Here is a 44,886-nt window from a genome sequence, read left to right as displayed (position 1 = left end):
ACAAGTGCCCTTTTTATTTAAGTTTTGTTTATTCGACAGTTACTGATTTTGCCAAGTTACGCGGCTGATCAACGTCGGTACCACGTAATACTGCAACATGATACGACAATAATTGCACAGGTACGCTATACACGATTGGCGCAAGAATTGCGCTAATACTTGGTACAAGCACCACATGTTGACGGTCTTTACAGCCAATACCACTGTTTTCATCGGCAAAGACAAACAGTTCACCACCACGTGCTTGTACTTCTTCCATATTGGATTTGAGTTTATCCAACATGTCATCTTGTGGAGCTAAAATCACCACAGGCATCTCGTTGTCCACTAAAGCCAATGGACCATGTTTCAGTTCACCCGCTGCATAGCCTTCTGCGTGAATATAAGAAATTTCTTTAAGCTTTAATGCACCCTCTAGAGCAATCGGGAATTGTGTACCACGACCTAAGAATAGGCAGTGTTGTTTTTCAACAAACAATTCAGATAAACGCAAAATCGAAGTGTCATTTTGCAAAGTATCTAGAATCACTTTTGGTGTATGCCAAAGTTCAGCGCTAATTTCAGCAATTTTATCGGCAGTGATGCTTTGCTTCACTTGACCAATTTTTAACACCAAAAGCATGAGGGCGGCAAGCTGAGTGGTAAACGCTTTGGTTGATGCCACACCAATTTCAGGACCTGCAAGAGTAAGTAAACTGTGGTGGGTTTCACGCACCATAGATGAGGTTGCCACGTTACAAATGGCCATGGTAGTGATGTTTAATTGTTTTGCAGCAGCACGTTTTTGTGTATCACGAAGGGCCGCTAAAGTATCTGCTGTTTCACCTGATTGTGAAATGCACAGATACAAAGTGTTACCTACTACAACTGGTAAGCGATAGCGGAATTCACTTGCGATTTCCACTTGGCAAGGCAGATCAATAATTTGCTCAAACCAATATTTTGCAATCATACCGGCATGGTAACTGGTACCACAGGCAATGATTTGCACTTGCTGAATATTTTCAAAATCAGCCACAGCTTCTTTTAAGAAATCACTACGTAGGGCATTGCCATCTAAAGCTTGTGCAATGGTTTGTTGAATCGCTTCAGGTTGCTCATAAATTTCTTTGAGCATGTAATGCTTATATTCACCTTTAGACGCATTGCTGACCGTGGCATCTAACTCTTTGATTGGACGTTCAACTGCATTACCATCGACAAATACCTCAATGGTATTACGGGTTAAGCGTGCAATATCACCTTCTTCTAGGTAAATGAAACGATTGGTAATTGGCAGTAATGCCAATTGATCTGAACTAATAAAGTTCTCGCCAATCCCGACACCAATCACCAACGGTGAACCTTCACGTACCGTGATCAGTTCATCAGGATGCGCGGTGTGTACGATGCCAAGAGCATAAGCACCTTTAAGCTGTGGCACCACCAATTTTACCGCTTCTAATAGGCTCGGTGTTTTCTTGAGTGCTTCAGCCACCAAGTGTGCAACCACCTCTGTGTCTGTTTGTGAAGTGAAGATATAGCCCAATGCTTGTAAGTTGGCTTTGAGTTCTTCGTAGTTTTCAATAATCCCGTTATGTACTACGGCTACATCACCTGATACATGCGGATGGGCATTATTTTCAGTCGGCTTACCATGAGTTGCCCAACGTGTGTGTGCAATCCCCAATGAACCGGTAATTTTTGATTGTTTCACTGCTTCAGCTAAGTTTGCCACTTTACCTACACGGCGCTCACGTAACACTTGACCTTGGCTAACTAAAGCCAAACCTGCTGAGTCATAACCACGGTATTCAAGGCGTTTTAGACCTTCAATTAGAATTTCGGTAATACTACGCTCTGCAACGCCACCAACAATACCACACATATTTATATCCTCTTATTTCTTAACCTTTTTGGGGCGTTGATAATTTTCTTTCGTGAGTTGTTTATTACGTTCAAAAGCAAGGCTGTGATTCGCAACATCGCGGGTAATCACCGAGCCTGCACCAACTGTTGCACCATGACCAATATTGACTGGTGCAACCAATGAACTATTGGAGCCAATAAAAGCGGCATCACCAATAATGGTTTTAAATTTGTTGGCACCATCATAGTTACAGGTAATGGTACCTGCACCAATGTTTGAACCCGAACCAATTTCAGCATCACCTAGATAAGTGAAATGATTGGCTTTAGAACCAACACCAATGCTAGAATTTTTCACTTCTACAAAGTTACCAATATGCACATCGGCAGCCAATTTGGCACCCGGGCGTAAACGTGCAAAAGGCCCAATTTGGACATTTTCACCCACCACAGCATTGTCAAAAACGCTATAGGGTTGCACTTTGGTGCCTGCAGCGATGGTGGTATTTTTAATCACACAACCTGCACCAATTTCAACGTTGTCACCTAAAGTAACATCACCTTCAATAATCACATTAATGTCGATGCATACATCTTGACCCACAGTTAAATGACCGCGTAAATCAAAACGACTTGGGTCAATTAAATGTACGCCTTGTTGCATTAATTGCTTAGCTTGGAAATTTTGAAATTCTCGTTCCAGCGCAGCCAATTGCACACGATCATTGACGCCTTCTACTTCAAAAGCTAAATTTGGCTCAACTGAGGCTACAGTCATGCCATCAGCCAATGCCATCGCCACGATATCAGTTAAGTAATATTCGCCTTGGGCATTGTCATTGGATAATTTTGGTAGCCATTCATGCAATTTAGCATTGCTGACACAGTAAATGCCGGTATTAATTTCTTGAATTTGGCGTTGTTCATCAGAGGCATCTTTATGCTCAACAATGGCTTGAATTGCGCCATTTTTACGTACAATGCGCCCATAGCCTGAAGCATCTGGTAAGGTCAAGGTGACTAAACCAATGCCTGTTTGTTGTGAAACATCCAGTAAGCGTTGTAGGGTGTCTTGAGTGACACAAGGCACATCACCAGATAAAATTAAGGCCATACCGTCTTGTTTAAGCACAGGCAATGTCATTTGTACTGCATGACCTGTACCTAACTGTTGTGCTTGCTCTACCCAGTCAATATGTTCCGTTTGGAAGGCATTTTGAACTAAGTCACCGCCGTGACCGTAAATGGTAATAATATTATTGGCATTTAATTGTTTTGCTGTTGCAATCACGTGCCCGAGTAAAGGACGTCCTGCAAGTGGTTGTAATACTTTCGGTAAGCTAGAACGCATGCGCGTACCTTTACCGGCAGCTAAGATAATAACAGTCGTAGACATGAAAAATCCTACTTAATGATCTATGTCATTGTAAAATGTAAGTATGCCCAGATACAAAATGCTGCCCAAATACCCGCGATAATATCGTCGAGCATGATGCCAACGCCCCCACTGACTTGGCGGTCGACAACATTGATTGGCCACGGTTTCCAAATATCAAAAATTCGGAATAGCACAAAACCAATCAGTATCCAGAATAGACTCATTTGCTCTAAGTAAATGAGAGGTAAAAAAGCAATAGATTGTCCTGCAAACTCATCCCAGACAATGCGCCCATCATCATGTACCTGCATGATTTGAGCTGTCTTTCCGCAAATATAAATTCCAATCAAAGACATGAGGACGACAGCTAATATAGTGTTTATAAAGCCAAATGCAAGCCAAATAGGAATAAATATCAACGCAAAGGCAGAACCAAATGTCCCCGGTGCTTTAGGCATTAAGCCTGAGCCAAAACCTACTCCACAAAACACAATGCAGCGCTCAAAAGGTGACATATGGCTAAATTGAATCGGTTTTTTAGGCAAAATGTTGATATCCGTGAAAATCGAGAGAGTAAGCTAATCCATTTTGGGTAAATTCTAGCCCAAGTTTAGATTGTACTACACCAATTTTACGATAATTCGTTGTTAAATTTCTTTGTTTTAATTTTACATAGTGCTCGGGGCTAATGGTAAAACATAACTCATAGTCATCACCGCCAGCCAAGGCGTATTGATAACGCTGTTCATGCTGTAAATAACGCAAAGTTTCACTCAAAGGTAAATCATTCAGCTCAATTGAAGCGCCAACTTGAGAGGCTTTTAAAATATGCCCTAGATCTTGGGCTAGGCCATCTGACACATCAATCATGCTCGATGCTAAGCCTTTTAAGGCTAAGCCTAGTTCGCAACGTGGGGTTGGATAATCAAGACGCTGTTGTAGAGGATGACCTAAATGCGCCAGTCCATAAGCAGCGTCGCCGACGGTGCCACTGACACAAATATAATCGCCCGGCTTTGCACCAGAGCGTTGTACTGCTTGACCTTGTTCAATCCAGCCAAGAGCAGTGACGGTAATAGTTAAGTGTGGGCTTTGCGTGGTGTCGCCACCAATTAAACTCACCCCAAATTGATCGCAACAATCATATAAACCTTGGCTAAAGTCGCTAAGCCAAGCATGATCAATTTGGGGTAGGCTCAGGGCCAATAAAATACTATGCGGTTTGGCACCCATTGCAGCAATATCAGATAAATTTACCGCAACTGATTTCCAACCAATGGAGTGAGGATGGGTGTTGATCGGAAAATGACGACCTGCCACTGAGGTATCGGCACAAATCACCAATTGTTGACCGTGGGGTGGGGTAAGCACGGCTGAGTCATCACCCACACCTAAATCGACAGCATTTTTATTCTGTCGATTAAAGTAGGTTTCGATAATGGAAAACTCAGCCATGACAACACACCAATTAGTTGGCTTGTTGCTTTTCTGCTGCACGTAAAGTCGTTGCTAAGCGATCTAATACACCATTGATGTATTTGTGGCTATCGGCACCGCCAAAATGTTTAGCAAGCTCAATCGCTTCGTCTAAAACCACGCGATATGGAATTTCAAGATGTTCTTGAAGTTCATATGCGCCTAAACGAAGTGTCGCAAGTTCAACGCCATCTAAGGCAGTTAATTCGCGATCCAACACAGGGATTAATAACTCATCAAGAGATGCTGAGTTTGCAACCACTTGAGTCAACAATTCATGATAGTAGCCAAGGTCCACTTTATGCATAGCATTGTCGGCACGTGTGCGTGCTTCAATTTCATGCACAGGGTTGTGGCTCATTTGCCATTCATAAATACCTTGTACAGCAAAGCGACGTGCTTTACGTTTTGCTGCATAAGTTGCTTGAAGTGTTTGCGACATAGCGTTAAATAGCCTTTAACAAGTTAACCATTTCAATAGCAGTTAAGGCAGCTTCGCTACCTTTGTTGCCTGCTTTCGTACCAGAGCGTTCAATCGCTTGTTCGATACTGTCCGTAGTTAAAACACCATTAATTACGGGTAAACCGGTATCTAGACCAACAACGCCTAAACCTTTGGCACATTCACCAGCAACAAAGTCAAAGTGAGGTGTGCTACCACGAATTACCGCGCCAAGAGCAATGATTGCATCAAACTTATTGGTTGCAGCAAGTTTTTTTGCCACAACTGGAAGTTCCCAAGCGCCGGGTGCATGAACAACAGTGATATTATCCTCTGATACACCATGACGTTTCAATGTATCAATTGCACCTTCTAGTAAATGTTCGACCACAAAACTGTTAAAACGACCCACTAAAATCGCATAACGGTCTTCATTTGCAAGATGCAGCATACCTTCAATACGGCGAACAGCCATAATAACCTCGATAATTTCTTAAGATGTTTGATTTGCGGTGATGTATTCCACCACTTCTAAGTTAAAACCTGAAAGCGCATTAAAACGTAATGGTGAACTTAACAGTTTCATTTTCTCTACGCCTAAATCACGTAAGATTTGTGCACCCACACCAATGGTTTGGTATTGCTGTGACAAGGCTGCATTAGATTTAACGCTTTTGGGGGCGATTAAACTGTCTAAGGCAGGTCCTAAATCTTGTAAATGGCGCTGACCAATCCACACTAATACACCACGTTCACTATTGGCAATGGTTTTTAGTGCTTTATCTAAATTCCAAGCCGGCTCGCCATCTTGTTTGTTGAGTTTTAATAAGTCACGCGCGGGGCTAAAACCATGTACACGTACAGTGGTTACACCTTCGGCAGGCTCGCCTTTGACCAAAGCTAAATGAATATCAGGATTACCAAGTTCACGGTAGCGATATAAGTCAAAAGTGCCGTATTCGGTGTCTAATTTTTGCTGATCAATACGTTCAACAGTTTGCTCATTGGTCATACGATAATGAATTAAATCGGCAATCGTACCAATTTTAAGACCATGCTTTTCTGCAAACACTTCTAAATCGGGGCGGCGCGCCATAGTGCCATCTTCATTAATAATTTCACAAATCACAGAAGCGGGTTCTAAACCTGCTAAACGCGATAAATCACAACCGGCTTCGGTGTGACCGGCACGGTGCAATACACCACCTGGCTGTGCCATGAGTGGGAAGATATGTCCCGGTTGCACAATGTCGCTTGGTTTAGCATGTGCTGCTACTGCAGTTTGAATGGTATGCGCACGTTCAGCCGGTGAAATGCCGGTAGAGATGCCATTTGCCGCTTCAATTGACAGGGTAAAATTCGTGCCGTGTTGGGCACCGTTGGCATCTACCATCAGTGGTAAGTTCAGCTGCTGACAACGTTCCTTACTTAAGGTCAAACAAACAAGGCCACGCGCATGCGTGATCATAAAGTTGATGTCCTCAGGACGTACGTGGGTGGCAGCAATCACAAGATCACCTTCATTCTCACGGTCTTCGTCATCTATAAGGATAACCATTTTTCCTGCACGGATATCTGCTACAAGCTCTTCAACTGTATTGAGCGGCATCAACCTTCACCTTCTTGTTTGTCCATCAAGGACATTGCATTACATTGATTATGGGGCATAGTCTAACGCTTTTAGATGTGTTTTGACTATGCTTATTGATTTTCCCTAAAGGTCATTGTTATACACAGCGCATTACAATTTGAAAAGGGGCAGAGCAAAGACTGTGCCGATTATGACGCCTGTTTTGGGAATTAAAATGCATAAAAAATGCGAAAAATAGCAAAAAAAGTGCAAAGTTATGGCTAAAATCAAACAGATGCGTCCAAATCGCTCTATATCTTGGTCATTTTCATTTAAACGCCGCATTTATTTGATTGCTTATTCTGCATACAGACGAAAAAAACCCTGAATAAAAATTCAGGGTTTTTTCGAATTTGGAGCGGGAAAGGAGACTCGAACTCCCGACCCCAACCTTGGCAAGGTTATGCTCTACCAACTGAGCTATTCCCGCGGAGTCTATTCGGTTTTTTAAATAAAAAACTAAATCAAAAAAAATTTGGAGCGGGAAAGGAGACTCGAACTCCCGACCCCAACCTTGGCAAGGTTATGCTCTACCAACTGAGCTATTCCCGCGGAGTCTATTCGGTTTTTTAAATAAAAAACTAAATCAAAAAATTTTGAGCGGGAAAGGAGACTCGAACTCCCGACCCCAACCTTGGCAAGGTTATGCTCTACCAACTGAGCTATTCCCGCATGGCTACGTATAATACAGAAGGAAAAATTTAGGTCAACTACTTTTTATGATTGATCAGTTTGATTGCATAAAATTAAAGCAATTTGGCCGATTTTTTTAAATTTTTGACTTAAATAGGCTTAAAAAACCCGTCACTATAGCTTTTTAGCGAAGCACGCTATACTTAAATTGAATTTAAATAAAGGTTTACATCATGTTAGAACAGCAATTACGTGAGCGCTTAAACACGCTGCAACCTAGCTATTTACAAGTCGTGAATGAATCCTCAGGACACGGTGGCTATTATCCAGGCAAAGAATCACATTTTAAAGTTGTGATTGTTAGTGATGTATTTGCAAGTTTACGTTTAGTACAGCGTCATCAAAAAATTTATGCAGCAGTGGGAGATTTACTCAGTCCTGGGAATATCCATGCTTTAGCGATTCACGCTTTTGTGGCAGATGAGTGGCAAGGTCAAGATACATCAAGCCCTGAATGTGCTCATGCACCCAAAACTTAAGGTGATGTATGGATACTCAATTAATCATTAAAATTGTACATATGAGTCTGGCAAGCCTACTGATTTTGGTGGTGTTTGCACGTGCTGCAACTTTATTGGTTGGTGTACAGGGCGAACAGCCTAATCCTGTAGCACGTAAATTGTTGGTCGGCTTACAGCATTTTTCGGTCACTTTTGTTGTGATCACCGGTTTAGTAGCTTTGTATTTAAAGGATTTTGCGGTTGAGCCATGGTTTTATGCCAAAGTGGTGCTGTTTTTTGTGATGCTGTCTTCTTTAAGCAAAGCTTTTAAACAAGATCCTCAGTTGTTATTAACCCAACGCCGTGCTGGTATGATGCTTGCGGTAGTAGCGCTGCTATCCTTAATTGGTTTAGTGATGATTAAGCCTGTATTTTAAAACTTTTATGGCTTAAATCCTCACTAGCATATTGAATAAAAGCTCGGTCAATAAAATAAACCCAATTGACGGCAATTGGCTAATCATTGTTCAATAGCTTGAACGATATTTAATCTTGAGATGGGTATGAAAAAATTAACACTTGGCATGCTCGTGCTGACTACAATGTGGCTTAGTGCATGTTCTTCTGCGGTCAAACCAATTTACGTTTCACCTACCCAATATCAAGCACTGACCTGCTCACAATTGCAAAGTGAATATAACCGCATTGCTGACTATATTGCCAATGGTGTAGAAACACCTAAACGTACGGGTATGGGTGTGGGTATTGGTTTAGGTGGTGGTTGGGGCAGCCGTGGCGGTTGGGGGCTAGCACCTAATATCTCAGTCAATATGGGACAATCAAGCAATACCAAACGTACAGAAGAGGCACGTTTATTGGGTCAGCAAGAAGCGATTGCGCAAGCGGCAAAATTTAAAAACTGCCCATTGTTGATTCGTCAACCACAAAAATAATAAGACTTGGCATTCATAAGGATTTGAATGCTCTAGATCAATTTAAGGATAAAGCATGCTAGAGAATTGGTTTTTTCTTGTTGCAGTATTTGCTGTGCTGATGATTCCGGGGCCAACCAATGCTTTGTTGGCCAGTTGTGCGCATCAGCAAGGCATTGCCAAAACCAGTTTGTACGTGCCTATACAGTTGGCAGGCTATGCTTATGCGATTGGTTTATGGGCTTTATTTATTCATTTAATGCAGCCCATTTGGCCGAAAATTAATTTGATTGCACATATTGGAAGTAGCTTATATACCCTCATCTGGGCATTTTATTTATGGCAAGCCAAACATTTGGAAAAGCATAGCCAAACTCATCCCGCAATTAAGTTATATCAGTTATTTTTTGCCACCTTAAAAAACCCTAAAGCTTTACTGTTTGCCGCGGGTATTTTTCCCATGCAAACTTGGGAGCATCCCTCTATTGCACTGCGCGTATTTAGTTTTTTTAGTATTATTTTAATTCCGACTGCTTTTTTTTGGATGTGTTTTGGACGGGCATTACTCAATCCTGACAATAGCCAAAAAAATGCCGATCGCTTATATAAAGGATCGGCAGTATTGCTGGTGGTATGTGTCTTGCCTGTTTTAATTGGCTTACTTTAAGCTAAATTTTTATTAAAGAATTTTTGACGGATAAAACCAATCACCCCGGGTAATACACTTAAAATAATGATGCCAAAAATTAAGTAAGTGAAGTTATCTTTTACAATCGGTAAGTTACCAAAGACATAGCCTAAAATCACAAATGAGCTAATCCAAATGGCAGCACCCACCACGTTATAGGTTAAAAAATACTTATAATTCATGCTGCCAGCACCTGCTACAAAGGGTGCAAAGGTACGTGCAAACGGTACAAAACGCGCAAAAATAATGGTTTTTCCACCATGTTTATCAAAGAATTTTTGCGTAGCGTATAAATGTTTTTTATTAATAAAACGTGATTCGATTTCAAATACACGTGGGCCAATATATTTACCAATATGATAATTTAAAGTATCCCCCAAAACCGCTGCCACAAACAGTAATGGAATCAGCACCCAAGGATTCATCGCCCCTGTAGATGCCGCAAGAGCACCTGCTGCAAACAATAAACTGTCGCCCGGTAAGAATGGCATGACCACTAAACCTGTTTCGACAAAAATAATTAAGAATAAAATGCCATAAATCCATATCCCATAATTGGTGATGAATTCGAGCAAATGATCATCGACATGTAAAATAAAATCGAGCAATTCCATGGGCAGCAACAAGCGAAAGTTTGCGCAAATGCTAACAGTCTAAAAGCTGAAAGTCAGCAGTTAAAAGCAATAATTTGCCTTGGCTTTAACTTCTCAATCACACGTTCAAGCAATGCGCAAATACCACCAAAAATTACAATATATATGGATTGGCTCTTTACAATAAAATGACCAAAATATAAACAATAGAGGTAAGCATGAAAAAAATAATCACAGCGCTAACGGTGGCTATGGCACTTGCTGCAAGCCCAATGGTATTTGCAAAAACAGACCAAGCTTTACTCAAAGAAGCGGCTAAAAACTCAGTCACCGTCGCCAAAGCTAAAACACTAAAAGATGAAACAGGTGTCTCATTAACTGGCAGTATCGTACGTCATGTAGCAGGCGAGGAGTTTGAGTTTAAAGATGCAACAGGCAGCATTATGTTGGATATAGATGATGACTTGTGGCAACCGATGCAGCTAAAAGCAGGTGACCGTATTAGAGTAATGGGAGAAGTGGACACGCATCGTTCTAAGCCTACTGATATTGAAGTAATTAAAATTGAGCGGCTGAAATAAGCAGCAAAAAATTCAATTTGTCCTAAGATCTAGCCCTAAACTGGATAAAAATATCCAGTTTAGTTTTTCACCTAATCTGAATAGTGTGTCTAATCGTTGGAAAAATGCTAGAATAGCGCGCTTATATTCGTTGCCTGCATAGTTGTTTGCCATGACTACCAATACCCAAATTACTGAAGATCGTATCCTGATTTTGGACTTCGGTTCTCAATATAGTCAGCTTATCGCACGTCGTGTACGTGAAGCTGGCGTTTATTCAGAAATGTATGCGTTTGATATGTCTGAAGAAGACATTCGTGCTTTTAATCCAAACGGTATTATTCTTTCAGGTGGCCCTGAAAGCGTTTACGTTGATGGTAGCCCACGCGCACCGCAAGTTGTGTTTGAGCTAGGTGTTCCTGTTCTTGGTATTTGCTACGGTCTACAAACCATGTCGCATCAGCTTGGCGGTAAAGTTGAGCCAGGTGATGTACATGAATTTGGTTATGCAGAAGTTGATATTCAAGTACGTGACCAATTGATTGGTGATCTTGAAGATTCTGCCGACAAGCTCAAAGTATGGATGAGTCATGGCGATAAAGTGACTGCCATTCCGACAGGCTTCCAAGTGACTGCAAGCACACCAAGCTGCCCATTTGCGATGGTATCTGACGAAGCACGTCGTTTCTACGGCATTCAGTTCCACCCAGAAGTTACACACACGGCTAAAGGTGCTGAGTTACTGTCTAACTTTGTGCACAAAATCTGTGGCTGTCGTGCGCTTTGGAACTCTGAAAACATTATTGATTTACGTGTTGAACAACTTCGCGCGCAAATTGGTGATCAAAAAGTATTATTAGGTCTTTCAGGTGGTGTTGATTCATCTGTTGTGGCTGCATTGCTTCATCGTGCAATTGGCGATCAATTGACTTGCGTATTCGTAGATAACGGTTTATTGCGTTTGAACGAAGGCGAGCAAGTGATGGACATGTTTGCCAAAAACATGGGTATCCGTGTGATTCGTGCTGATGCTGAAGAGCGTTTCTTATCTGCACTTGCAGGTGAAGTTGATCCTGAGAAAAAACGTAAAATCATTGGTCGTGAATTCATTGAAGTTTTTGCTGAAGAAGCACGTAAGTTAGACGGCGTAAACTTCCTTGCACAAGGTACGATTTACCCAGACGTGATCGAATCTGCCGCAACCAAAAATGGTAAAGCGCATGTGATTAAATCACACCACAACGTGGGTGGTTTACCAGAAGATTTAGCCTTTGAATTGGTTGAACCAATCCGTGACTTGTTTAAAGACGAAGTGCGCCGTTTAGGTACAACTTTAGGTCTACCATTTGAAATGCTGTATCGCCACCCATTCCCAGGTCCGGGTCTAGGTGTACGTATTTTGGGTGAAGTGAAAAAAGAATATGCTGACATTTTACGTTTAGCAGATGACATCTTTATGCAAGAACTTCGCGCAAGCGGTTGGTACGATAAAACTGCACAAGCATTCGCGGTATTCCAACCTGTTAAATCGGTGGGTGTTGTCGGTGATGGTCGTCGTTATGCATGGGTGATTGCACTTCGTGCTGTTGAAACAGTAGACTTTATGACGGCACGTTTTGCGCATCTTCCGTATGATCTTGTAGATAAAATCTCGACACGTATCATGAACGAAATTGCTGATGTTTCTCGTGTGGTATATGACGTTTCAAGTAAACCACCTGCAACAATTGAATGGGAATAATTTCCTGACGGAAATTATTCAGTAAAAAAGGACGCTTAGGCGTCCTTTTTTACGCTTATAATTAATCAAAAGAAGACTTTATTAAGAATGATATGTCACTACCTACTTATGATCAGTTAATGTTGCCTTTAATGAAATTGTTGTCCGGGCTAAATGAGCCAATTAAAATTTCAGATGCAGCTGTAATTTTAGCTAAAAGATCAAAGCTCCCTGAAGAAGGTCTCCAAAAAGCATTACCGAGTGGGAAAAACATTTTTAAAGATCGTGTCGCTTGGGCGAAAACTTATCTAGTGAAAGCGGGATTAATTACGCAACCTAAAAGAGCATATTGTGAAATTAGTAGCTTAGGTAAGACTATTGATTTGGACAACTTGAATGCAATCACAAATAATTTCTTATCTCAGTTTGATGGATTTAATGATTTTAAATTTGGGGGTAAGCAAAGCGATGAAAATGATTTAAAAGTACCAATGAATAATGATCATCATAGAGAGTATCTTGAGACACAAACTCCAGAAGAAACTATTCAAAACACGACTGAATTATTACTAACAAATTTAAAAAGTGATTTATTGAATATGGTGAAGGAAAAAACGCCTTCATTCTTTGAAAGATTAGTGGTTGATCTTCTTGTGGCAATGGGATACGGCGGTTCACATCAAGATGCTGCACAAGCTATTGGTAAAACCAACGATGGTGGTATTGATGGTGTAATCAGTGAAGATCGTTTAGGACTCGATAAAATTTACATTCAAGCCAAACGTTGGGAGCAAACTGTTCATAGACCAGAAATTCATAAATTTTTAGGGGCTTTGACAGATAAAAAGGCTAAGAAAGGTGTTTTCATTACAACATCTGATTTTAGTAGTGGAGCCAGAGAAACCGCTAAAAATTCAGATATAGTTTTAGTTAATGGAAACTTACTAACATCACTCATGATTGAATTTGGTTTAGGTGTGCAAATTGAGCGGAGTTTTCACATTTACAAAATCGACCAAGATCGATTTGATGAAGATAATTTTTAGAGCCTTATAAGACTCTTTTTTGTTACCAAATAAAAATAGGCTTGTCCTACCCATAGGATTTAGCGTATCAAATCATATATGGCTTCGTAGCCTTACAGGAATTAGAATCTAGTCACAGCAACATTTAGGATGTGTCATGACCAATAACAGCTATACCGAAATTTCGCATTCTGATGATTGCGCAAAATATGTAAATCAATTTATTCAAACGTTTACCTTACGCCGTGCTGAAATTGGGCAGGGCACAGTGATTAAACGCGCTTTACCCAGCCGCGAAAAACGTATGATTGGCGCATGGTGTTTCTTAGATCATGCAGGGCCAGTACATTTCCCACAAGGCGATGGTTTAGACGTTGGGCCACATCCGCATATTGGTTTGCAAACCTTTACTTGGATGATTGATGGCACCATGTTGCATGATGATAGCGTTGGCTCAAAACAACTGATTCGTCCAAAACAAGTCAATTTGATGACCGCAGGTTATGGTATTTCGCATACCGAAGTGGCACCAGACCATGAAACCCAAATGCACGCAGCTCAGTTGTGGATTGCATTGCCGGATGATAAACGTAATATTGCACCACGTTTTGATCATTACCCAGAATTGCCTGTGGTGATGAAAGATGGTATTGAATTTACGGTGTTGGTGGGGGATTTCTTATATACCACATCGCCGGTAAAAGTACACAGCGAATTGTTAGGCGTAGATTTAACATCAAAAGCTGCCACAAGTAGCACTTTAAGCCTTAATCCACGCTTTGAGTACGGATTTATGGTGTTAGAGGGTGAAGCAAGTATTCATGGGCATGAACTTAATGATGATAACTTCTTATTTGCTGAACCAGGCTTAACTGAACTTAAGCTGGATTTAGCTGCCAATAGTCGTGTCTTGTTATTAGGTGGCGTGCCGTTTGAGTCGCCAATTTTATTATGGTGGAATTTTGTTGGTCGTACCCAAGAAGAGCTGGCCGAAGCACGTCAACAGTGGGTTGAAGGTCATTCACGTTTTGGCAGTATTCCGGCCTATGAAGGCCCACGTCTAGAAGCGCCTGTATTACCTGAACGGATGCGTGCCAGTAAATGAGACTGTTAAGGCTATGCGCGATCTCATAGCCTTTATGTAACTGAGGCAGATTTTCTTAAGCAAAGCTCGTTATATTTTATGTAAGACCATAACTGGAATGTTGAGATGATCTGCTTACACCACTTAGAACAATCACGCTCATTACGGATTCTATGGGCTTTAGAAGAATTACAACTGGATTACGAGGTTAAATTTTATCAACGCCTCAGTAATTTTGCCGCACCTGCCCAACTTAAAAATATTCACCCTTTAGGTAAAGCACCGATACTCACCGATGGTGAATATACAATTGCCGAATCTGCTGCAATTTTAGAATATCTACAACAATATTATGATGTAGACGAGCAATTTAAGCCGCAACAGCCAACACCAGCACTCGCCTATCGTTACTGGATGCATTATGCCGAAGGCTCACTTATGCCATTGTTATTAATGACCTTTGCCATGAATGAGGCACCCAAAAAGCTGCCGAAAGCTTTACAACATACTGTAGATAAGATGCTTACAGGGGTGAAGCAAAATTTACTCAGCGCACGTTTAAAAGAGCATTTAGAATATTTAGAAGATTATTTAACTCAGCAGGCTTATTTTGCTGGTGAGTTTTCTTTTGCTGATATTCAAATGAGTTTTGGCTTACAAGCAGTGGCAACACGTTTTGGGGCTCAATATGGCAATATTCAAGCCTACGTACAGCGTATTGAAGCCCGACCTGCCTATCAACGTGCTTATGCCAAAGATCAAGCTTTACAACAAGATAGATAAAAAAGCGACCTTTAGGTCGCTTAAGTTTTAGCGCTTAACCACAATTGAGTCAATGCCGCTATGTTGTAGAGTTTGTTGAGCATTAATTGCCGCATCTTGAGAGTCATATGGTCCTGAGATCACCCGATACCATGTTTCGCCATTTTCTTGGATTTCTAAAATATCAGCCGATAAACCATTTAAGATAATTTCAGCGCGGCGTGTATCAGCCTGATCGGGGTCGTTATAGCTGCGCACTTGTAAAATATAACTGCTTTTGGCTTCTTCAGCGCTGATTAAGCCAGCTTGATTAGCGGTTGCCTCAGATGCAGGTGCTTCGGGTGCCTCTACAATCACAACTTTGCTGCTGCTTTGCGTTTCAGGCACAGCTTGATCTGGAATTGGGGTGACTTGTTGCTGTGGCAACAGTTCATAAAAACGGTAATCTTTGTTGGTGTCTTCTTGATTATATTCGGTGGTGACTTGAGGTTTGGTCTGTACAGGTGACCACGGTTTCCACAACATCAATGCGACAGCAAAACACAGCAGAATTAAAATGACCACTAACATCCATAACCATGTTGGGATGAGTGGTTTTTTTTGCCGATTCGGTCGTTCAGATACACCGCGTTGCGTTTTTCCAAACACGTAGATTTCCTTTTGTAAGCAGATCGAGTTGATAACCACTTGTAACGATTCAAGGGCCTAAAGTCAAACCTTAAGCCCTTGATTTCACGATGTCATAACAATCGTTTACATCGTGATGTAAAACTTTAAAATTTGCCTCAAAGGCAAATCTATATTACATACTTTGTGGTGCAGATACGCCAAGTAACTCTAAACCGTTACGTAGCACTTGCTGCACATTTACAGACAACAACAAACGTGCTTGAGTCAGCTCAGCATCATCACCTAAGACTTTGTTTTCGTTATACCAACCGTGGAATAACGCAGCTAACTCTTTTAAGTAGTTACCTACTTGGTGTGGTTCATAGCTGTTTGCAGCACGTACCACAATTTCAGGATAAGCGGCAAGTTTAGCTAAAATTTCAGTTTCCGCATCTAACTCAAGTTTAGCGGCTAAAGCACGTGCAGTGGCTACATCAAAGTTTACATTTAATGTGGCGGCTTTTTCTAACATACGGCAAATACGTGCATGGGCATATTGAATGTAGTACACCGCGTTGTCTTTGCTTTGTGAAACCGCTAGGTCTAAGTCAAAGTCAATGTGTTGTTCTGATTTACGCATTACGTAGTAAAAACGTGCAGCGTCGTTGCCGACTTCTTTACGTAGGTCGCGTAAAGTCACGAACTGACCTGAACGAGATGACATTTGAACCATCTCGCCACCGCGCCATAAGCTGACAAACTGTACTAACAGTACAGTCAATTTTTTCGAGTCATAACCTAAAGCATCAATAGCTGCTTTTACCCGCGCAATATAGCCATGGTGGTCAGAACCCCAAATATCAACTACATCAGTATAGCCACGTTGTAATTTATCTAAATGGTAAGCAATGTCAGAGGCAAAATAAGTGGTTTGACCATTACGACGTTTGACAACACGGTCTTTTTCATCACCAAATTCGGTTGATTTAAACCAAATATTGCCATCTTTTTCATACAAGAAACCACGTTGATCAAGCGTTTGTAATGCTTCTTCAATTTTCGTGGTTAAAGAGGCTTCGCTAAACCATTGATTAAAAGTGACACCAAATTCGCCAAGATCGTCTTTAATGTCATCAAGAATGGCTTTTAACGCTGCTTGATGGAAAACACGATACCCTTCGCCAATTAAGTTTTGTGAGTTAAAGATTAAACCATCAATGTGTTTTTCTTTATCACCTGATAGCACCACTTTATTGCCATCTGCATCTAATTCGTCAGCATATTGCACATCCTCAGGCACATCTTTATACACATCCGCTACAGGACGAACATGAGCATCGCCATCTTGATCGATAATGCTTTGTGCGATGTGTTTTACGTAGTCGCCTTGATAGGCATTTTTAGGGAAAACAAGTTCCTGACCTGTTAACTCTAAATAACGTAGGTAAGTTGAAGTGGCTAAAATGTCCATCTGACGACCAGCGTCATTGACATAATATTCACGGTCAACGCTTGCACCGGTTGCTTCTAACAAGTTAGCCACTGTCATGCCGTATGCTGCACCACGACCATGACCTACGTGTAGGCTAGAGGTTGGGTTAGCAGATACAAATTCAACTTGGATACGTTTTTGCGCATTAACTTGAGTACGACCATATTGTGCAGCTTGAGCTTGAATGGCATCAAGCACAGCAAAACGTTGGTCGGCATTTAAGAAGAAGTTAATAAATCCCGGACCTGCGATTTCAGCTTTACTGATATCAGCCACTTCAGGGAGTGCTGCTAAAATCTTTTCCGCTAAATCTCGAGGCTTCATACCCGCAGCTTTCGACGCGATCATGGCGATATTAGACGCAAAGTCACCGTGAGTGCGGTCTTTCGTACGCGTTAAGTTACCGTTATTATTAAAGTCGGATGGGAGTACACCTTCAGCTTGAAGGGTTTGCACTGCATGATCGAGCGCTGCTTGGATTGCCGTGTTCATATTCAGTCGAAAATAAATGTCGCAGAAAAACGGCAAATATAGCAAATTTCGCACTGTTTAGGTGAAGGCATTTGTTGTGAATAAATAATGTACGATATTTTTTTTCAAAAAGTGCAGTACTTTTTAGCCATCTGAGTACTTGCCTGTAAAAATAAGCCTTTAAACGAAGCTGAAAAATGTAATATATTTCACCTATAACCTAAGAGCAGGCTAATCGTGGCTAACGGACTGTACTGGCTTTTGATGGCAGCAGTGACAATGCTTTTCAGGTTTTTTATACACAGCTAAAACAAAAAAAATGCACCCTTTTAGCACTATTATCTACAAAAATTAATTTGATATTGCTATCAATTTACTAAATATACAATTGTTGCAAAATAGGGTTAAGCTCAAAGCACAGGATAGTCAAAGTGCAATGGTTGCACGTCCATCATTGTAGTGAAAATAACGAGCTTAGGCATGACCGTAGACGATTTTAATAAACCTTTATATCTTCCTTATGCAGGCAATAATTTGCTTGAATTGCCTTTATTAAACAAAGGTTCAGCCTTTAGTGCAGAAGAGCGTAGCCACTTTAATTTGCATGGTCTTATTCCACATGCAATTGAAACGATCGAAGAGCAAAGCCAACGCTCTTATCAGCAATACTGTGCCTTTACTGATGACATTAACCGTCATATCTATTTACGTAATATTCAAGACACCAACGAAACCTTGTTTTATCACTTAATCGAAAATCACTTAACTGAAATGATGCCGATTATTTATACCCCAACGGTGGGTGAGGCATGTCAGCGTTTTTCTGATATTTATCGTCGTCATCGCGGTGTCTTTATTTCTCATGCTGACCGCGGTCATATTGACGAGATTTTGCATAACGTCACCAAAAAAAATGTCAAAGTGATTGTGATTACTGATGGTGAGCGTATTTTAGGTTTAGGTGATCAAGGCATTGGCGGCATGGGCATTCCAATTGGGAAATTGTCTTTATATACCGCGTGTGGTGGCATTAGCCCAGCGTATACCTTACCGATTACCTTAGATGTAGGGACTAATAACCCACAGTTACTCAATGACCCTATCTATATGGGCTTGGCACAACCGCGTATTAGTGGCGATGAATACTATGACTTTGTGGATGAAGTGATTGCTGCGATTCAACGTCGTTGGCCTGATGCACTGCTGCAATTTGAAGACTTTGCACAAAAAAATGCCATGCCATTGCTCAATAAATATCGTGATCAAATTTGCTGTTTTAACGATGATATTCAAGGCACAGCAGCCGTGGTTGTGGGCAGCTTGATTGCAGCAAGTCGTGCCGCAGGTAAGCAACTTAAAGATCAAGTGGTGGCATTTTTAGGTGCAGGTTCAGCAGGTTGTGGCATTGCTGAACAAATTGTGGCGCAAATGGTGGCTGAAGGTTTAAGTGATCTAGAAGCACGCGCTCGTATTTTTATGGTGGACCGTTTTGGCTTAATTACCAATAATCAGCCTAACTTGGTCGATTTTCAGCGTCCTTTAGCTCAAGATGCTGTAAAGGTTCAAGATTGGACCAACAGCGCAGACATGATTTCATTACTTGATGTGGTGCAACATGCCAAACCGACAGTACTCATTGGGGTGTCGGGTCAGCCGGGTTTATTTACTGAAGAAATTATTAAGACCATGGCAAGCCACTGTGAGCATCCTATTGTATTGCCATTGTCTAACCCAACATCACGGGTAGAAGCAGCACCAAGTGATGTGATTGCATGGACAGAAGGTCGTGCTTTAATTGCGACGGGAAGTCCATTTGCACCGGTGAATTATCAAGGCAAAATTTACAATATCTCGCAGTGTAACAACTCGTATATTTTCCCCGGTATTGGTTTAGGAGTCATTGCGATCGGTGCGCGCCGTGTTACTCACGCTATGCTCATGGCATCAAGTATTGCTTTGGCAGAATGCTCACCAAAACTACAGGACATTAGTGCTGATTTGTTACCAGAACTTGACCAAATTCAGCAGGTTTCTCGTTTCATTGCCTTTAAAGTGGCACAAGCAGCCATGGCAGATGGTGTTGCACCTTTAATGAGTGATGAAGCGTTAACAGCAGCCATTGAAAAGAATTTTTGGACGCCGCAGTATCGCCCTTATAAGCGTGTGACGTTTTAAATAAAAAAGGCGCTTTAAGCGCCTTTTTTTATGCAGTTTCCAGTATTTGTTCAAGTAACTCTTCACTTGGGGCAAAATAATACGCGCCATCCATTGGGGTCACAAAATGCAGTAAACGGTCATGAATACCATCACCACTAGTACCAAACATTTGCAATAGCATATGGTCAATAATAGTAAGGTCACGGGTATAGGCAATAAAGAATAAACCTTGATCACCGCGACCATCACCATATGGTAAGGAGTGACGCAAAATGGCCAGTTCTTCGCCTGTTTCATCTTCTACAATGGCACGTGCGGTATGTGCATTGTTCGGTTTAACGTCATCAGGCAGCTCAATACTTTCTAATTTAGTACGCCCGATGACTTGTTCTTGGGCATCTACTTTGAGTTTTTTCCATTTATCTAAATTGTGTGCATAACGCTGTGCAAATATAAAAGAACCATCGGCAAAAATCCCTGCGTCTTCACTTAACAATGCGGTTTCGGCACGATCATCAGGAAATTGTGGGTTTTCTGTGCCATCAATAAAGCCAGTTAAGTCACGACCATCAAAATTACGGAAGCAAACGCGCTCATCTAATACTTCAACTTGATCTTGAATGCCCTCAAAAAAGGCTTGGCTTAAGGCAAAGCAAATATCGGTACGCTGCGCGGCAATATGAATCAACACATCGGCTGGGTGTACGGGCATGTCAAAGGAGCCATGAATAGCTTCAAGTTGTTTAAAACCTTGAGGACTTTGGCTGTAGAGCTGTTGCCAAAGTTCTGGACCAAATGCCACTGCTGTTTTGATTTGAGCATGTGGATGTTGGGTGATTAAACGGTCGCGTGTACTGAATAATGCTTCAAGCTGTTGTTTGAGTCGTTCAACTTCTAAGTCTTTTAGGCGTAGCACAATAAAACGTGCATGGTCAGAAGGTAATGGCAAAATGACAGATTGAGCGGTCATGCTTAGCTCCTTAATATATTCTTGCTATTTGGCTGTGGACTATTGTGCCCGAGGCACTCTGTACTGCATAGGGGAGAGTGAACATTTAACTCAGCTTTGCCTCTGCTAGACCAGAATAAACATTCTATAATAGCCTTTGATTGTGTTTTGAGTATGCGTGATGTCTTATCAACTTTGGCTGGGCTTTATGGTGGCATGTTGGGTCATTAGTGTATCGCCAGGTGCAGGTGCAATTGCTTCTATGTCAAGCGGACTCAATTATGGCTTTCGTCGGGGTTACTGGAATGCTTTAGGTTTACAATTGGCTTTGTTGGTACAAATTGGCATTGTGGCAGCTGGCGCAGGGGTGTTGTTTGCCACCAGTCCGTGGGCATTTTTAGCCATTAAATGGTTTGGCGTGGGCTATTTATTGTATTTGGCTTATCTGCAATGGCGTGCACCGGTGCAAAGTATTCAGATTCAGCAAGAACAGCCTACAAAATCTGCGGCTAAATTGGTGTTGAGCGGCTTCTTGGTCAATATGAGTAATCCCAAAGCTATTGTTTTTTTATTGGCAGTACTTCCGCAGTTTTTAGATTTATCTCGTCCACAGTTGCCGCAATATTTAATTATGGCATTGACCATGATTACGATTGATTTGATGGTCATGGCAGGTTACACAGGTTTAGCAGCTAAAGTGCTACGTTTATTACGTTCTCCAAGTCAGCAAAAAATCATGAACCGTAGCTTTGCAACCTTATTTGCTGGTGCAGCTTTGTTATTAAGTTTGGTACATCAATAAAAGAACAGCCCGACATCCTGTCGAGCTGTTCTGTATGCGGTATTTTAGGTATAACTCCTGTTGTACATCACGTTCCTGATGCAAGAACTTATGATTGTTTTTTTATGTTCTGGAACTTCCTGTTCCTATGTAATAAGGATAATCCACTCGATAGGTAAGTGATATGCAGCATACGCCACAACTGTTGTAAGTATTGGCTTACAACAGTGTAGGTGAGGAGCTAAATGCACTTTTGAGGTGACTTTTTGGTGGGATATGGTAGGGCAGGGGAGTGCTTTTAGGCTGTCTTACGCAGCTTTTGTAGACTAAAGATCACAGCAAATAGCAAAGACATGGTCATGACAATGCTTAAACCGCTAGAGATATTTAAACCAGCACTTGACCATAAACCCACACTCACGCCAAGTTGTGCCACCACAAATGCCCATATCAACATTTGTTTAGGAGAATGTGCCAATAAGCGTGCGGTCAACGCTGGAATCACCAATAAAGCGCCCATGAGTAATGAACCAACAGCTTTAAGCGCCAATACGGTAAACAATGCCAACAGCAACATAAAGACTAAGCGTTGCCATTTGGCGTTAATGCCTTCACTGATGGCAATATCAGGGTCAATCGCAACTTGGATTTGTGCATGCCAATATTTATAAAGAATCACTAAGGCAGTGGCAATTACCAAAGCAAAAACAGGTAAGTCTGACCATGCAATTTGCAGCAAGTCACCAAATAAATAGCTTAGTAGTTCAGGTCTTAAACTTGGGATATGCTGAATAAACAGTAAACCTGAACACAGTAAGGTCGCAGAACACAATGCCAATAAAGCATCATTAGGTAGGCGTGGGTCATGCAATACCCAAAGAATGCCCACCAGAAGTAGGGCAATAAAACCGACTCCAAACCAAAGTGGTAAACTTAGAGCACCTGCAATCGCAACACCCAATAAAGTGCCATGTGCCATGGTGTCAGCAAAAAATGACATACGACGCCAAAGCATTAAACAGCCTAATGGTGCGGTCAAAAACACCAATAAGGTTCCCATGATCCATGCCGGCAGTAACAGCTGTAACCAATCCATCATGTATTAAACTTCCGGTTCTGGGTGAATATGCGGGCGTGGATCATGTTGACACGGGGTTGCTGTATCGCCATGCGCACAGTGGTCGTGATGATGTTGATAAAAGACCCGATTACTACCAAAGATCGCTTGGTATTCTGGATGCTGCTGTACGTTGGCCGGTGAGCCACTGCAACAGATATGCTTATTCAAACACACCACGCGATGTGTGCCTTGCATAACCCACTGTAAATCATGCGACACCATCAGTACCGCACAGCCATATTTCGCCGGCAAGCTACTCACATAGGTATAAAGTTCAGCTTCAGATTGAATGTCTAAGCCTTGCATCGGTTCATCAAGTACTAAAATATCGGGCTGACGCAATAAAGCACGAGCAATTAACACACGTTGCCGTTCACCACCTGAGAGTTGCTGAACTTTTAATTGATCCAATTTGGCAATGCCGGTATCGCGAATCACTTCGGCTTTAATGCTGGCATCACATTTTTCAAGTGCCAATAAATCACACACACGTAGCGGTAAACTATGTGAAGGATTAAATTTTTGTGGCACATAGGAGAACTTTAATTTTTTTTGGGTTAACACTTGTCCGCTTTGCGCTTTAATAATCCCAAGTAAGACCTTAATTAAAGTCGATTTACCCGCGCCATTCGGACCAATTAAAGTCACGATCTCTTGTTGATGCAAACTAAAGTCAACATGTTTTAAAATATCGCGTTGATCAATGCGCACGCCAATGTCACGTAACTCAATTAAAGGCGGATTCATAGCGTTTGACACTGTTGGCAAATACCTGAAATTTCAATAATGCTGTGATGCGGGGTAAAGCCATCATCATCGGCCAAAGTTTTAAGCTGTTGTAACAAGGTTTGGGCTGAGGCTTCTTTGACTATTTTACATTCGGTACAAATTAAAAATGCGGCTTGATGACCTTCACGTGGATGACAACAAGGAATATAAGCATTAATAGAGGTTAAGCGGTGAATCAAACCTTTTTCTAATAAAAAGTCTAAAGTCCGATACACGGTAGGTGGCGCCGCAGGGCGATCGGATTGACCTTTAATTTTGGCCAATAAATCATAGGCACCCATAGGACCTGTGGCATTTAAAATCAGTTCTAAGACTTCTTTACGTAAAGGGGTTAAACGCGCGCCCGTTGTAGCACAGAGACTTTCTGCTTCTGCTAAACGCGCTGCCACATTGTGATGATCGTGGACGCCGTGCAAAACATTATGGTGTTCATGCGAACATAAGCTCATGCGCAAACCTCAGTTCGGAGAGTCAAGAAAAGTGGACATTAAATTTTAGCACGAAGCGCTTAGACTTTCGATTACGCATAGGTATTTTTGTTCTATTGTTATATTATAACAGCAGTTAAAAATCTAGCGATCTCTCCTCATGTCCCGTTTCATTGCATTTATATCACTGGCTTTGTTCACAAGTTTAGCGTGGGCACAAGGTCTTGTGGTCTCTACACAACCTATTTACTTGATTGCCAAGGAAATCACCAAAGGCGTGGAAACACCGACCTTATTGTTGGCCGATCAAACAGGACATGATGTCAGCTTAACTCCCAAACATCGTAAGCTCATTCAAGATGCTGATTTGGTGCTATGGTTAGGTCAGGCGCATGAAGCGCCGCTTGAGCGCTTATTGGGTCAAGACAAAAAAGCAGTGGCTTTATTGGATTCAGGAATTTTACAAACTTTACCGTTGCGTAGTACCCGTGGGGTAGCCATTAAAAATAGTGTCGATACGCATGTCTGGCTTGATCCAAATAATGCAGTGCGTATTGGCTTTTTTATTGCTGCATTACGTTCGCAGCAAATGCCTGAAAAACGTGAGCTGTATTGGAACAATGCTAAGCAGTTTGCGCACAATATGTTAATGACTGCACAAAAATATAGCCGAAGCAGTAGCGATAAAAGCTATTGGGCTTATCACGATGCTTATCAATACTTAGAACGTGCTTTAAATCTTAAATTTGCTGGTGCTTTAACTGATGATCCGCATGTAGGGGCAACAGCGGCACAGATTAAATATCTCAATGACAACCGTCCATATCGTCAAATGTGTTTATTGGCTGAAGGGCATGCCAGTAAGAGTCAGTACCAAAAGCTTGGCAAAATTGTTTTTGCTGAAGTAGATGAAAGCATGGCACATGAACAAGATTTTATTCAAGCTTGGCAAGGTTTAGCTGACAAAACTCACAACTGTTTACTAAGTGCTCGGAATTAACTTAAAAAATAATCAATTTTGTAATGTTACAAGTGGATTACAAAGCGACAAAAAAACGCGACTAAGGTCGTTAAACGATTGCATGTTGAGGGGGCTAACTCTATAATGCCTGCGATAAAAAACGATCACCAGTTAAACTTGTCAAGCATTTATGCTGTGAGTGGATAAATAAATGAGCCGAACTAGTCGCTTGATTGACCGACGATTAGCGAAAGCTTTGGTCTTCCTACAAGCATTAATGATTCCAGTCTCAGGTCTTTTGGCTTGGGTGGTGAAGGATACGACGGCTGCCATCAGCGCTGCACTTGGTGCACTCGTCTGTTGGTTAGCAAGCTGCTACTTTACGTGGCAGTCGTTTCGTACAGCAGGTGCTCGAGCTTCGCAACAGGTTTATGTGAACATGTTTAGGGGCTTAATGGGTAAGTTTGCGATTGTGATCGTAGGATTCATTTTGATTTTGAGTAATGTCAAACCGTTGTCAGCGGGGGCATTGTTCTGTGGTTTTATTCTCGTTCAAGCCATGTCGTGGGTCGCACCTTTTTGTGTGTCACGTCTAAAACGATGAGTATCAGCACAAGCAAAAATTGAAAAGTTTTTTGGAGTTGAGCGAGATATCAAGCAGCACGCGATGTTCGCTTATCTCTATATTAGTATTTGACATTGACCAGGTGTGATTTATGGCTGCTGAAGAACATGCCCTTACTTCGACCGAGTATATCAAGCATCACTTGACTAACATGACGTATGGCAAAATGCCAGACGGTTCTTGGAAGTTAGCTGAAACTGCTGAAGAAGCTCAACAGATGGGGTTCACTGCTATTCATTTGGATTCAATGGGTTGGTCAATTGGCCTTGGTATGATTTTCTGTTTTCTGTTCTGGGTTGTGGCGAAAGCTGCAAACGCTGGTGTTCCGACCAAGTTCCAGTCTGCAATTGAAATGATTATCGAGTTTGTTGACTCAAATGTTCGCGACACTTTTCATGGCAAATCGCGTTTAATCGCACCGCTTGCATTGACCATTTTCGTGTGGATTTTCCTCATGAACGCAATGGACTTAATCCCAGTTGACTTTATCCCGTATACAGCTCAATTGATTGGTGCACACGTATTTGGCATGGACCCGCATCACGTCTACTTTAAGATTGTTCCAACAACAGATATCAACGTGACTTTAGGTATGTCGTTGTCTGTTTTTGCTTTGATCTTCTTCTACGGTATTCGTGCGAAAGGTTTAGGTGGTTTTGCAGGCGAATTTGCATTCAACCCGTTTAGTTCAAATAATATTGTATTTAAAATTTTACTAGTTCCAGTAAATTTAGTTTTAGAGTTAGCGACTTTCCTAGCGCGTCCAGTTTCATTGGCTCTACGACTGTTTGGTAACATGTATGCAGGTGAGTTAATCTTCATTCTGATTGCACTATTACCGTTCTGGATCCAATGGGCATTGTCTGTACCTTGGGCAATTTTCCATATTCTTGTAATTACACTGCAAGCTTTCGTATTTATGATGTTGACCATCGTGTACTTAAGTATGGCAAGTGAAAAACATTAATCGTATTTTTTTATCTAATTGTTCGTTAATGGTTAGATGATTATTAGTTTTGATTTAACCTAACATTTGAGGATTTTTTCATGGAATTAGTACTTGGTTTGTCTGCTATTGCAGTCGCAATCTTAATTTCTTTTGCTGCATTAGGTACTGGTATTGGTTTCGCACTATTAGGTGGTCGTTTCCTAGAAGCTGTTTCTCGCCAGCCTGAACTTGCTCCACAACTTCAAACACGTATGTTCATCGTAGCGGGTCTTCTTGATGCGATCCCAATGATCAGTGTTGGTATTGGCTTATTTATCCTATTCGCTAATCCATTTGTAGGTTAATCAGCTTAATTCCGAAATTCACTATTTGAGGAATTTGCAATGAATATCAACCTCACATTGTTTGGCCAAGCGATTGCGTTTGCGATGTTTGTCGCATTCTGCATGAAGTTTGTATGGCCACCACTAATCAATGCGATTAGTGAGCGTCAGCGTAAAATTGCTGACGGCTTAAATGCGGCTGAGAAAGCAAAAGCTGACCTTGCGGATGCGCAAGCACAAGTGAAAGCCGAACTCGACGCAGCTAAAGCACAAGCGGCTCAATTGATCGAACAAGCGAACCGTCGCGGCGCGCAATTAGTAGAAGATGCGCGTGCTCAAGCAGCAGCTGAAGGTGAGCGCATTCGTCAACAGGCTAAAGAAGCTGTTGATACTGAAATCAATGCAGCTCGCGAACAATTACGTCAACAAGTGGCTGCTCTTGCAGTAGCTGGTGCTGAGAAAATTCTTAGCCAGCAAGTTGATGCAGAAGCTCACAATGCCATGCTGACTCAGCTGGCTGCTAAACTTTAAGAGAGGCGGATTATGGCTGAACTCTTGACGTTAGCACGCCCTTACGCAAAAGCAGCATTTGCTTACGCTTCTGAGCAAAACGCAGCTGACTCTTGGTCAAATGCGCTTACTTTGCTCAGTGCTGCGGTGCAAGACGAAGCATTTTCAGCTTATCTAAATCGCCCTGAGCTTAATCCTGCTGAGCAGGTGAGTCTTTTTGCTAAAGTTTTAGGTGAAGACCAAACCGCAGCAGTGTCAAACTTTTTGACATTGCTTGCTGAAAATGGTCGTTTGAGTCTTCTACCTGAAATTCAAGCAGAATATGAACAGCTTAAATCACAGAATAACAATATTGTGGATGTCGTAATTGAATCGGCATTCCCATTAACTTCTGTACAAGAACAATTACTTGCACACGCCTTAGAGAAGAAATTCCAAGCAGCAGTAAATGTTTCTGTAGAAGTTAACCCGGCATTGATTGCGGGTGTGGTTATTCGTGCAGGCGACCAAGTGATAGATGATTCTGCGCTTAATAAGCTTGAAAAAATGCGTACTCGTCTTCTTGCGTAATTGCTCGAAGACTGAACTTTAAAAAGATTGAGGTATAGCGCAATGCAACAACTGAATCCATCCGAGATCAGTGCGCTCATTAAACAGCGTATCGGCGATCTGGACACCAGCGCAACCGCTAAAAACGAAGGTACCATTGTTATGGTATCTGACGGTATTGTGCGCATTCACGGTCTTGCTGACGCAATGTACGGTGAAATGATCGAATTCGACGGCGGCCTTTATGGTATGGCACTGAACCTAGAACAGGATTCAGTGGGCGTCGTTGTTTTAGGTAACTACTTAAGCCTTCAAGAAGGCCAAAAAGCTCGTTGCACAGGTCGTGTATTAGAAGTTCCGGTTGGTCCAGAACTTTTAGGCCGTGTAGTAGATGCTCTTGGTAACCCGATTGATGGTAAAGGCCCGATCGATGCAAAATTAACTGATGCTGTTGAAAAAGTAGCACCAGGCGTAATTTGGCGTCAATCAGTGGATGAACCTGTACAAACTGGTTATAAATCAGTAGATACAATGATTCCAGTCGGCCGTGGTCAGCGTGAGTTGATCATTGGTGACCGTCAAACTGGTAAAACAGCAATGGCGATCGATGCGATCATCGCTCAGAAAAATTCTGGCATTAAATGTATCTATGTTGCAATTGGTCAAAAACAATCGACGATTGCTAACGTAGTACGTAAGTTAGAAGAAACTGGCGCTATGGCGTACACTACTGTTGTAGCAGCAGCGGCAGCGGATCCAGCAGCAATGCTTTTCCTTGCTCCGTACTCTGGCTGTACAATGGGTGAATACTTCCGTGATCGCGGTGAAGATGCGTTAATTATCTATGATGATTTGTCTAAGCAAGCTGTTGCTTACCGTCAAATTTCATTGTTATTACGTCGTCCACCAGGTCGTGAAGCGTATCCAGGTGACGTATTCTATCTTCACTCGCGTCTTCTTGAACGTGCTTCGCGCGTTTCAGCTGACTACGTTGAGAAGTTCACGAATGGTGAAGTTAAAGGCCAAACTGGTTCATTAACTGCTTTACCAATCATTGAAACTCAAGCGGGTGACGTATCTGCATTCGTACCAACGAACGTAATTTCGATCACTGACGGTCAGATCTTCCTTGAAACATCATTATTCAACGCAGGTATCCGTCCTGCTGTGAACGCGGGTATCTCTGTATCTCGTGTTGGTGGTTCAGCGCAGACTAAAGTTATCAAAAAATTGTCTGGTGGTATCCGTACCGCTTTAGCGCAATACCGTGAACTTGCAGCGTTTGCTCAGTTTGCTTCTGATCTTGATGAAGCAACGCGTAAGCAACTTGAACATGGTCAACGTGTTACTGAATTAATGAAGCAAAAACAATATGCTCCATATTCAATCGCTGACCAAGCTGTTTCAGTTTATGCATCTAACGAAGGTTACATGACTGACGTTGAAGTGAAGAAAATCGTAGACTTTGATGCTGCGTTAATTTCTTACTTCCGTTCTGAACATGCTGCGTTAATGCAAAAAATTGACCAGACTGGTGCTTGGGATAAAGAAATCGAAGCTGAATTTAAAGCGGGTATTGAAAAGTTCAAAGCGACTCAAACTTACTAATTGAGCAACGGCTCATTTAGTCTGGGTTTGGTTCACGGAATCAACCTTCGAGGGCTCGCAAGGGCCTTCGAATACTAGGTTAAGCGTATGGCAAATTTAAAAGAAATTCGCGCCAAAGTAGCTAGTATCAAAAGCACGCAGAAAATTACTCGCGCGATGCAGATGGTAGCAGCTTCTAAGATGCGTCGTGCGCAAGAGCGCATGGCTCAAGGCCGTCCGTATGCCGAAAATATGCACCGTGTAATTGCTCATTTGGTTCAAGCGAATCCTGAATACAAACACCGTTATATGGTTGAACGTCCTGTAAAGCGCGTTGGCTATATCATTGTGTCTTCAGATCGTGGCCTTGCTGGTGGTTTGAACATTAACTTGTTCAAGAAAGTGGTCAAACACGTTCAACAGCAAAAAGAGCAGTCAATTGAAGTTCAATTTGCTTTAATTGGTCAAAAAGCGGTTTCGTTTTTTAAAAACTACGGCGGTAAAGTACTTGGCGCGACTACGAATGTAGGCGACACCCCAAGTCTTGAACAGTTATCTGGTTCTGTACAAGTGATGTTGGACGCTTATGATAAAGGCGAGTTAGATCGTATTTATCTAGTGTCAAACGGCTTTGTTAATGCCATGACTCAAAATCAAAAAATCGAACAACTTGTTCCTTTAGCTGCGGCTGATGAGAACGAGAATCTTAACCGTCAATATGGTTGGGATTATATCTATGAGCCACAAGCTGAAGAGCTTCTTAATGGCTTATTGGTTCGTTACATTGAGTCTGTGGTGTATCAAGGTGTGATTGAAAACATCGCATGTGAGCAGTCTGCACGTATGGTTGCTATGAAAGCTGCAACTGACAACGCAGGCGAGATCATTAAGAGCCTACAACTTATTTATAACAAGCTGCGTCAAGCCGCGATTACTCAGGAAATTTCTGAGATCGTTGGTGGTGCCGCTGCCGTTTAACATTATTTTGAATTGAGGAGACAGCAATGAGTGGCGGTCGTATCATTCAGATCATCGGCGCGGTTATCGACGTCGAGTTTGAACGCAACAGCGTTCCTAAGATCTATGACGCTCTCCAAGTTGACGGTACTGAAACTACATTAGAAGTTCAGCAACAACTTGGTGATGGCGTAGTTCGTACTATTGCAATGGGTTCTACTGAAGGCCTTAAGCGTGGTTTGAACGTAACTAACACTGGCGCGCCAATCTCTGTACCTGTAGGTACAGCGACACTTGGTCGTATCATGGACGTTCTTGGTCGCCCAATCGACGAAGCTGGTCCTGTTGCAACTGAAGCGCGTTTACCAATTCACCGTCAAGCGCCTTCTTATGCTGAACAAGCGGCTTCTACCGACCTTTTAGAAACTGGTATTAAAGTCATTGACTTACTTTGCCCGTTCGCTAAAGGTGGTAAAGTTGGTCTGTTCGGTGGTGCCGGTGTTGGTAAAACTGTAAACATGATGGAGTTGATCAACAACATCGCGAAAGCTCACTCAGGTTTATCTGTGTTTGCTGGTGTTGGTGAGCGTACTCGTGAAGGTAATGACTTCTACCACGAGATGAAAGACTCTAACGTACTTGACAAAGTAGCAATGGTCTACGGTCAGATGAACGAGCCACCTGGTAACCGTTTACGCGTAGCGTTGACTGGTCTTACTATGGCTGAGTACTTCCGTGACGAGAAAGACGAAAACGGTAAAGGCCGTGACGTATTATTGTTCGTAGACAACATCTACCGTTATACACTAGCAGGTACTGAAGTATCAGCACTTCTAGGTCGTATGCCATCTGCTGTAGGTTACCAGCCTACACTTGCAGAAGAGATGGGTGTTCTTCAAGAACGTATTACATCGACTAAGTCTGGTTCTATTACGTCAATCCAAGCGGTATACGTACCTGCCGATGACTTAACAGATCCATCGCCTGCTACAACGTTTGCTCACTTAGACGCAACTGTTGTATTGAGCCGTGACATCGCATCTTCTGGTATTTACCCAGCGATCGATCCACTTGACTCAACTTCACGTCAGCTAGATCCACTAGTAGTTGGTGCTGAGCATTACGAAATTGCTCGTTCAGTTCAAAACGTTCTTCAACGTTACAAAGAATTGAAAGACATTATCGCAATTCTTGGTATGGACGAATTGGCAGAAGAAGACAAACTTATCGTGTATCGCGCACGTAAGATCCAACGTTTCTTCTCTCAACCGTTCCACGTAGCTGAAGTGTTTACTGGTGCTCCTGGTAAACTTGTACCGCTTAAAGAAACGATTCGTGGCTTTAAAGGTCTTTTAGCTGGTGAATACGATCACATCCCAGAACAAGCGTTCTACATGGTTGGTGGTATTGACGAAGTACTTGCTAAAGCTGAGAAACTTTAATTAGTTCCCTAATTTAGGAGATTCTCATGGCGACTATGCAATGTGATGTTGTAAGTGTTAAAGAGTCTTTGTACTCAGGCACGATCAGCATGATTATCGCAAAAGGTGCTGGCGGTGAATTGGGTATTATGCCTGGTCATACACCATTAGTTACTTTGCTCAAGCCTGGCGCGATCCGCGTTGTGCTTGAAAACGGTACAGAAGAGTTAATCTATGTATCTGGTGGTGTTCTAGAAGTTCAACCGCATGTTGTTACGGTACTTGCAGATACTGCAGTCCGTGCAGAAAACTTAGATGAAGCGGCAATTATTGAAGCACGTAAAAATGCTGAAAACTTGCTTGCAAATCAAAAGAGCGATTTGGACACTGCTGCTGCATTAGCTGCTCTTGCAGAAACTGCTGCTCAGTTAGACACGATCCGCAAAATCAAAAACCGCGCTCAATAAGACGTAGTTTAAGATCGAAAAAGCCACTCATTTGAGTGGCTTTTTTTATGTTATAAATAAGTGAAATGATAAATAAAGAAAACATGATGATATGAAATTGTTTCTTAAGATGATTCTCACATTCCTCTTTATTTTTATATCTATTTGGTTCTTTGCTACCTATGTAATCTTACCTATATCAATGGATAAAGGTGCTACTTTGGCATCTTGTCTAAGTATGGGGGCAACGTTGTACGCTGCTGTAGTCGCATATTTGTTAGTCGGTTATTGGAAAGTTCAGCATAGAGAAAATTTAAAAAGTAATTACTTTCAAAAAATTTTTAATAAATATGTGGATTTAAAAAATGAAATTTCTACGCTTCAAAACTTGCATGATTCTTGGTTGGAAGAAATTTATAGCAATCATGGTGAGATTACAGACTTTGACGATGGAGGCTTAATTAAGCAAATTTTCAATGTAAATGCTCATTTAAGAGAGATAGTTAATAGATTTGAATATTATCAAATCATATTTCATGATAATCGTTACGAAGCAACAATCAAAGATTTTAAAAGTGAATTAAATCAGCTATTAAATCCAATTTTGGAGAAATATCATGAGTATAAGGGAGAAGTTTGTAACTCAACTCATTTAAAAAATGCTGAGCTTTTTAAAAATCGATTACCATTAATTATCGAAAAATATAACGATAGTATTTGCAGACTGATGTCAGAAAATATTATTTTCAAATAAGAAATATGAAATTAGAAAATTTTTATGAAACTCATCCAACAACAAGCCCATTTTTGGGAACTTTACCAAGATCAAAAAAACTATTATTTAGGCTTTGCAATCGATACAGGCGATGCCATGCATTGTTGGCATTTACAGTTAACTCAGCAGCAAATTTTAGATTATCAGCAACAGGGTAGAGCTGCGCTTGAACAGCTTGCAAAACAATTGAGCCAACAGGTTTATCAAGCCAACTTTACTCAACTCAAAGCTCAACAAGTAGATACCGCTACACAAGATAAGATGCAAGCAGCCTTTAAACAATGGCATCAAACAACTTCTAGTAGCTGAATTGAAAATTGTTGATCATCTACAATTTGAACCTGAAAAATTTCAGCAAAACCCTCAGCTAATTGAGGTATTTCTAGTTTTTTATAGGTTGCTCGTACACCTGCTTCAGGAATATTGGCTTTGCCTATGCGTTGCCGATTACGCTTTAAAGTACTGTTTAAATCAGTTGCAAAATAATAGGCAATCACCTCAAAGCCTGCATCATAGGCACGTTGAATATAGCGACCACGTGATGCAACATCAGGGTTGGTATTGTCAATCACCATTTTGGTTTTTGAAGCTAAACACGCTTCGAAAATCATATTTTCACGATGCCGAGTTTTCAGCATATCTAAATTTAAACGCAAATGCGTGTGATAAAAATATTGCTGATAAAAGGTAGACTTACCCGAGGCTTGTACCCCACACAATAAAATAAGTTGCATATCTCAATCATCTAAGTGCTAGCAAAATTGAGCATATGCTGACACGTCTTATTAAGCAATATTAAGATTCTTGTGGGAATTCTTCACGCTCACCACCGTTATAAGTTGAAAAACGGGGTTGTTCACGCTTAAAGGTAGGGGCAGCACTTGACCACGGCCAGTTGCCAAATTGGGTGGCGCGATAGCGTCCAAAAGCCTCATCTAACTCTTGTTGAGTATTCATGACAAATGGGCCACGCATCGCCACAGGCTCGCCAATCGGTTCGCCCTCTAACCATAAAATACGTGCTTCTTGATCACCTGCTGTTAAGCTGACTGCTACATCTGGTTGGAGTTCTATAAGATGTTTAGATTGTAGGCTCTGATCAAAGAGTTTTAATTCTGAGCCTTGATAAAAGTAGGCAAAGCGAGTGGAAGTAGCTGTAGTTGCAGGAATGGTGACACTGCTATGTGCAGTAATTTGGATCAGAAAAATATTCACATGATTTTCATCGCTAGCAGCCCAAGAATGTGTTGGGCAAGCTAAAGCAACTGTTTGATTAAATTGACCTGCCACCACACGAATATCAGCAATACTGCCTTGTGTATCCTCTAAATAAACATGTGGAATATCTTCGCGCCACAGCATTTTATAGTCAGGGTCTTGCTGCTTTTGTGTAGAAGATGAATTAAACCAAATCTGAAAAAGCTCTAAGGGGTTGGCTCGATCTTGGTGAATCAGCGGAAACATTTCACAATGTTCAACCCCATTGCCTGTACTGAGCCATTGCACATCACCGGCAGCATAACGACCAGCATTACCAAGCGAATCAAAATGATCAATTACCCCTTGTTCAACTAAGGTAATGGTTTCAAAGCCGGTATGTGGATGTTGCGGAAAACCGGGCACAGTTTCACCATAATACATATGATATTCTTGATTTACAGCAGGATATTGAGGCCCCAGCTCGGCATTGCCTTCAGGAAAATGATCGATATGATGTGCTTTAAAAATAAAAGGATCTTTTAAATCTAAACGAAATGTAACAGGCACGATAGAGTAAATGGACTGATGCATCTGCTATTCCTTATTGTTTTAATTTTTATACATGCTAGCAAGCTTTCAACACAGCGTATGTTATGCATCTGATGTGATGCTGTAATCAAGTCGTGAAGCCTAAATGGTTTAGACTTCACTAGGCGTTTTAAGACTCTGCTTTTTCCTGAGGGATTAACATGGCTGCAAGTTTAAGCATTTCACCTTGTACATTGCCCATTTGTGCTTCAATTTGTTTAAAGTCAACAGTGGCAAAGTCTAATTTGCCATTTAAGAAATCAGAATTAAGCACTTTTTCATTGGCTGCAATGATATTGCTACGAATTTGATCAATTTCCTGACTTTTTAAATCTAAGCTCACCAGTGCTTGATTAAAGCCAGTCAACTGACTTTGTAAACTCGTGGCTGCTTGTTCAAGTTTTTGCGCATCTTTTAATTCAACTGCATCTTGTAACTCAGTTTGAGTTTGCTGCAACTCTTCAATATAACTGCCGGCTTTGAGTTGTACATCTGCGACATCACGTACAATTGAAAACATGCTGCCTGATTTTAATTCAGCTTGAACATCTTCAGATGCACTTTGCGTCATTTCTGGCTCAGGTTGCGCAGTTGCCTCAGGTGCAGGCGTTTGGCCACATCCTAACAGCATCACGCTAAGACCCAATAACACCGTAGGCGTAGTCACGCGCTGTAAAACCTTTGTCATGCCTAAAAACACCAAAATATCTAATCGTAATCACAAGATACGACATAAATATGACCAAATAAGGAATTTTTTGTAAATACACAACAAAAATAAAAAACAGCGTTACTACGCTGTTTTAAATCTAGCTGAATATCTTAGCGTACCACTTTAATGACCTTATAGGTTTTGCTATCCATCAGCACATAATCACCATTGACCTTAATCCATGTTTGATTGGCTTTAGGTGGGGTGAGCTTCTTAGATTGTTTGTGATCAATCTTATAGTGCTTGGCCTGAAATTGTGCAGGAACTTTGCTGCCTGATTTCCAATCGCGTTTTGGTTGTTCACCTTTTTTAACCACATGTTGTTTAGGCATGTTGGGTTTATGCTGCTCAAATTTGGCAGGGGCTTTATGGGAGTTCGGTTTATGTTGCTCAAATTTACTCGGTGCTTTATGTTGTTGTGTAGCTTGATGCTTATGGTCAGGTGGTGCAGCAAAAGCAGAAGTTGCTGCTAATACGCTAGAGATTGAAAATACTACGGCTTTTAATAATTTCATTTTTAGAACCTATCTGTATTACTTGGGATAGGCTTAACTTAACAATAAGATTTTGATAAATAGAGAATAGACTGTTGTTTAAATATAAAAATTAAGCAGAAATGATGAAAAAATTACGTAGAGATCATGAAGATGAGTAAGGCAAGAAACTGTGTCTAGCCCTAAAACTAGACACACCTACATGACTTATTTAGCAAGCTCAGCTTCAATTGCACTAACAATACGTTCATCGTCGGCTGTGATGTCTGGTGCAAAACGCGCAACAATTTCACCATTTTTACCAATTAAAAATTTTTCGAAGTTCCAAAGCACTTCAGGTGGTTGATTTGGTGTTAAACCATAATCTGTTAAATCTTTAACCCATGGGCCTTCACCAATACGTTCAGGAATAGCTTGGGTGAGGGCTTGATACAACGGATGTTTATCTTCACCCACCACAGTAATTTTGGCGAATAGTGGAAAATCAACTTGGTAGTTAAGACTACAAAATTGCTGAATTTCCTCATTGCTGCCCGGTTCCTGTGCCAAGAAATCATTGGCAGGAAAACCAAGAATTTCTAAACCTTCGGCTTTTTTGTTTTGATAAAGTTGCTGTAAACCTTCATATTGTGGGGTTAAACCACATTTTGACGCCACATTTACAATCAGTAAAACTTTGCCTTGATATTGGTTTAATGTCGTTTGCGTACCACCGATGGTTTGCACGGCAATATCATATACACTGTTTGTCATAAACGATCCTTATTTGTTTTAAGCAAACCCTGTTGTAACGATAAAATTGCGCAGCGGCAAGTAAAAATTGTTGTCTTTAGCCTATATGTACAAAAAGCCAATGTGATGTGCATGCTTTTAAAGCAAAGGCAAATACACCTGAAATGAATTATAGAAAAACAGCATATGACTGAAAAAATAATACTGAAGGATCACAATATGACACAGCAACGCATAGCATGGTGGGTAATTTTATTACCAATGACAGCTGTTGTGATTTGGTCATTGAATATTGTGGTCACACGTTATGTCACCGATTTTATTGAACCGATGAGTATTAGCTTTTATCGTTGGTTGTTGGCATGGCTGTTATTAACTCCATTTATGCTGCATAAAACTTGGCAACAGCGACAATTAATTCAACAACATAGCTTAAAATTGGCAATTTTAAGTGCCTTTGGCATGTTGCTATATCAAGGTTTGGCTTATAGCGCAGCACATTATACGACCGCCACTAACATGGGCTTAATCAATGCCTTTATTCCGATTTTTACTATTTTTGTCGGTATTTTAATTTTAAAAGAATTTCCTAATCGCTATGCTGTAATTGGCAGTATTTGCTCATTTTTGGGTTTGCTATATGTGCTTGGACAAGGGCAGTTTGACGCAATTTTAAACTTGGGTCAGCACACGGGTGACCTGCTGATGTTGTTGGCCGTTTTCTTTTATGCTTTTTATGGGGTGTTTTTAAGAAAATGGCAGTTGGCATTGCCTTTAATGCTGATGCTATACGTGCAGGTGTGTTTTGCCTTGCTCTATCATGTACCCATCATTGTTTATTTTGGTTTAGATCCTATCACTCAAGATAATGTTGTGAGTGTGGCGTATGCCGGAATTTTCCCCTCATTGTTGGCACCTTTGCTGTGGATGAAAGCGGTACAGCAACTTGGTCCGAATCAGACCAGTATCTTTATGAACTTAATGCCAATTTTTACGGCTTTGATCGCTTATTTTTGGCTGAATGAACAATGGAGCATATATCATACGCTTGGTGGAATGGTGATTGTATTGGCTGTATTGTTGGCTCAGAAAAAATAATTAGATTAAAAAAATAAACAAAAAAGTTTTATTTTATTTATTTTTTTCACCTCTATACTGCAAAAAATCACGACAGCGAGAGGTGTTAAAAATTAGCTGAGTTTTTTTAAAAATAAATAAAAAATAGTCAGATAAATTGAACATAAGGGTAAAAAATTACTTATCTAATATATTTTTAGTCTAAATTGAGTTTAATATTATATTTGTTTAAACTATATGATTAACACATAATACCGTCATCGCAGATACTTAAGTTATTCTTAACGATCTTAAGTTGCTCCAGATTTGTAGACCCTCTGGATGTGATTTACACATCCTTTTTATGCTCAGCCGTCCCTATATGGCTGAGCTTTTTTTTGCCTAAAATTTAATGATTTAGCTTCGAATCACTGCGCCTGTTTCAGCATCTAAAATGCGACTTGTTTCACAACTTAAACCTAAATCACCATTCAGATAATTTAAATCTTGATGAAAATATTGCATAGCATCTTGTAAAGAACGTGCAGGCTCAAGGCCTGCAGGATTGGCGCTTGTTGATACAATAAAACGATCAAAGGCAGAACACAGTGCTACACATAGTGGGTGATTGGTCACACGTACTGCCACTTTGGGATGATTGCCTTTAATCCAAGTTGGAATTTCATCTGTTGCAGGCAGTAACCATGTTGTGGCGCGTTCACTGGCTGCTTGATTACGCCAAGAGTGTTCTACTTGAGCACGGATGTCTGGATCTAAATTGACTAGTAAAGATTCTACTTGACCTAAGTGAGCAGCAAGTAAAATAACCCCTTTTTCAATTGGGCGTTGTTTTAAACGTAAGATTTCTAAAAATGCCTCTTGGTTATACGGATCACAGCCTAAACCCCAAACGGCCTCTGTAGGATAAGCCAGAACTTGGCCTTGTTTAAGACATTCTGCAGCTTCGGTAACAGAGGTAGTAATCATCGACATTTTTATCTTTTCCCATGTGACGTGTGAAAAGACTATTGTGAACCTTATTGCGCTGAACCACAACGCAAGTACAGACCTGACTGCTGCATTGCTAAACCAAACAGTTCAAGTTCCATAAGTTTTGCGGTTAAATCCGCTGCGTCTAGCTGTAAACGTGCACAAAGTTGGTCAAGGCTTTGACCTTGCCAATCAAGTGTTGTGTAGAGTGCTTGTAAATGTGCAGGGACTTTAGGTTCAGCTACAGGTTTTATTGTAAGTGTAGCTGTATGTTGTGGATGCAATTGTTGATGCTGCCATTGGGTGGCTAAGGCCAAATCTTCAACAATTTGCTCAGGATGATCGACCAAAGTCGCACCTTCGCGAATGAGTTGGTGGCAACCTTGATGATGGTCACTATAAATATGTCCCGGAATCGCAAAGATACTTTTACCTTGCTCGGCCGCAATTTTGGCCGTAATTAAAGAACCACTTTTTAAAGTCGCTTCTGCTACTAATACACCTAAACTTAAACCACTGACAATTCGGTTACGTCTTGGGAAATTGTGCTGTAAGGGGGGGGTAAACGGTAAAAATTCAGTGATGACTGTGCCACCTTGGTCAAGAATCTGTGTTCTTAAGTTGTGATGTTGGCGTGGATAAGTTTGATCTAAACCCGTTGCCATCACCGCCAAAGTACGTCCATGCTGTAAACCACCTAAGTGAGCAGCTTCATCAATACCTAATGCTAAACCACTATTAATATAAAAACCTTGTTCACTTAAATAGTAGGCAAAATCATAAGCTACTTGGCGTCCATGGGGGCTTGGTTTACGACTGCCCACAATAGCAATTTGCGCTTCGTTTAAGATATTGAGCTGACCTTGCCCAAAAATCAGTGGTGGTTTATCCACATAGTTTAAAAGTTGCTGTGGATAAGCATCGTCTTGAAACGTGACGATAAAATCGCTGTGAGTTTGTATGCTATGCAGGAGTTTTTCAAAATGAGCTTGCTGTAGCGGTTGTTCAAATTCTTGGACACGTTTGACATGACTACGGTGTAAATTTAAAATGGCCCAGTCATGCCGTGCCGCAATAGCACTGGGGACTGAGCCATAATAGTCAAGCAGCTTATAAAAACTCGACAAGGAATGTTGCACTAAATACCACAAGCAAATGAAATCGCGTTGCGATTGTGAGAGCTGTTGCAACATACCTCACCTCGTTGTTTTTATCGTTTATTCATCATCGCTTGGAGTGACTAAGTTTGCGCCAACTTTAATTGGCAATTCACTACTTAATACATAGCCATAGCTAAATTGATCAAAGGTTTTAAATACCATGAGTTGACCAATACGCTGACCCGGCAATTGAATACGTTCTTTTGTTTTTGGATCAGTCACGATTTCACCTTGTTGTGAAATGCTAAACACATGTCCACTTTGTACGCCGTGTTGGCTACCACGATCTAGAGTAACAACACTACCCAGCGCGGCTGTGCCAATTGAACCTTGTACACGAATAACTTTACCATCTTTGACCACATTATCAGTTTCTACTGGGTAGAACAATGTTGGCAGCATTGGGTCATAAATTGGTAAAACACGATCACCACGACGCACTTCATAGCTAAAGGTGTCAGTAATTTCTAGTGTGGTGATGTCGTCGCTATTTTTGCTGGCAATAGCGGTGGCTACTTGAGTAAGTTCTAAGGCAACAGGGTATTTACGTCCTTTGGCATCAGTGGCTGTGTACGGTTCGCCTTCACGGTAAATGGCATAACGCTGACCGGCTTCTAAACCTGCACCGCGTGCATAAACTGTTTGTCCTTTAGCGGCTAAAACACGTTGATCTGCTGCACCTATAATATAAGGAGTCGCATCTAAAGCATTTGGTGCAATGATATGTGAGCGCTCAAGGAAGTTTTTAATATCATCAAGTGCAATCACAGGAATGGCATTATTTAACGACTCAAGGCGAACCTGAGGTTGTAACTTTTGGTCGCCTAAATAACGACTAATAATTCCGGCACAACCATCACCTTCGTCTTTACCTAAAATCGGACGACCTTGATAATCACACATTAATAAACGGTCACCGGGGAAAATCCAATGTGGATTTTTAACATGTTTATTGCTTGCCCAAATTTCACGCCAGCGTAGAGGATTCTTTAAAAAGCGCTTTGAAATATCCCACAGGGTATCGCCTTTTTTGACCACATAGACGTTTGGTGCATCGGCTTTTAACACAGGTGGATTGACATTGCGTGCAGGTGCCGCCTCAGCGGTTGCGATCATACCTAGCCCCAAACTCGCACACACTGCAACAGCCAATACATGCTGTTTAAACCCCAAGACACGAAAAATAGCTGTGTCTGTCAAAACTTTTTTCATTATCATAATTCCTAAAATTATGTATGCAGTTGCGTTATAATAACGATCTTACACACAATTTTCTGATGAAGCATTCCTTCATTGGTTTTTTTAGTTCAATGGCAGAGTTGAGGACGCAGTATGGCCTTATTACCTATTTTAAGTTTCCCGGATCCCCGTCTTCGTACCATTGCGAAACCTGTCGAAGAAGTTACTGATGAAATTCGTCAGCTTGCCGCAGATATGTTTGAAACGATGTATGCAGCACCTGGTATTGGTTTAGCTGCAACGCAAGTTGATCATCATATCCAATTGATCGTCATGGATTTATCTGAAACCAAAGATCAACCATTGGTGTTCATTAATCCAAAGATTACCCCACTGACTGAACAAACCCAACCGTATGAAGAGGGCTGTTTATCTGTGCCTCAAATATACGATAAAGTTGAGCGTCCGTCACGCGTAAAGATCGAAGCACTGAATCTTGAGGGGCAAGCGTTTGAGATGGAAGCAGATGAACTTCTCGCAGTTTGTATTCAGCATGAAATGGATCACTTAAATGGCAAATTGTTTGTCGATTATTTGTCTCCATTAAAGCGTCAACGTGCGCGTGAAAAAGTGGAAAAAGTGGTGCGTCAACGCCAAAAAGTGCAACGGTAAGTTTAAAAACTGTTTTGTTGGTTAGTATATTTGTTATACTCAAGCCCATACTCCATGTATGGGTTTTTTGTTCTTGGTGATGCGAAGCGGGTTGCTACTGGCGTTAGTCGCGGTGGCTTTACAAATCGCTGTTTTTCTACAGCCTCTACTGCCGATGCAATATCAGGTTGCGCCGGTGTGTGAGACCATCACCCAAGCATTATTAAATCCCACTTCTCCTAGTCATCATGCACATACAGCTGAGCATGCTGCTGACCACACACATCATCACGATGCCAATCATCAGTGTCAGTATTGTACTGTTTACAGTAACTTAGTTTTGCCGCCTGATTTAAGCATTAAAGAAGTGCTTGATCGTATTTTGGTACGTTTTTATGCATGGAAAAATCAAGCAGCTTATGTTTGGTTTGTACTGCAACGACTATTTTTACTGCCGCAAGGGCGAGCCCCACCACTTTTTGCATAAATTTCGATTGTTTGTTCTAGGGTCTTGATTGGCTCTAGCCCCCTCGTATTTATGTTTTAAGTGAGATCTTTTGATGCGCTCAGGTCAATTTTTACTTCAGCCTTTAGTGGCTACGATGGCGATCGCCTATTCAACCACAACTTTGGCGGTTGAAACCCCAACCCATGCTTTAACTGCGATTGTGGCTACGGCACAAACAGGTAACGATGCCAATGGCTTAATTGTTCGTGCTGATCCAAAACAACCGATTCAGCCGATTCCTGCCTCAGATGGTGCAGATTACTTACAAAGTATTGTGGGTTTTAGCGCAGTCAATAGCGGAGCAGGTACCAATGGTGATGTCACGTTCCGTGGCATGTTTGGCTCACGTATTAAAATCTTAACCGATGGCACTGAAAATTTAGGGGCTTGTCCAAGTCGAATGGACTCCCCAACCTCTTATATTTCACCTGAAAGCTATGATCAAATTTCGGTGATTAAAGGCCCACAAACGGTGCAATATGCCAACACAGGTTCAGCAGCCACCGTAATTTTTGAACGCCGTCCTGAAGATTTTTCTCAAGATCAAAACTATCGTGGTCAAGCGAGTGTGGTGGTGGGTTCTTATGGACGCTTGGATCAAAATATCGAAGCAGCAGTGGGTGATGAGCAAAAATACATTCGTCTTAATACCAATCGTTCGGTATCTAATAGTTATCAAGATGGTGATGGAAAAACAGTCCCATCCGATTGGAAGCGTTGGAATGCAGATATTGCTTTAGGATGGACACCCAATGCAGATACATGGGTTGAACTCACAGGTGGTAAAGCAGATGGTGAAGCAGTCTATGCAGGACGTGCCATGGACGGCTCTAAGTTTGCCCGCGAAAGTTTAGGTTTACGTGTTGAGAAGAAAAATGTCAGTGATGTAATCGAAAAGATTGAAGCACAGATCAATTATAATTTTAATGATCATGTGATGGATAACTATAGTTTACGTAAACCACCAATGATGCAGATGGCAACCAATGTGGCCCGTAAAACGCTAAACGCACGTTTAGCCATGACCCAAGAATGGGACAACATGAATTTGATCACGGGGATCGATACGCAAAACAATGAGCATAGCATTCGTAAAACAGATGCTATGCAAGGCATTGTCTATCAAGATCAGCCGCGTATGACGGATATGAAATTTCAATCATTTGGTGGTTTTGGTGAACTGACTTATCAATTTGGTGATGAAAATCGCTTAGTATCCGGTGTGCGAATCGATCAAGTCGAAGTTAAAGACCAACGTAATGTCACCGCTTCTTTGGATAAGCAACGTGAACATACTCTATTTAGTGGTTTTGTACGCTTTGAAAATACCCATCCTGACCATGATGATGGCAAAACCTATATCGGTTTAGGTTATGTTGAGCGTATGCCTGATTATTGGGAGTTGTTCAGTCCGAAATCGGGTAACGGTCAAGCCAATACCTTTAACCAAATTGACACTGAAAAGACCTTCCAACTTGATCTTGGTTATCAACATCAATATGCTGGATTTAATTCTTGGGCATCGGCTTATGTCGGTCTGATTCAAGACTATATTTTAACTACCTATCTCCCGACAGGAGCAAACCAAGCTTTAGAAGCGCATAGTCGTAATGTCGATGCCACCATTGCAGGTGCAGAAGCGGGTGTGGGTTATCAATTTAGCGATGCAATCCAAGCAGATGTGAGTGCCATGTATGCATGGGGTAAAAACACGAGCAATAACACACCATTACCACAAATATCTCCATTAGAGGGACGTATCAATTTACGTTACGTGCAAGACAACTACAACCTTGGCTTATTATGGCGCATAGTTGATGGCCAAAGCCGTATTAGTGAACGTGAAGGCAATATTGTCGGCTATGATGTTAAAAAGAGCACAGGTTTTGGCACACTTTCGTTAAATGGCACGTATAAATTAGCTCAGGATGTTGATCTATCAGTCGGTATTGATAACGTACTAAATAAAACGTATGCCGAGCATTTAAACAAATTGGGTAATGCAGGTCTTGGTTTTGCCGCAACTGAGCAATTTAACAATATCGGACGCAACTATTGGACACGTTTGAACATGAAGTTTTAGACTTAGGTGCTTAATGTAAGTTAAATCCTGAAAAAGCCACAATGTTAGGTTGTGGCTTTTTATTTAATGAGCTATGAAAAAGAAGTTATAAAGAGTAAATATAGCAAAAAATAATAATTTGGATTAAAAATTGCACAATTAATCACTTTTAGTTATATTTTTTTGGTTTGGGGCTTGTTTAACTGAAAAAACTATCTATAATCGCCCTCCATCAGCAGCGCTTGATTAAATTACTTCAAGATAGTGCTTGACTCTTATGAGATTAAGAGTATTATTGCTGACCTAACTTGCTAATGACGAATTAGCGAGTAAATCATTAAGAGATTATGAAGAACAACTTGTGTGGATTTTTACTGGTTGATC

The 44,886-nt window shown here is 41.2% G+C and carries 49 protein-coding genes and 3 tRNA genes; 27 read left to right on the top strand and 25 right to left on the bottom strand.

Annotated elements, in window-relative coordinates:
- Positions 1 to 28: 28 nt before the first annotated feature.
- From glmS to Q0Z55_RS08190, 10 genes are all read right to left on the bottom strand, one after another.
- Complete coding sequence (glmS, locus tag Q0Z55_RS08235) at positions 29 to 1,867, bottom strand: glutamine--fructose-6-phosphate transaminase (isomerizing) (protein ID WP_297426875.1); 1,839 nt, start codon at positions 1,865 to 1,867, stop codon at positions 29 to 31.
- A 12-nt stretch (positions 1,868 to 1,879) separates the two neighbouring features.
- The gene (gene glmU / locus Q0Z55_RS08230) at positions 1,880 to 3,244 is read right to left on the bottom strand and encodes a bifunctional UDP-N-acetylglucosamine diphosphorylase/glucosamine-1-phosphate N-acetyltransferase GlmU (protein WP_297426873.1); all 1,365 of its coding nucleotides are present in this window, start codon (positions 3,242 to 3,244) and stop codon (positions 1,880 to 1,882) included.
- A gap of 20 nt (positions 3,245 to 3,264) precedes the next feature.
- Complete coding sequence (locus tag Q0Z55_RS08225; protein ID WP_297426883.1) at positions 3,265 to 3,741, bottom strand: phosphatidylglycerophosphatase A; 477 nt, start codon at positions 3,739 to 3,741, stop codon at positions 3,265 to 3,267.
- Between the two features lie 22 nt (positions 3,742 to 3,763).
- Positions 3,764 to 4,681, bottom strand: a complete 918-nt coding sequence (gene thiL / locus Q0Z55_RS08220) for a thiamine-phosphate kinase (protein ID WP_297426870.1) — start codon at positions 4,679 to 4,681, stop codon at positions 3,764 to 3,766.
- A gap of 13 nt (positions 4,682 to 4,694) precedes the next feature.
- Positions 4,695 to 5,144 (bottom strand): transcription antitermination factor NusB, encoded by a 450-nt coding sequence (gene nusB / locus Q0Z55_RS08215; protein WP_297426867.1) that lies wholly within the window; start codon positions 5,142 to 5,144, stop codon positions 4,695 to 4,697.
- A 4-nt stretch (positions 5,145 to 5,148) separates the two neighbouring features.
- Entirely contained in the window at positions 5,149 to 5,619 is a 471-nt protein-coding gene (gene ribE, locus Q0Z55_RS08210) for a 6,7-dimethyl-8-ribityllumazine synthase (protein ID WP_122900914.1), read from the bottom strand.
- A gap of 18 nt (positions 5,620 to 5,637) precedes the next feature.
- Positions 5,638 to 6,753, bottom strand: coding sequence for a bifunctional 3,4-dihydroxy-2-butanone-4-phosphate synthase/GTP cyclohydrolase II (gene ribBA, locus Q0Z55_RS08205; RefSeq protein ID WP_297426862.1), 1,116 nt, complete (start codon positions 6,751 to 6,753; stop codon positions 5,638 to 5,640).
- Positions 6,754 to 7,128: 375 nt separating this feature from the next.
- Positions 7,129 to 7,204 (bottom strand) — tRNA-Gly (locus Q0Z55_RS08200).
- A gap of 46 nt (positions 7,205 to 7,250) precedes the next feature.
- A tRNA-Gly gene (locus Q0Z55_RS08195) sits at positions 7,251 to 7,326 on the bottom strand.
- A gap of 47 nt (positions 7,327 to 7,373) precedes the next feature.
- A tRNA-Gly gene (locus Q0Z55_RS08190) sits at positions 7,374 to 7,446 on the bottom strand.
- A gap of 191 nt (positions 7,447 to 7,637) precedes the next feature.
- Between Q0Z55_RS08190 and Q0Z55_RS08185 the strand changes: the two genes are divergently transcribed.
- The 4 genes from Q0Z55_RS08185 to Q0Z55_RS08170 all read left to right on the top strand — a co-directional run bounded on the left by Q0Z55_RS08185 (position 7,638) and on the right by Q0Z55_RS08170 (position 9,506).
- Positions 7,638 to 7,946, top strand: a complete 309-nt coding sequence (locus Q0Z55_RS08185; RefSeq protein ID WP_297426881.1) for a BolA family protein — start codon at positions 7,638 to 7,640, stop codon at positions 7,944 to 7,946.
- 8 nt (positions 7,947 to 7,954) lie between these two features.
- Positions 7,955 to 8,344, top strand: a complete 390-nt coding sequence (locus Q0Z55_RS08180) for a SirB2 family protein (protein ID WP_297426859.1) — start codon at positions 7,955 to 7,957, stop codon at positions 8,342 to 8,344.
- Between the two features lie 126 nt (positions 8,345 to 8,470).
- Complete coding sequence (locus Q0Z55_RS08175; RefSeq protein ID WP_297426856.1) at positions 8,471 to 8,860, top strand: hypothetical protein; 390 nt, start codon at positions 8,471 to 8,473, stop codon at positions 8,858 to 8,860.
- A 55-nt stretch (positions 8,861 to 8,915) separates the two neighbouring features.
- Positions 8,916 to 9,506 carry a threonine transporter RhtB gene (locus tag Q0Z55_RS08170; RefSeq protein WP_297426854.1) on the top strand — a complete coding sequence of 197 codons (591 nt, stop codon included), beginning with the start codon at positions 8,916 to 8,918 and terminating at the stop codon, positions 9,504 to 9,506.
- Here the strand turns inward: Q0Z55_RS08170 and Q0Z55_RS08165 are convergent.
- Complete coding sequence (locus Q0Z55_RS08165) at positions 9,503 to 10,141, bottom strand: DedA family protein (RefSeq protein ID WP_297426849.1); 639 nt, start codon at positions 10,139 to 10,141, stop codon at positions 9,503 to 9,505. The genes Q0Z55_RS08170 and Q0Z55_RS08165 overlap by 4 nt on opposite strands.
- 197 nt (positions 10,142 to 10,338) lie before the next feature.
- Between Q0Z55_RS08165 and Q0Z55_RS08160 the strand changes: the two genes are divergently transcribed.
- From Q0Z55_RS08160 to Q0Z55_RS08140, 5 genes are all read left to right on the top strand, one after another.
- Positions 10,339 to 10,701 carry a NirD/YgiW/YdeI family stress tolerance protein gene (locus Q0Z55_RS08160; RefSeq protein WP_297426846.1) on the top strand — a complete coding sequence of 121 codons (363 nt, stop codon included), beginning with the start codon at positions 10,339 to 10,341 and terminating at the stop codon, positions 10,699 to 10,701.
- Positions 10,702 to 10,852: 151 nt separating this feature from the next.
- On the top strand, positions 10,853 to 12,421 hold the full coding sequence (guaA, locus tag Q0Z55_RS08155; RefSeq protein WP_297426843.1) for a glutamine-hydrolyzing GMP synthase: 1,569 nt from the start codon (positions 10,853 to 10,855) through the stop codon (positions 12,419 to 12,421).
- Positions 12,422 to 12,513: 92 nt separating this feature from the next.
- Positions 12,514 to 13,446, top strand: a complete 933-nt coding sequence (locus Q0Z55_RS08150; RefSeq protein WP_297426840.1) for a restriction endonuclease — start codon at positions 12,514 to 12,516, stop codon at positions 13,444 to 13,446.
- A gap of 136 nt (positions 13,447 to 13,582) precedes the next feature.
- Complete coding sequence (locus tag Q0Z55_RS08145) at positions 13,583 to 14,530, top strand: pirin family protein (protein WP_297426837.1); 948 nt, start codon at positions 13,583 to 13,585, stop codon at positions 14,528 to 14,530.
- Between the two features lie 105 nt (positions 14,531 to 14,635).
- Positions 14,636 to 15,292: a glutathione S-transferase gene (locus Q0Z55_RS08140; protein ID WP_297426835.1), complete on the top strand. Its 657-nt coding sequence runs from the start codon at positions 14,636 to 14,638 to the stop codon at positions 15,290 to 15,292.
- 27 nt (positions 15,293 to 15,319) lie between these two features.
- On the opposite strand, the gene Q0Z55_RS08135 is transcribed toward Q0Z55_RS08140, so the two are convergent.
- A complete protein-coding gene (locus tag Q0Z55_RS08135; RefSeq protein ID WP_297426833.1) occupies positions 15,320 to 15,919 on the bottom strand; it encodes an SPOR domain-containing protein in 600 nt (199 codons plus the stop codon).
- Positions 15,920 to 16,073: 154 nt separating this feature from the next.
- Entirely contained in the window at positions 16,074 to 17,864 is a 1,791-nt protein-coding gene (gene argS, locus Q0Z55_RS08130) for an arginine--tRNA ligase (protein WP_297426830.1), read from the bottom strand.
- Positions 17,865 to 18,323: 459 nt separating this feature from the next.
- Between argS and Q0Z55_RS08125 the strand changes: the two genes are divergently transcribed.
- A complete protein-coding gene (locus Q0Z55_RS08125) occupies positions 18,324 to 20,018 on the top strand; it encodes an NAD-dependent malic enzyme (protein ID WP_297426827.1) in 1,695 nt (564 codons plus the stop codon).
- Positions 20,019 to 20,046: 28 nt separating this feature from the next.
- Here the strand turns inward: Q0Z55_RS08125 and Q0Z55_RS08120 are convergent, their stop codons facing one another.
- Positions 20,047 to 20,970 carry a Dyp-type peroxidase gene (locus Q0Z55_RS08120; RefSeq protein WP_297426824.1) on the bottom strand — a complete coding sequence of 308 codons (924 nt, stop codon included), beginning with the start codon at positions 20,968 to 20,970 and terminating at the stop codon, positions 20,047 to 20,049.
- A gap of 160 nt (positions 20,971 to 21,130) precedes the next feature.
- Between Q0Z55_RS08120 and Q0Z55_RS08115 the strand changes: the two genes are divergently transcribed.
- Positions 21,131 to 21,751 carry a LysE family transporter gene (locus tag Q0Z55_RS08115; protein ID WP_297426821.1) on the top strand — a complete coding sequence of 207 codons (621 nt, stop codon included), beginning with the start codon at positions 21,131 to 21,133 and terminating at the stop codon, positions 21,749 to 21,751.
- 277 nt (positions 21,752 to 22,028) lie between these two features.
- Here Q0Z55_RS08115 and znuB read toward each other — a convergent pair whose 3' ends face one another.
- The 3 genes from znuB to Q0Z55_RS08100 are packed head-to-tail and all read right to left on the bottom strand — an operon-like array spanning position 22,029 to position 24,088.
- Complete coding sequence (gene znuB / locus Q0Z55_RS08110) at positions 22,029 to 22,829, bottom strand: zinc ABC transporter permease subunit ZnuB (RefSeq protein ID WP_297426818.1); 801 nt, start codon at positions 22,827 to 22,829, stop codon at positions 22,029 to 22,031.
- Positions 22,830 to 22,832: 3 nt separating this feature from the next.
- A complete protein-coding gene (gene znuC, locus Q0Z55_RS08105) occupies positions 22,833 to 23,618 on the bottom strand; it encodes a zinc ABC transporter ATP-binding protein ZnuC (protein WP_297426815.1) in 786 nt (261 codons plus the stop codon).
- On the bottom strand, positions 23,594 to 24,088 hold the full coding sequence (locus Q0Z55_RS08100; protein WP_297426812.1) for a transcriptional repressor: 495 nt from the start codon (positions 24,086 to 24,088) through the stop codon (positions 23,594 to 23,596). Before Q0Z55_RS08100 ends, znuC begins: the two co-directional genes overlap by 25 nt.
- A gap of 139 nt (positions 24,089 to 24,227) precedes the next feature.
- On the opposite strand from Q0Z55_RS08100, the gene Q0Z55_RS08095 reads away from it, so the two are divergent.
- The 12 genes from Q0Z55_RS08095 (at position 24,228) to Q0Z55_RS08040 (ending at position 33,479) form a co-directional block, all read left to right on the top strand.
- Positions 24,228 to 25,067, top strand: a complete 840-nt coding sequence (locus Q0Z55_RS08095; RefSeq protein WP_297426809.1) for a zinc ABC transporter substrate-binding protein — start codon at positions 24,228 to 24,230, stop codon at positions 25,065 to 25,067.
- A 172-nt stretch (positions 25,068 to 25,239) separates the two neighbouring features.
- Positions 25,240 to 25,632, top strand: a complete 393-nt coding sequence (locus tag Q0Z55_RS08090; protein ID WP_104989260.1) for an ATP synthase subunit I — start codon at positions 25,240 to 25,242, stop codon at positions 25,630 to 25,632.
- Positions 25,633 to 25,744: 112 nt separating this feature from the next.
- A complete protein-coding gene (atpB, locus tag Q0Z55_RS08085; RefSeq protein ID WP_104989259.1) occupies positions 25,745 to 26,620 on the top strand; it encodes a F0F1 ATP synthase subunit A in 876 nt (291 codons plus the stop codon).
- Between the two features lie 80 nt (positions 26,621 to 26,700).
- On the top strand, positions 26,701 to 26,946 hold the full coding sequence (atpE, locus tag Q0Z55_RS08080) for a F0F1 ATP synthase subunit C (protein ID WP_104989258.1): 246 nt from the start codon (positions 26,701 to 26,703) through the stop codon (positions 26,944 to 26,946).
- A gap of 39 nt (positions 26,947 to 26,985) precedes the next feature.
- Positions 26,986 to 27,456 carry a F0F1 ATP synthase subunit B gene (locus Q0Z55_RS08075; RefSeq protein WP_297426797.1) on the top strand — a complete coding sequence of 157 codons (471 nt, stop codon included), beginning with the start codon at positions 26,986 to 26,988 and terminating at the stop codon, positions 27,454 to 27,456.
- A gap of 12 nt (positions 27,457 to 27,468) precedes the next feature.
- The gene (locus Q0Z55_RS08070; RefSeq protein WP_297426794.1) at positions 27,469 to 28,005 is read left to right on the top strand and encodes a F0F1 ATP synthase subunit delta; all 537 of its coding nucleotides are present in this window, start codon (positions 27,469 to 27,471) and stop codon (positions 28,003 to 28,005) included.
- A gap of 42 nt (positions 28,006 to 28,047) precedes the next feature.
- Entirely contained in the window at positions 28,048 to 29,592 is a 1,545-nt protein-coding gene (gene atpA / locus Q0Z55_RS08065; protein ID WP_297426792.1) for a F0F1 ATP synthase subunit alpha, read from the top strand.
- An 87-nt stretch (positions 29,593 to 29,679) separates the two neighbouring features.
- Positions 29,680 to 30,549 (top strand): F0F1 ATP synthase subunit gamma, encoded by an 870-nt coding sequence (gene atpG, locus Q0Z55_RS08060; protein WP_297426789.1) that lies wholly within the window; start codon positions 29,680 to 29,682, stop codon positions 30,547 to 30,549.
- Between the two features lie 26 nt (positions 30,550 to 30,575).
- Positions 30,576 to 31,970 (top strand): F0F1 ATP synthase subunit beta, encoded by a 1,395-nt coding sequence (gene atpD, locus Q0Z55_RS08055; protein WP_297426786.1) that lies wholly within the window; start codon positions 30,576 to 30,578, stop codon positions 31,968 to 31,970.
- Positions 31,971 to 31,996: 26 nt separating this feature from the next.
- Complete coding sequence (locus Q0Z55_RS08050; RefSeq protein WP_297426783.1) at positions 31,997 to 32,416, top strand: F0F1 ATP synthase subunit epsilon; 420 nt, start codon at positions 31,997 to 31,999, stop codon at positions 32,414 to 32,416.
- Positions 32,417 to 32,507: 91 nt separating this feature from the next.
- Entirely contained in the window at positions 32,508 to 33,149 is a 642-nt protein-coding gene (locus Q0Z55_RS08045; RefSeq protein ID WP_297426780.1) for a hypothetical protein, read from the top strand.
- Between the two features lie 24 nt (positions 33,150 to 33,173).
- A complete protein-coding gene (locus Q0Z55_RS08040; protein ID WP_297426777.1) occupies positions 33,174 to 33,479 on the top strand; it encodes a hypothetical protein in 306 nt (101 codons plus the stop codon).
- Here the strand turns inward: Q0Z55_RS08040 and Q0Z55_RS08035 are convergent.
- The 5 genes from Q0Z55_RS08035 to Q0Z55_RS08015 all read right to left on the bottom strand — a co-directional run bounded on the left by Q0Z55_RS08035 (position 33,458) and on the right by Q0Z55_RS08015 (position 36,917).
- A complete protein-coding gene (locus Q0Z55_RS08035) occupies positions 33,458 to 33,904 on the bottom strand; it encodes an ATP-binding protein (RefSeq protein WP_297426774.1) in 447 nt (148 codons plus the stop codon). The two genes, Q0Z55_RS08040 and Q0Z55_RS08035, sit on opposite strands and share 22 nt — an antisense overlap.
- Before the next feature lie 61 nt (positions 33,905 to 33,965).
- The gene (locus tag Q0Z55_RS08030; RefSeq protein ID WP_297426770.1) at positions 33,966 to 34,961 is read right to left on the bottom strand and encodes a pirin family protein; all 996 of its coding nucleotides are present in this window, start codon (positions 34,959 to 34,961) and stop codon (positions 33,966 to 33,968) included.
- A 127-nt stretch (positions 34,962 to 35,088) separates the two neighbouring features.
- On the bottom strand, positions 35,089 to 35,646 hold the full coding sequence (locus Q0Z55_RS08025) for a hypothetical protein (protein ID WP_297426767.1): 558 nt from the start codon (positions 35,644 to 35,646) through the stop codon (positions 35,089 to 35,091).
- A gap of 134 nt (positions 35,647 to 35,780) precedes the next feature.
- The gene (locus Q0Z55_RS08020) at positions 35,781 to 36,185 is read right to left on the bottom strand and encodes an RcnB family protein (protein ID WP_297426764.1); all 405 of its coding nucleotides are present in this window, start codon (positions 36,183 to 36,185) and stop codon (positions 35,781 to 35,783) included.
- A gap of 186 nt (positions 36,186 to 36,371) precedes the next feature.
- Positions 36,372 to 36,917, bottom strand: coding sequence for a glutathione peroxidase (locus Q0Z55_RS08015; protein WP_297426761.1), 546 nt, complete (start codon positions 36,915 to 36,917; stop codon positions 36,372 to 36,374).
- Between the two features lie 198 nt (positions 36,918 to 37,115).
- Here Q0Z55_RS08015 and Q0Z55_RS08010 point away from each other — a divergent pair, with 198 nt between their 5' ends.
- Positions 37,116 to 37,994 (top strand): DMT family transporter, encoded by an 879-nt coding sequence (locus tag Q0Z55_RS08010; RefSeq protein WP_297426759.1) that lies wholly within the window; start codon positions 37,116 to 37,118, stop codon positions 37,992 to 37,994.
- A 375-nt stretch (positions 37,995 to 38,369) separates the two neighbouring features.
- Here Q0Z55_RS08010 and Q0Z55_RS08005 read toward each other — a convergent pair whose 3' ends face one another.
- Genes Q0Z55_RS08005 through Q0Z55_RS07995 form a run of 3 tightly spaced genes read right to left on the bottom strand, consistent with a single transcriptional unit; the run spans position 38,370 to position 41,314 of the window.
- A complete protein-coding gene (locus Q0Z55_RS08005) occupies positions 38,370 to 38,939 on the bottom strand; it encodes a Sua5/YciO/YrdC/YwlC family protein (protein ID WP_297426878.1) in 570 nt (189 codons plus the stop codon).
- 50 nt (positions 38,940 to 38,989) lie between these two features.
- The gene (gene dprA, locus Q0Z55_RS08000) at positions 38,990 to 40,135 is read right to left on the bottom strand and encodes a DNA-processing protein DprA (RefSeq protein WP_297426756.1); all 1,146 of its coding nucleotides are present in this window, start codon (positions 40,133 to 40,135) and stop codon (positions 38,990 to 38,992) included.
- Positions 40,136 to 40,159: 24 nt separating this feature from the next.
- Positions 40,160 to 41,314, bottom strand: coding sequence for a LysM peptidoglycan-binding domain-containing protein (locus Q0Z55_RS07995; protein ID WP_297426753.1), 1,155 nt, complete (start codon positions 41,312 to 41,314; stop codon positions 40,160 to 40,162).
- A 120-nt stretch (positions 41,315 to 41,434) separates the two neighbouring features.
- Between Q0Z55_RS07995 and def the strand changes: the two genes are divergently transcribed.
- From def to Q0Z55_RS07980, 3 genes are all read left to right on the top strand, one after another.
- Positions 41,435 to 41,953: a peptide deformylase gene (def, locus tag Q0Z55_RS07990; protein ID WP_297426750.1), complete on the top strand. Its 519-nt coding sequence runs from the start codon at positions 41,435 to 41,437 to the stop codon at positions 41,951 to 41,953.
- Between the two features lie 73 nt (positions 41,954 to 42,026).
- The gene (locus tag Q0Z55_RS07985) at positions 42,027 to 42,419 is read left to right on the top strand and encodes a DUF2946 family protein (RefSeq protein WP_297426747.1); all 393 of its coding nucleotides are present in this window, start codon (positions 42,027 to 42,029) and stop codon (positions 42,417 to 42,419) included.
- Positions 42,420 to 42,492: 73 nt separating this feature from the next.
- A complete protein-coding gene (locus Q0Z55_RS07980; protein WP_297426744.1) occupies positions 42,493 to 44,523 on the top strand; it encodes a TonB-dependent copper receptor in 2,031 nt (676 codons plus the stop codon).
- Positions 44,524 to 44,886 lie beyond the last annotated feature (363 nt).

Origin of the sequence: uncultured Acinetobacter sp., from assembly GCF_947626835.1 — a bacterium.
In the GTDB taxonomy this organism is placed as follows: Bacteria; Pseudomonadota; Gammaproteobacteria; order Pseudomonadales; family Moraxellaceae; genus Acinetobacter.
This window is presented reverse-complemented; position numbering and strand designations above follow the sequence as displayed.

Excerpts from the sequence above, each read along its gene's own strand:
- glmS (WP_297426875.1), bottom strand. The coding sequence starts at position 1,867 with ATGTGTGGTATTGTTGGTGGCGTTGCAGAGCGTAGTATTACCGAAATT.
- glmU (WP_297426873.1), bottom strand. The coding sequence starts at position 3,244 with ATGTCTACGACTGTTATTATCTTAGCTGCCGGTAAAGGTACGCGCATG.
- Q0Z55_RS08225 (WP_297426883.1), bottom strand. The coding sequence starts at position 3,741 with ATGTCACCTTTTGAGCGCTGCATTGTGTTTTGTGGAGTAGGTTTTGGC.
- thiL (WP_297426870.1), bottom strand. The coding sequence starts at position 4,681 with ATGGCTGAGTTTTCCATTATCGAAACCTACTTTAATCGACAGAATAAA.
- nusB (WP_297426867.1), bottom strand. The coding sequence starts at position 5,144 with ATGTCGCAAACACTTCAAGCAACTTATGCAGCAAAACGTAAAGCACGT.
- ribE (WP_122900914.1), bottom strand. The coding sequence starts at position 5,619 with ATGGCTGTTCGCCGTATTGAAGGTATGCTGCATCTTGCAAATGAAGAC.
- ribBA (WP_297426862.1), bottom strand. The coding sequence starts at position 6,753 with ATGCCGCTCAATACAGTTGAAGAGCTTGTAGCAGATATCCGTGCAGGA.
- Q0Z55_RS08180 (WP_297426859.1), top strand. The coding sequence starts at position 7,955 with ATGGATACTCAATTAATCATTAAAATTGTACATATGAGTCTGGCAAGC.
- Q0Z55_RS08175 (WP_297426856.1), top strand. The coding sequence starts at position 8,471 with ATGAAAAAATTAACACTTGGCATGCTCGTGCTGACTACAATGTGGCTT.
- Q0Z55_RS08170 (WP_297426854.1), top strand. The coding sequence starts at position 8,916 with ATGCTAGAGAATTGGTTTTTTCTTGTTGCAGTATTTGCTGTGCTGATG.
- Q0Z55_RS08165 (WP_297426849.1), bottom strand. The coding sequence starts at position 10,141 with ATGGAATTGCTCGATTTTATTTTACATGTCGATGATCATTTGCTCGAA.
- Q0Z55_RS08160 (WP_297426846.1), top strand. The coding sequence starts at position 10,339 with ATGAAAAAAATAATCACAGCGCTAACGGTGGCTATGGCACTTGCTGCA.
- guaA (WP_297426843.1), top strand. The coding sequence starts at position 10,853 with ATGACTACCAATACCCAAATTACTGAAGATCGTATCCTGATTTTGGAC.
- Q0Z55_RS08150 (WP_297426840.1), top strand. The coding sequence starts at position 12,514 with ATGTCACTACCTACTTATGATCAGTTAATGTTGCCTTTAATGAAATTG.
- Q0Z55_RS08145 (WP_297426837.1), top strand. The coding sequence starts at position 13,583 with ATGACCAATAACAGCTATACCGAAATTTCGCATTCTGATGATTGCGCA.
- Q0Z55_RS08140 (WP_297426835.1), top strand. The coding sequence starts at position 14,636 with ATGATCTGCTTACACCACTTAGAACAATCACGCTCATTACGGATTCTA.
- argS (WP_297426830.1), bottom strand. The coding sequence starts at position 17,864 with ATGAACACGGCAATCCAAGCAGCGCTCGATCATGCAGTGCAAACCCTT.
- Q0Z55_RS08125 (WP_297426827.1), top strand. The coding sequence starts at position 18,324 with ATGACCGTAGACGATTTTAATAAACCTTTATATCTTCCTTATGCAGGC.
- Q0Z55_RS08120 (WP_297426824.1), bottom strand. The coding sequence starts at position 20,970 with ATGACCGCTCAATCTGTCATTTTGCCATTACCTTCTGACCATGCACGT.
- Q0Z55_RS08115 (WP_297426821.1), top strand. The coding sequence starts at position 21,131 with ATGTCTTATCAACTTTGGCTGGGCTTTATGGTGGCATGTTGGGTCATT.
- znuB (WP_297426818.1), bottom strand. The coding sequence starts at position 22,829 with ATGATGGATTGGTTACAGCTGTTACTGCCGGCATGGATCATGGGAACC.
- Q0Z55_RS08100 (WP_297426812.1), bottom strand. The coding sequence starts at position 24,088 with ATGAGCTTATGTTCGCATGAACACCATAATGTTTTGCACGGCGTCCAC.
- Q0Z55_RS08095 (WP_297426809.1), top strand. The coding sequence starts at position 24,228 with ATGTCCCGTTTCATTGCATTTATATCACTGGCTTTGTTCACAAGTTTA.
- Q0Z55_RS08090 (WP_104989260.1), top strand. The coding sequence starts at position 25,240 with ATGAGCCGAACTAGTCGCTTGATTGACCGACGATTAGCGAAAGCTTTG.
- atpB (WP_104989259.1), top strand. The coding sequence starts at position 25,745 with ATGGCTGCTGAAGAACATGCCCTTACTTCGACCGAGTATATCAAGCAT.
- atpE (WP_104989258.1), top strand. The coding sequence starts at position 26,701 with ATGGAATTAGTACTTGGTTTGTCTGCTATTGCAGTCGCAATCTTAATT.
- Q0Z55_RS08075 (WP_297426797.1), top strand. The coding sequence starts at position 26,986 with ATGAATATCAACCTCACATTGTTTGGCCAAGCGATTGCGTTTGCGATG.
- Q0Z55_RS08070 (WP_297426794.1), top strand. The coding sequence starts at position 27,469 with ATGGCTGAACTCTTGACGTTAGCACGCCCTTACGCAAAAGCAGCATTT.
- atpA (WP_297426792.1), top strand. The coding sequence starts at position 28,048 with ATGCAACAACTGAATCCATCCGAGATCAGTGCGCTCATTAAACAGCGT.
- atpG (WP_297426789.1), top strand. The coding sequence starts at position 29,680 with ATGGCAAATTTAAAAGAAATTCGCGCCAAAGTAGCTAGTATCAAAAGC.
- atpD (WP_297426786.1), top strand. The coding sequence starts at position 30,576 with ATGAGTGGCGGTCGTATCATTCAGATCATCGGCGCGGTTATCGACGTC.
- Q0Z55_RS08050 (WP_297426783.1), top strand. The coding sequence starts at position 31,997 with ATGGCGACTATGCAATGTGATGTTGTAAGTGTTAAAGAGTCTTTGTAC.
- Q0Z55_RS08045 (WP_297426780.1), top strand. The coding sequence starts at position 32,508 with ATGAAATTGTTTCTTAAGATGATTCTCACATTCCTCTTTATTTTTATA.
- Q0Z55_RS08040 (WP_297426777.1), top strand. The coding sequence starts at position 33,174 with ATGAAACTCATCCAACAACAAGCCCATTTTTGGGAACTTTACCAAGAT.
- Q0Z55_RS08035 (WP_297426774.1), bottom strand. The coding sequence starts at position 33,904 with ATGCAACTTATTTTATTGTGTGGGGTACAAGCCTCGGGTAAGTCTACC.
- Q0Z55_RS08030 (WP_297426770.1), bottom strand. The coding sequence starts at position 34,961 with ATGCATCAGTCCATTTACTCTATCGTGCCTGTTACATTTCGTTTAGAT.
- Q0Z55_RS08025 (WP_297426767.1), bottom strand. The coding sequence starts at position 35,646 with ATGACAAAGGTTTTACAGCGCGTGACTACGCCTACGGTGTTATTGGGT.
- Q0Z55_RS08020 (WP_297426764.1), bottom strand. The coding sequence starts at position 36,185 with ATGAAATTATTAAAAGCCGTAGTATTTTCAATCTCTAGCGTATTAGCA.
- Q0Z55_RS08015 (WP_297426761.1), bottom strand. The coding sequence starts at position 36,917 with ATGACAAACAGTGTATATGATATTGCCGTGCAAACCATCGGTGGTACG.
- Q0Z55_RS08010 (WP_297426759.1), top strand. The coding sequence starts at position 37,116 with ATGACACAGCAACGCATAGCATGGTGGGTAATTTTATTACCAATGACA.
- Q0Z55_RS08005 (WP_297426878.1), bottom strand. The coding sequence starts at position 38,939 with ATGATTACTACCTCTGTTACCGAAGCTGCAGAATGTCTTAAACAAGGC.
- dprA (WP_297426756.1), bottom strand. The coding sequence starts at position 40,135 with ATGTTGCAACAGCTCTCACAATCGCAACGCGATTTCATTTGCTTGTGG.
- Q0Z55_RS07995 (WP_297426753.1), bottom strand. The coding sequence starts at position 41,314 with ATGAAAAAAGTTTTGACAGACACAGCTATTTTTCGTGTCTTGGGGTTT.
- def (WP_297426750.1), top strand. The coding sequence starts at position 41,435 with ATGGCCTTATTACCTATTTTAAGTTTCCCGGATCCCCGTCTTCGTACC.
- Q0Z55_RS07980 (WP_297426744.1), top strand. The coding sequence starts at position 42,493 with ATGCGCTCAGGTCAATTTTTACTTCAGCCTTTAGTGGCTACGATGGCG.